Origin of the sequence: Mycobacterium mantenii (genome assembly GCF_001667865.1) — a bacterium.
Classification (GTDB): Bacteria; Actinomycetota; Actinomycetes; order Mycobacteriales; family Mycobacteriaceae; genus Mycobacterium; species Mycobacterium mantenii_A.
In genome coordinates, this window is record NZ_LZJP01000110.1 from 170,319 (window position 1) to 227,989 (window position 57,671).

Annotated in this window: 56 protein-coding genes and 1 pseudogene (2 of these 57 cut by a window edge); 41 read left to right on the forward strand and 16 right to left on the reverse strand. The window is 64.0% G+C overall.

What is annotated here, in order from left to right:
* Positions 1-685 carry the 3' portion of a DUF427 domain-containing protein gene (locus A5688_RS21485; protein WP_067830523.1) on the forward strand. Its footprint begins 596 nt before the window's first position, so the window shows 685 of its 1,281 coding nt (coding positions 597-1,281); its start codon lies off the left edge, out of view; its stop codon occupies positions 683-685.
* A 100-nt stretch (positions 686-785) separates the two neighbouring features.
* Here A5688_RS21485 and A5688_RS21490 read toward each other — a convergent pair whose 3' ends face one another.
* A complete protein-coding gene (locus A5688_RS21490; RefSeq protein WP_068268265.1) occupies positions 786-1,397 on the reverse strand; it encodes a TetR/AcrR family transcriptional regulator in 612 nt (203 codons plus the stop codon).
* Positions 1,398-1,705: 308 nt separating this feature from the next.
* On the opposite strand from A5688_RS21490, the gene A5688_RS21495 reads away from it, so the two are divergent.
* From A5688_RS21495 to A5688_RS21510, 4 genes are read left to right on the forward strand one after another with little or no spacing between them, the layout of a single operon-like run.
* Positions 1,706-2,494, forward strand: coding sequence for an SDR family NAD(P)-dependent oxidoreductase (locus tag A5688_RS21495; RefSeq protein ID WP_242661540.1), 789 nt, complete (start codon positions 1,706-1,708; stop codon positions 2,492-2,494).
* A gap of 23 nt (positions 2,495-2,517) precedes the next feature.
* Entirely contained in the window at positions 2,518-2,943 is a 426-nt protein-coding gene (locus A5688_RS28215) for a Zn-ribbon domain-containing OB-fold protein (protein WP_242660346.1), read from the forward strand.
* Complete coding sequence (locus tag A5688_RS21505; protein WP_067836876.1) at positions 2,943-4,118, forward strand: thiolase family protein; 1,176 nt, start codon at positions 2,943-2,945, stop codon at positions 4,116-4,118. Before A5688_RS28215 ends, A5688_RS21505 begins: the two co-directional genes overlap by 1 nt.
* A 45-nt stretch (positions 4,119-4,163) precedes the next feature.
* Positions 4,164-5,036, forward strand: coding sequence for an NAD(P)-dependent oxidoreductase (locus A5688_RS21510; RefSeq protein WP_067836874.1), 873 nt, complete (start codon positions 4,164-4,166; stop codon positions 5,034-5,036).
* 70 nt (positions 5,037-5,106) lie between these two features.
* Here the strand turns inward: A5688_RS21510 and A5688_RS21515 are convergent, their stop codons facing one another.
* Positions 5,107-5,661 carry a TetR/AcrR family transcriptional regulator gene (locus A5688_RS21515; RefSeq protein ID WP_242661539.1) on the reverse strand — a complete coding sequence of 185 codons (555 nt, stop codon included), beginning with the start codon at positions 5,659-5,661 and terminating at the stop codon, positions 5,107-5,109.
* A 321-nt stretch (positions 5,662-5,982) separates the two neighbouring features.
* Between A5688_RS21515 and A5688_RS27045 the strand changes: the two are divergent.
* The 3 genes and pseudogenes from A5688_RS27045 to A5688_RS21530 all read left to right on the forward strand — a co-directional run.
* Positions 5,983-6,267 (forward strand): annotated as a pseudogene (locus tag A5688_RS27045) (SDR family oxidoreductase); the annotation flags it as partial.
* Positions 6,264-6,590, forward strand: a complete 327-nt coding sequence (locus tag A5688_RS21525) for a hypothetical protein (RefSeq protein WP_067836866.1) — start codon at positions 6,264-6,266, stop codon at positions 6,588-6,590. The pseudogene A5688_RS27045 and the gene A5688_RS21525, both read left to right, overlap by 4 nt.
* Before the next feature lie 9 nt (positions 6,591-6,599).
* Positions 6,600-7,898, forward strand: a complete 1,299-nt coding sequence (locus tag A5688_RS21530; RefSeq protein ID WP_067912748.1) for a cytochrome P450 — start codon at positions 6,600-6,602, stop codon at positions 7,896-7,898.
* A gap of 1,061 nt (positions 7,899-8,959) precedes the next feature.
* Here the strand turns inward: A5688_RS21530 and A5688_RS28585 are convergent.
* Entirely contained in the window at positions 8,960-9,271 is a 312-nt protein-coding gene (locus A5688_RS28585) for an antibiotic biosynthesis monooxygenase (protein ID WP_082951287.1), read from the reverse strand.
* A gap of 541 nt (positions 9,272-9,812) precedes the next feature.
* Here A5688_RS28585 and A5688_RS21540 point away from each other — a divergent pair.
* The 5 genes from A5688_RS21540 (at position 9,813) to ctaD (ending at position 14,695) form a co-directional block, all read left to right on the forward strand.
* A complete protein-coding gene (locus A5688_RS21540; protein ID WP_067912745.1) occupies positions 9,813-10,583 on the forward strand; it encodes an SDR family NAD(P)-dependent oxidoreductase in 771 nt (256 codons plus the stop codon).
* A gap of 73 nt (positions 10,584-10,656) precedes the next feature.
* The gene (gene msrB, locus A5688_RS21545) at positions 10,657-11,145 is read left to right on the forward strand and encodes a peptide-methionine (R)-S-oxide reductase MsrB (RefSeq protein ID WP_067836855.1); all 489 of its coding nucleotides are present in this window, start codon (positions 10,657-10,659) and stop codon (positions 11,143-11,145) included.
* Positions 11,142-11,699, forward strand: a complete 558-nt coding sequence (gene msrA, locus A5688_RS21550; RefSeq protein ID WP_067836852.1) for a peptide-methionine (S)-S-oxide reductase MsrA — start codon at positions 11,142-11,144, stop codon at positions 11,697-11,699. Before msrB ends, msrA begins: the two co-directional genes overlap by 4 nt.
* 156 nt (positions 11,700-11,855) lie before the next feature.
* Positions 11,856-12,944: a transaldolase gene (tal, locus tag A5688_RS21555; RefSeq protein WP_067836850.1), complete on the forward strand. Its 1,089-nt coding sequence runs from the start codon at positions 11,856-11,858 to the stop codon at positions 12,942-12,944.
* A gap of 44 nt (positions 12,945-12,988) precedes the next feature.
* On the forward strand, positions 12,989-14,695 hold the full coding sequence (gene ctaD / locus A5688_RS21560; protein ID WP_067912742.1) for an aa3-type cytochrome oxidase subunit I: 1,707 nt from the start codon (positions 12,989-12,991) through the stop codon (positions 14,693-14,695).
* Positions 14,696-14,906: 211 nt separating this feature from the next.
* Here ctaD and A5688_RS27800 read toward each other — a convergent pair whose 3' ends face one another.
* Positions 14,907-15,080 carry a hypothetical protein gene (locus A5688_RS27800; RefSeq protein ID WP_165606965.1) on the reverse strand — a complete coding sequence of 58 codons (174 nt, stop codon included), beginning with the start codon at positions 15,078-15,080 and terminating at the stop codon, positions 14,907-14,909.
* A 62-nt stretch (positions 15,081-15,142) separates the two neighbouring features.
* Entirely contained in the window at positions 15,143-16,102 is a 960-nt protein-coding gene (locus A5688_RS28445; protein WP_347559126.1) for a sigma-70 family RNA polymerase sigma factor, read from the reverse strand.
* A gap of 49 nt (positions 16,103-16,151) precedes the next feature.
* Here A5688_RS28445 and A5688_RS27805 point away from each other — a divergent pair, with 49 nt between their 5' ends.
* The 12 genes from A5688_RS27805 to A5688_RS21615 all read left to right on the forward strand — a co-directional run bounded on the left by A5688_RS27805 (position 16,152) and on the right by A5688_RS21615 (position 24,412).
* The gene (locus tag A5688_RS27805; protein WP_165606964.1) at positions 16,152-16,313 is read left to right on the forward strand and encodes a hypothetical protein; all 162 of its coding nucleotides are present in this window, start codon (positions 16,152-16,154) and stop codon (positions 16,311-16,313) included.
* Between the two features lie 240 nt (positions 16,314-16,553).
* Positions 16,554-16,943: a four-helix bundle copper-binding protein gene (locus A5688_RS27065; protein WP_207546720.1), complete on the forward strand. Its 390-nt coding sequence runs from the start codon at positions 16,554-16,556 to the stop codon at positions 16,941-16,943.
* Between the two features lie 22 nt (positions 16,944-16,965).
* Positions 16,966-17,433, forward strand: a complete 468-nt coding sequence (locus A5688_RS21570; RefSeq protein WP_067836841.1) for a DUF5709 domain-containing protein — start codon at positions 16,966-16,968, stop codon at positions 17,431-17,433.
* A 35-nt stretch (positions 17,434-17,468) separates the two neighbouring features.
* Positions 17,469-18,884 carry an NAD(P)H-quinone dehydrogenase gene (locus tag A5688_RS21575; protein WP_067912739.1) on the forward strand — a complete coding sequence of 472 codons (1,416 nt, stop codon included), beginning with the start codon at positions 17,469-17,471 and terminating at the stop codon, positions 18,882-18,884.
* 50 nt (positions 18,885-18,934) lie between these two features.
* Positions 18,935-19,405 (forward strand): DM13 domain-containing protein, encoded by a 471-nt coding sequence (locus tag A5688_RS21580; RefSeq protein ID WP_067912765.1) that lies wholly within the window; start codon positions 18,935-18,937, stop codon positions 19,403-19,405.
* Positions 19,406-19,644: 239 nt separating this feature from the next.
* Positions 19,645-21,012: an NAD(P)/FAD-dependent oxidoreductase gene (locus A5688_RS21585; RefSeq protein ID WP_067912736.1), complete on the forward strand. Its 1,368-nt coding sequence runs from the start codon at positions 19,645-19,647 to the stop codon at positions 21,010-21,012.
* Positions 21,013-21,040: 28 nt separating this feature from the next.
* Positions 21,041-21,640: a sulfite oxidase-like oxidoreductase gene (locus A5688_RS21590; RefSeq protein ID WP_067912733.1), complete on the forward strand. Its 600-nt coding sequence runs from the start codon at positions 21,041-21,043 to the stop codon at positions 21,638-21,640.
* A gap of 14 nt (positions 21,641-21,654) precedes the next feature.
* Positions 21,655-22,383 (forward strand): ferredoxin reductase, encoded by a 729-nt coding sequence (locus A5688_RS21595; protein ID WP_067836831.1) that lies wholly within the window; start codon positions 21,655-21,657, stop codon positions 22,381-22,383.
* A 14-nt stretch (positions 22,384-22,397) separates the two neighbouring features.
* Positions 22,398-22,673: a DUF6510 family protein gene (locus tag A5688_RS21600; protein ID WP_067836828.1), complete on the forward strand. Its 276-nt coding sequence runs from the start codon at positions 22,398-22,400 to the stop codon at positions 22,671-22,673.
* Positions 22,673-23,323: an RraA family protein gene (locus tag A5688_RS21605; protein ID WP_067912730.1), complete on the forward strand. Its 651-nt coding sequence runs from the start codon at positions 22,673-22,675 to the stop codon at positions 23,321-23,323. The genes A5688_RS21600 and A5688_RS21605 overlap by 1 nt, the downstream gene beginning before the upstream one ends.
* 81 nt (positions 23,324-23,404) lie before the next feature.
* The gene (locus tag A5688_RS21610; protein WP_067912727.1) at positions 23,405-23,833 is read left to right on the forward strand and encodes a Rid family hydrolase; all 429 of its coding nucleotides are present in this window, start codon (positions 23,405-23,407) and stop codon (positions 23,831-23,833) included.
* Positions 23,834-23,920: 87 nt separating this feature from the next.
* Entirely contained in the window at positions 23,921-24,412 is a 492-nt protein-coding gene (locus A5688_RS21615; RefSeq protein ID WP_068268267.1) for a DUF421 domain-containing protein, read from the forward strand.
* Here the strand turns inward: A5688_RS21615 and A5688_RS21620 are convergent.
* From A5688_RS21620 to A5688_RS21655, 7 genes are all read right to left on the reverse strand, one after another.
* Entirely contained in the window at positions 24,349-25,377 is a 1,029-nt protein-coding gene (locus A5688_RS21620) for an NAD(P)/FAD-dependent oxidoreductase (RefSeq protein ID WP_082955150.1), read from the reverse strand. The genes A5688_RS21615 and A5688_RS21620 overlap by 64 nt on opposite strands.
* Before the next feature lie 81 nt (positions 25,378-25,458).
* Positions 25,459-26,697 (reverse strand): thiolase family protein, encoded by a 1,239-nt coding sequence (locus A5688_RS21625; protein ID WP_067912724.1) that lies wholly within the window; start codon positions 26,695-26,697, stop codon positions 25,459-25,461.
* A 49-nt stretch (positions 26,698-26,746) separates the two neighbouring features.
* Positions 26,747-27,262, reverse strand: a complete 516-nt coding sequence (locus tag A5688_RS21630) for a YkgB family protein (RefSeq protein ID WP_067836815.1) — start codon at positions 27,260-27,262, stop codon at positions 26,747-26,749.
* A 293-nt stretch (positions 27,263-27,555) separates the two neighbouring features.
* Positions 27,556-28,122, reverse strand: coding sequence for a GNAT family N-acetyltransferase (locus tag A5688_RS21640; protein WP_242663220.1), 567 nt, complete (start codon positions 28,120-28,122; stop codon positions 27,556-27,558).
* Positions 28,083-28,277, reverse strand: a complete 195-nt coding sequence (locus A5688_RS28225) for a hypothetical protein (protein ID WP_067912718.1) — start codon at positions 28,275-28,277, stop codon at positions 28,083-28,085. Before A5688_RS28225 ends, A5688_RS21640 begins: the two co-directional genes overlap by 40 nt.
* A 252-nt stretch (positions 28,278-28,529) precedes the next feature.
* On the reverse strand, positions 28,530-30,806 hold the full coding sequence (locus tag A5688_RS21650) for a LuxR C-terminal-related transcriptional regulator (RefSeq protein ID WP_067912714.1): 2,277 nt from the start codon (positions 30,804-30,806) through the stop codon (positions 28,530-28,532).
* Between the two features lie 453 nt (positions 30,807-31,259).
* Positions 31,260-32,366, reverse strand: a complete 1,107-nt coding sequence (locus tag A5688_RS21655; protein ID WP_278184218.1) for an alpha/beta fold hydrolase — start codon at positions 32,364-32,366, stop codon at positions 31,260-31,262.
* Here A5688_RS21655 and A5688_RS27810 point away from each other — a divergent pair.
* Positions 32,365-32,664, forward strand: a complete 300-nt coding sequence (locus tag A5688_RS27810) for a hypothetical protein (protein ID WP_165607494.1) — start codon at positions 32,365-32,367, stop codon at positions 32,662-32,664. The two genes, A5688_RS21655 and A5688_RS27810, sit on opposite strands and share 2 nt — an antisense overlap.
* A gap of 30 nt (positions 32,665-32,694) precedes the next feature.
* On the opposite strand, the gene A5688_RS21660 is transcribed toward A5688_RS27810, so the two are convergent.
* From A5688_RS21660 to A5688_RS27070, 4 genes are all read right to left on the reverse strand, one after another.
* Positions 32,695-35,499: an ATP-binding protein gene (locus tag A5688_RS21660; protein ID WP_067912708.1), complete on the reverse strand. Its 2,805-nt coding sequence runs from the start codon at positions 35,497-35,499 to the stop codon at positions 32,695-32,697.
* 87 nt (positions 35,500-35,586) lie between these two features.
* Positions 35,587-38,397, reverse strand: a complete 2,811-nt coding sequence (locus tag A5688_RS21665; RefSeq protein ID WP_067912705.1) for a helix-turn-helix transcriptional regulator — start codon at positions 38,395-38,397, stop codon at positions 35,587-35,589.
* A 91-nt stretch (positions 38,398-38,488) separates the two neighbouring features.
* Positions 38,489-41,284: a helix-turn-helix transcriptional regulator gene (locus tag A5688_RS21670; protein ID WP_067912760.1), complete on the reverse strand. Its 2,796-nt coding sequence runs from the start codon at positions 41,282-41,284 to the stop codon at positions 38,489-38,491.
* Between the two features lie 245 nt (positions 41,285-41,529).
* On the reverse strand, positions 41,530-41,757 hold the full coding sequence (locus A5688_RS27070) for a hypothetical protein (protein WP_082951280.1): 228 nt from the start codon (positions 41,755-41,757) through the stop codon (positions 41,530-41,532).
* Between the two features lie 292 nt (positions 41,758-42,049).
* Here A5688_RS27070 and A5688_RS21675 point away from each other — a divergent pair, with 292 nt between their 5' ends.
* From A5688_RS21675 to A5688_RS21740, 15 genes are all read left to right on the forward strand, one after another.
* Positions 42,050-43,879: a sigma-54-dependent Fis family transcriptional regulator gene (locus tag A5688_RS21675; RefSeq protein WP_082951279.1), complete on the forward strand. Its 1,830-nt coding sequence runs from the start codon at positions 42,050-42,052 to the stop codon at positions 43,877-43,879.
* Positions 43,880-44,574: 695 nt separating this feature from the next.
* Positions 44,575-44,865, forward strand: a complete 291-nt coding sequence (locus A5688_RS28230) for a hypothetical protein (RefSeq protein WP_242660343.1) — start codon at positions 44,575-44,577, stop codon at positions 44,863-44,865.
* A 207-nt stretch (positions 44,866-45,072) separates the two neighbouring features.
* On the forward strand, positions 45,073-45,453 hold the full coding sequence (locus A5688_RS27920) for an alpha/beta hydrolase (protein WP_120312575.1): 381 nt from the start codon (positions 45,073-45,075) through the stop codon (positions 45,451-45,453).
* A gap of 26 nt (positions 45,454-45,479) precedes the next feature.
* The gene (locus tag A5688_RS21690) at positions 45,480-46,709 is read left to right on the forward strand and encodes a PPE family protein (RefSeq protein ID WP_067912695.1); all 1,230 of its coding nucleotides are present in this window, start codon (positions 45,480-45,482) and stop codon (positions 46,707-46,709) included.
* Between the two features lie 121 nt (positions 46,710-46,830).
* A complete protein-coding gene (locus tag A5688_RS21695) occupies positions 46,831-47,076 on the forward strand; it encodes a hypothetical protein (RefSeq protein ID WP_120312579.1) in 246 nt (81 codons plus the stop codon).
* A complete protein-coding gene (locus A5688_RS21700) occupies positions 47,076-47,996 on the forward strand; it encodes an NADP-dependent oxidoreductase (protein ID WP_067912689.1) in 921 nt (306 codons plus the stop codon). Before A5688_RS21695 ends, A5688_RS21700 begins: the two co-directional genes overlap by 1 nt.
* Positions 47,997-48,015: 19 nt before the next feature.
* Positions 48,016-48,450 (forward strand): cupin domain-containing protein, encoded by a 435-nt coding sequence (locus tag A5688_RS21705; RefSeq protein ID WP_067912685.1) that lies wholly within the window; start codon positions 48,016-48,018, stop codon positions 48,448-48,450.
* An 80-nt stretch (positions 48,451-48,530) separates the two neighbouring features.
* The gene (locus tag A5688_RS27075; RefSeq protein ID WP_242660342.1) at positions 48,531-49,046 is read left to right on the forward strand and encodes a hypothetical protein; all 516 of its coding nucleotides are present in this window, start codon (positions 48,531-48,533) and stop codon (positions 49,044-49,046) included.
* Positions 49,043-50,548 carry a dihydrolipoyl dehydrogenase family protein gene (locus A5688_RS21710; protein ID WP_067912682.1) on the forward strand — a complete coding sequence of 502 codons (1,506 nt, stop codon included), beginning with the start codon at positions 49,043-49,045 and terminating at the stop codon, positions 50,546-50,548. The genes A5688_RS27075 and A5688_RS21710 overlap by 4 nt, the downstream gene beginning before the upstream one ends.
* A gap of 59 nt (positions 50,549-50,607) precedes the next feature.
* On the forward strand, positions 50,608-51,537 hold the full coding sequence (locus tag A5688_RS21715; RefSeq protein ID WP_242660348.1) for an NADP-dependent oxidoreductase: 930 nt from the start codon (positions 50,608-50,610) through the stop codon (positions 51,535-51,537).
* Positions 51,538-51,588: 51 nt separating this feature from the next.
* Positions 51,589-51,978 (forward strand): RidA family protein, encoded by a 390-nt coding sequence (locus A5688_RS21720; protein WP_067836774.1) that lies wholly within the window; start codon positions 51,589-51,591, stop codon positions 51,976-51,978.
* On the forward strand, positions 51,975-52,640 hold the full coding sequence (locus A5688_RS21725; RefSeq protein WP_067836771.1) for a nitroreductase family protein: 666 nt from the start codon (positions 51,975-51,977) through the stop codon (positions 52,638-52,640). Before A5688_RS21720 ends, A5688_RS21725 begins: the two co-directional genes overlap by 4 nt.
* Before the next feature lie 7 nt (positions 52,641-52,647).
* Positions 52,648-54,114, forward strand: coding sequence for an MFS transporter (locus A5688_RS21730; protein WP_242660341.1), 1,467 nt, complete (start codon positions 52,648-52,650; stop codon positions 54,112-54,114).
* A gap of 205 nt (positions 54,115-54,319) precedes the next feature.
* The gene (locus A5688_RS21735; protein WP_207546719.1) at positions 54,320-54,742 is read left to right on the forward strand and encodes an MmpS family transport accessory protein; all 423 of its coding nucleotides are present in this window, start codon (positions 54,320-54,322) and stop codon (positions 54,740-54,742) included.
* Positions 54,739-57,671, forward strand: the 5' portion of a protein-coding gene (locus A5688_RS21740; RefSeq protein WP_067912673.1) for an RND family transporter. 25 nt of this gene lie beyond the right edge of the window; only the first 2,933 of its 2,958 coding nucleotides appear in the window; its start codon is at positions 54,739-54,741; its stop codon lies off the right edge, out of view. Before A5688_RS21735 ends, A5688_RS21740 begins: the two co-directional genes overlap by 4 nt.

The window sequence follows — 57,671 nt, forward strand, 5'->3', positions numbered from 1 at the left end:
GTCGATGATCTTCACCAAGGCGGCGTCGTTCGATGCACCGGTGGAACTGGCCGTCGATGTTCTCCGCCGTGGCAGAACGTTCTCGTCGGCGGAAGTCCGCGTGAATCAGCGCGACGTGCTACGCAGCGCGGGGATTATTCTCGCGGACTCTGGTGCGAGCGAGGTGATGCGAGACGTTGAGCGGATGCCGAACGTGCCGGAACCCGATGAAGCGTTGGCTTTTCCGGGCTTTGGGATGACCGGTCGTGAAATCCGCGTGGTTGACGGGGCCTACGATCCGGACCCCGACCGGGTCGGACCGCCGGTGATCAATGTGTGGGTCCGATTTCGTGAGGCGCCGCGTGAACGCTATCTACAGGCCGCGCTGCTCGCTCAGTCGACGACGCATTGGACCATCGCGGCCGGTATGCTTCCCCACCGTGGACTAGGCGAAGCTCGCGCGCACGTCAATCTCTCGACGGGGATCATCAAGGCCACCATTGCGTTTCACGACGAGGTCGATATTGCCGACTGGTTGCTGTACACCAACCACGCTTTCTGGTCGGGGCGCGGGCTGGTGCAAGGCGACGGTCGGGTGTTCAGCCAAGACGGTCGGCTAGCCGCGTCGTACACGATCCAGGCGATGGTCCGCGAATTCACGGCCGACCCCGCCGCCATGGGGCACGACAGCCGAACGGCTATGTGATCGGCACAAGGGGAGCATCGCCCGTAGACGTCCGGATAAGCGGCGGTGCGCCACAGCTGGTTTAGTGCATGGGCAGGTGAGCTCCGGATAAAACCTCGCCTCAGCGCAGGCCGTTGATGGCGAATTTCTCTACATAGTCGCGGACGGTTTTTGGCTTCGTCATATCGAAGCTCAGTCCCTGATTGACCGTCGAGAAGGAGTAGATGATGCGCGCGAGCCACTCGCTGGCCGCTGTGACGTTAATTCCTGCTCCGACCTCACCGCGTTTTTGCGCGTCGCGCACGTAGGGTTCGAGAAACTTCGTCGTGCGCCGGACCGCACTGTCGCCATCGGAGACCATGTGTCGCATGAGCTCGGCGTCGTCGGCCATCAGTCGATTGCGGGTGCGGTGTTCGAGGAGGATCTTTGCGTTCGTTTCGGCCATAGCGCCGAGTTTTTCCGCGAGCGTGGTCTTCTTTTCCATCGCCGCGGCGACCTCACGGTAAAAGCGTTGAGCTCCATGCTCGATCGCCGCCTCGATGAGCACGTCGCGATCGACGAAGTACCGATAGATGGTGCCCCGGGAGACCTTGGCCATCCGCGCTACGTCCTGCACGCTGGTGCGCTGGATGCCCAGTTGTGTAAAACACTCATTGGCGGCGTCGAGAATCTGTTCGCGTCGATCGAACTCGTCGGCGACCTCTGTTTCGGCAGTTGCTCGGTCAGTCGACATGTCGTTCCTCCGCTGCTGTGCGCCTATATTCCCAGCTCATTATGCTACGTGACACGCGGTGTCGGGCTGCTGAAGCGCGCCAACCGCGCTACGACACGCAGAGCAGGCAGACCGCATTGGACTCGCACAGGTCGCGGTCCACCTTGACTTCCATTGGTGCCCCTTCAGCTACAGGTTTCTTTCATCGCACCAACTACGGCAGCCGCTTGGGACCGGACTAGGCAGGGCGGCGTGGATCTGCAATTATTGAATAATAGAACGTCTAATGTTCCATTGTTACATGGCAGCAAGGAGTGGTGTTGTCTCGCTTGGAGGACAGATACGCGCTGGTCACGGGCGGAGCTCAAGGGCTGGGAGGAGCGATTGCCGAGGAGTTGGCCGGTCTGGGCGCCCATGTCACTATCGTCGATTTGAACGAAGAGAAGGGTCAGGAGCGCGTAGAGCGGATTCGTGCCGACCACGGGCGGGCCTCCTTCATCAAGGCCAATGTGGCCCACAGGGAAGCGATTGAAGCCGCCGTGCATCAGGTGGCTGATACCGGGGACGGCCGGATCGATGTCCTGGTTAACGCGGCCCAGTTCTTCGCCATGCCCAAAGCGCTGGAGCTTGTCACCGAAAAGGATTGGGAGCTCTCAGAGGCCACCGGGCCCAAGGCGACCTTCCGGTTCATGCAGCTCTGCTTTCCGTTCCTCCGTGAGTCCGGACGGGCGTCAGTGATCAACTTTGTGTCAGGGTCTGCTCTGGCCGGCATCGCCTACACCGCCCCCTACTCGGCGGCCAAAGGCGCGGTGGCCGCGCTGACCAAGGTCGCCGCCAATGAGTGGGCTCGCCACCGCATCCGAGTCAATGCGGTGTGCCCGTTCGCTTTGACCGAGGCCCAGCAAAAGATGATCGGCACCGAATGGGACAACTACACGCGGACCGCGGCCGCCTCGCCGATGAAACGCGGCGCTGATCCAGTTGAGATTGCGCCGGCCGTGGCCTTTTTGGCGGGCGACGATGCGGCATTCGTGACGGGCACGATACTGCAAGTCGATGGCGGCATGACCGAGCTATCGACGGTGGACTACTCGCAATCGCCGGGAGTCTTTGGTTAACAGGCTAATTCACCTGACGACGCATGACGCAAATGCCAGAAGCTCACCGGCCCGCCCCGGCGCTCACCGCGCTGAATCGGCCCTTTTGGACCTCGGGCGCGGACGGAGTGCTGCGCATGCAACGCTGCACCTCCTGTGGGCGGCTGTGTCAGCCGCCCGCGCTGCTGTGCCCTTATGACCATGCGGCGACCGAATACGTCGCACTCAGCGGCCGGGGGTTCGTCGAGTCCTGGACGGTGAATCGTCATCAATGGTTCCCCGGGTTTTTACCGCCATACCTCATCGCGTTCGTGAATCCGGTCGAGGACGGACGGGTGCGCCTACTGACCAACCTGGTGAACGTCGAGCCTGACGACGTCACCCAGAACATGCCTGTGCGTGTCATCTTCGATCGATGTGTAGATGGTGACGACGAGGTATTCATTCCGTTATTCGAACCGGAGCGCTGATGACTGAGGCGTTGACAGAACGGACCATCATCAGCGGCATCGGTCAGTCGGCAATCGGTCGCCGACTGGGGCGTGATGGGCTGGAGCTCACCGTCGAAGCATGTCTGGCCGCGGTTGCCGACGCCGGTCTGGCGCCGGCCGACATCGACGGCCTCACAACCTATCCCGGGGCGTCCCAACCCGGCCTCGGGTTTTCTGGGGCGTCGCTGCGCGACGTCCACGACGCGCTGGGCATCAGGCCGAATTGGGTCGCCGGAGGAGTGGAGTCCCCGGGTCAGCTCGGCGCGGTAGTCGACGCCATGCTCGCTGTGGCAGCCGGGTTGGCCAACCATGTGCTCTGCTGGCGCAGCATCTGGGAGGGCACAGCGCAAGGCGCCGGCCGACGCAAAGGATACGGCTCCGGGGGTGGCCGTCCAGGCGGAATGCTGGCCTGGCAGATTCCTTTTGGTGCCACGGCGGCTAACTTGGCGGGTCTTCAGGTTCGCGCGCGGATGCTGCGTTACGGACTTACTCGCGAGCAGCTCGCGTCGATCGCCATCGCGCAACGGAGCCACGCCGCTGGCAACCCATCGGCGATCTACCGCGATCCGCTCGACCTCGAGACCTACCTCAGTGCGCGCATGGTCTCCGACCCGCTGTGCATATTTGACTGCGACATCGCCTGCGACGGCGCCACCGCGTTCGTCGTCTCCCGCGCCGAGCACGCTGCGGGGCTGGACCACCCGGCGGTGACCGTCGAGGCGGTCGACTGTGCTCACCACGACCGCTTCACTTGGGAGGGCGGTCAAGACATCACCCGCATCAGCTCACGATGGTCCACGATCTGGGAGCGGACCGACTTCACCGCCGCCGATGTCGACGTCGCCTCGCTCTATGACGGCTTCAGTGTCTTCGTGCTCTGTTGGCTCGAAGACTTCGGTTTCTGCCCGGTCGGAGAATCCGGCGAATGGGTTTCGGACCCTCACCGCATTTCGCTCGGCGGAGAGTTGCCCGTCAACACCGCCGGAGGGCAGCTATCGGGAGGGCGCCTGCACGGCTTCGGACATCTGCACGAAGCGTGTCTGCAGATTCGTCGCCAGGCTGGAGAGCGACAGGTCCACGGTGCCAAGCTGGCTGCGGTAGGCGTGGGAGCAGCCAACAGCGGCACCACGGCGATGTTGCTGCGGCAGGTGTGACAATGCGCATCGCCAGAAGTCATCCGAGTCCGAGGAGGAACGTCCATGGCTGACGATCAGACACCCAAGTTGGGGTTCATCGGTCTGGGGAATCTGGGTGCGCCGATGGCCAAGCGGCTCGTCGAGTGGCCCGGCGGCCTCATTGTTTTCGACGTAAGAACCGACGCCACAACGCCGTTCGCCAAAGCCGGGGCCGAGGTGGCCGGGACCACGAGCGACGTGGCGGTCGCCGACATCATCAGTGTCATGGTGCTCAACGACGAGCAAGTCCGGGACGTGGTGGCTGACCTCACCGCTCACGCCCAACCGGGTACCGTCATCGCAATACATTCCACGATCAACCACCACACCGCGTCCGAACTGGCAAAAGAGCTCCACGCCAAGGGTATTCAGCTCATCGATGCCCCGGTCAGCGGTGGTGTTGAGGCAGTCAAGACGGGTGAACTCGCTGTCATGGTGGGTGCAGACCGGGAGACCTACGAACGGGTCAAGCCGGCGTTCAAACAGTGGGCGTCGATGGTCGTCCATGCCGGCGAGCCGGGCGCCGGCACACGAATGAAGCTGGCGCGCAACATGCTGACCTTCACTTCCTTTGCGGCCGCTTGTGAGGCGATGCAACTGGCCGAACGTGCGGGCCTCGATGTTCAAGCGCTGGGGCGTATTGTGCGCCATACCGACGCACAAAGTGGCGGCGCCGGCGCCATGATGTTTCGCGACGACATGAGCCGCCCACTCGACCCGGATCATTTCCTCTACCAGCCGTTCACCCACACCTGCGCGCTGGGAGAGAAGGATCTCAGCCTGGCGCTACGTCTGGGCAGCGAACTGGACGTCGATCTACCCCTGGCCGAAATCGCCTTACAGAATCTGGCGGACGGACTCGGCGTTCCACACTCGACTGGCGCGGACTCTCCCTGAACCGGTGACCCTCTGAATACGTTGTCGCAGATGAGAATAACGAGCAGGCGCCTTACTCAACGCCTTCGGATCAGCGCGTCGAGAGGCCACTCATCAATGTGTCTATCAGCCCGTCGTAACGTCCGATCGCCTCGTCTACGGTCGATGTGGCGCTGAGCATGCGATATAGCGTGGCCCCAATCAGTGCGTCAGCGGCGGCTTCGATGTCGGCGTCGGCGCGAATCTGACCCAACGAGATGCCGGTTTGCAATCGGTGCATCACCGCGCCGTGGAAGCGGCCAGTGAGTTGTTGGTACAAGGTGTCGCGGTCTTGAAGGTTTTCAGCGGCGGCAGCGGCAAGGGCGCGGACGAGCGCGATGTTCTCGGGTGCGGCACTGAGCGCCGCAGATTCGTGCATCCAGGTCCTCAAATCTTCGGCCGTGTCTCCCGTATCGGGAAGCGCGAAGTCGGCTTGCGCGTAGGCGCTCATTACTGCTTCGGCCACCAAGGGGGCTTTCGACGGCCACCGTCTGTACACCGTTTGCGTTCCAACTCCGGCATTAGCGGCGACCTTGTCCATTGACACTCCGCCGTACCCGGCTTCGATCAGCAGGGTGCGGGTCGCGTCGAGGATCGCCTCATGCACGGCCGCGCTACGCGGCCGTCCTCGGCGGGGTTGGCTCACGTCACGACCCTAAAGCAAATCTCGGGCGCCATGAGTTGTCTACGTCTGGGCGAGGCGTCCTGTGTACATCGGTGACGCAATCTGTCACTATTACGAGAAAAAATATCTCGTAATAGTGACAGGCGCGGCCAGCCACGCAGTAGACCCGCTACAGCGGGCGGTGGGCTCGGCTGGAAGCGGGACGTCTCATTGAGCGAAAGGTGGCGAATGCGCGAACTGTGCGTCATCACCGGTGGTGCGGGTGGCATCGGACTCGCCGCAGCGAAGATCGTTGGACGAGCCAGGTTCGGTAAGCGCGGCGGAAGGATCGTCTCAGTATCTCCCGGCACCATCGACACATCCATGGGCAGGTTGGAGGAACGAGCCGGCTCGGGAGCGATGTTGAACTATGCCGCGTTGAAGCGGTTCGGCAGACCCGAGGAAGTCGCAGAACTTTTGGCATTCTGCGCGGACACGAAGGCCGGCTATCTGACTGGCGTCGATATCGCCTGTGACGGAGGCGTTCTCGCAGCGCTCACGATGAAAGACATGATCACCGTCGCTCGGAACACCCAGCAACTTCAATGACCGACACAACAACTCGTCGTTCGGAAAGAGGCCGCGAACAGCGCGTCGCGGTCATCGTCACCGTGATCGGTGTTGCGCACTTCCTCGTTCCCCGGTTCTTCGACCCCATCAATCGCCTCGGCTTTGCCGAACACACGCGCATGTTCACCTACATCAACGGTGCCGTCGAAACGATGATCGGGGTCATGATGGCGAATCCTCGAATGAGGCGGCGGTTGACCATCGTATCTGCTTGTTACGTCATTCATTTGACGAGCAACATCGTCCGCAATCAGGTTCGAATTCGGCACGGAGGCAGTCACCCGAGCCGGTGGCTCGGGTAAGGGGAGCAAATGTCGATCAGTCAGACCGTCCAAGGGGCTGCCGAAGCCATCGGGCCGTTCAGTAATGCCGTCCGGATGAACCTGGCTGCCGCGATACGCACCCGCCGACGCGGCTACGACGCTTGGACCGGCGCGGTGAACACGGACTATGACCCGCAGAATCCGGTCACCGCTGCCCAACCATTCGACGCCTACCGCGCCCTACACAGAACTGGCCGCGTGCACTACAACCCCAGGCGGGCAACCTGGATTGTCAGCCGACTCGACGACGTGCGAGCGGCACTACGCGACACCGATCAGGTCACCAGTACTCAAGGGGTCACCCGATTGAGAATGTCGGCACCGCTTGCGGTGCTGACCGACGGTGAAGAACACGCCCGACTCCGTAAGCAGATCCAGCCCGGATTCAGCAAGGGAGCCATGAGCGCCTGGCAGGAAATCGTCGACAAGCTAGCCGTGGAACTCGTCTCCGACCTGTTGAACAACCCCGGCTGCGATGTCGTGCGGCACTTGGCGATACCAATGCCGATCCGCCTGATCGCTCAGATCCTCGGGGTACCCGAAGACGACGTCAATGACTTCCGGAGGTGGTCAGAAAACGCCGTGAAAGTCATGGAACTGACCCCGACACGCGCAGCCCTGACAGAGGCGGCCAGATCCATATCCGCAATGGTGGCGTTGCAACGCTACTTCGTGAAGCAATTCGCACGGGGTGGACTCAAAGGATCGGGCACTGTGCTGGGGCGGCTCCTCGAACACAACACCGATGGCAGCCTCACCGATCGTCAGCTTTGGCTCATCGCAATCCACCTGTTGATCGCCGGAAATGAAACAACGACGAACCTTCTCGGTGGAATGTTCGACACTCTCGCCCATCACCCCGATCAGTACGACTTGATCCGCGCCAACCCCAACCTCATCCCGATCGCCGTCGAGGAGCAACTCCGGATCACGACGCCGATACAGAACCTGTACCGCTACACCCGCGCCGACTATCAAATCGGGGACATCACCATTCCCGCCGGGTCACGCGTCCTGCTCTCCTTCGGGGCGGCGAATCGCGACCCGGCAGCCTTCGACGAACCCGACGAGTACCGCGCTCACCGCAACCCGCGAACCCACGTCGCCTTCGGCTACGGCGCACACATGTGCATAGGAGCACCACTGGCTCGAATGGAAGCCCAAGCCGTGCTGCGACAACTCGTCACCCAAGTCAGTCGCCTAAGCCCCAACGGCTCGACCATATGGTCGACCCACAGTTCATTACGCGGGCCGACCCACCTACCGATCCACCTGACGCCAGCCTGACCGTCCTTTCCGGGCGAGGGCACAGACTGCGCCAGCCGTGGCCTCTGAAGTCGCTGATTCGATGGCACGTCGCGGCGGAGCTGAGACGCCGAACGGTCCGGCGTGCCGTTGATGCCATCAACACCCTCGGCGTATCCGCGGGTCATTTCGCGCCATTCGGCGTTTCGCGTATTGATTCCGGCATTGTCGCAGGTCAGAAACATTTTCGAGGGGGGTTCGATTCCCGGCAGCTCCACTGAGAAAGTGCTGTTCAGAGCGTTAAGCTAGTACGCGCAGCTACTACGTCGAGAGACCTATGGGTTGGGCTTGCCTGCGGTGAGCGGCTTTAATCGTCATACGACGGCGATATCACGTTGTAGCCCGACGCCGCATCGCGAGAACGGGTATCGGATGAGCGGCCGCGTATTGCGTTTGCTTGGATCACCACCAGTGAATCCTGGGATGGACTTTCGCAGCCAGAATGAGGAGCTCTCATGACCTATCGCCGCTTTGCTTGGGTGCTCGGCGTGGTGGTGGCGGTGGCCATTATTCCCGTCGAAGCCCACGGCGAGCCGCCGACGAAGTGTCTGACCAACACTCCCAAGGGCAAGCAGGTCTACGTGCCCTGCGATCTGCTCAACGCCGGCGCCAATTTCCCGCCGGGACAGCGTTGTCCTCCGCCGCTCGAGCAGTACCCGAAAGATGTGGCGGACTGGTGCGGCGAAGGCCCGGGTCTTGCGAGTACCACGCCCACGACTCCTCCGACTCCGACGAGCCCCACGACTCCTACCAGCCCTGCGCGGTCGACGAGCCCTGCGACCTCAACGAGTCCTACGACCCCCACGAGTCCTACGAGTCCTACGAGTTCTGCGACTTCAATGACTCCCACGACTCCCACGAGTTCTGCGACCCCAACGAGTCCTACGAACCCGACGCCCCCGGGCAATGCACAGTAACGGCGGGCTTGCGTGCCTCGGGATCGGGCCGCATCTACGATGCGCCACCTGGCTCAAGTGCAGGTGTGGGACGATGCCGACGTCGCTTTCGGGTAGCGGCCCGAAATCTTTCGAGTTTTGGAAGGCCTAGCGACTCAGTACACGGTAGAAGGTGGTTTGGGCCTTGCCGCCCTCAGCGAACTGGGCCAACGATTCCACGCTGACCGCGAAATGATCGGTTTGGACGTGCCGGTCGACACCGTGCTGGTTGCGGAACCGCTGGTAAAGCGTGAAATGTCCTGGCCGATCGCGATCTTCATGCAGCCGAAAGGTGTGAACGGCTCCTTCGGCCAGCGACTGAGGGATTAACGTAACAAACGCACGTCGCAGGTCGTCCCCTCTGCCAGGCAAGGCCGTGGCCTCGGTGATCAGCACTACTTCTTCATCTGGCCCATACATGGTTGACGCTCCTTCACCATCTTCTCAAGGGCTTTGCGCCATCACGGGGATCGAGTGACTGCCTCGCCGGCGCCGTCATTTGTGTAACGCAACGGCACGTCTGATTTGCTTCATCCGCATCGGAATTGACTGTCGGGTTTAGATGTGGCCGCCGGCTTAGTGAATGACATTCGCCACCGCTTTGCCCTCCTCTTACTGCACCGAATTGCCCAATGCGCGTTCGTAATTCAGCGATCCGAAGGGGCTCCTATCTCGTTAGCGCTCCAGCCTGAGATTGATGTCGCGGATCCGCGCCGCTCATGGCGCAATTGACAGCCGACACTGATAAGCGCCTTTTGTCCCCGGTTGGCCTCGGGATCCAAAACTCACCCGGGTGAAACGACGATGGGGTGATGACGGCTCACCCCGCGGAACCCCAGACTAAAGCCAGTTCAACGTCGACATACGGGGCACCGGGTGTCGACGCAAAGGCTACAACTCTTCTTGCCGGGCAACGGGCCCAGCGGGAGTCGCAAAGAACTAGCAGCAGAAGGATTTCACCATGCACTTCGATTCCAAAAAGGCCATCGTCGTCGGAGGCAGCGCCGGTATGGGGCGGCAGGTCGCCGTTGATATCGTGCGTCACGGCGGTAGTGCGGTCGTCGTCGGCCGGTCGAAAGACCGTGTCGATGACACCGTGACCGAGCTGACCAGCGCAGGTGGCCAAGCCTGGGGGATCACTGCGGAGTTGACCGATCGCAGCGCGGTCGGCGACGTGCAGCGGGCGCTTTCAGAGGATCACAGCGACGCGACGCTGCTCGTCAACGCGGCCGGATTCTTTGTGCCCAAGCCATTTCTCGAGTACGACGCGCTGACCTATGACTCTTACATGGAGCTCAACTATGCCTTGTTCTTCCTGACGCAGACCGTCGTTGACGGGATGATCGCTCACGGTGAGGGAGGCTCGATCGTCAACATCGGGAGCATGTGGGCCCATCAGGCGATCGGCCTGACTCCATCGTCGGGATACTCGATGCAAAAAGCGGGGTTGCACGCGCTCACCCATAATCTGGCCATCGAGCTTGCCGGGCACAAGATTCGCGTCAACGCCGTGGCACCGGCGGTCGTCAAAACCCCGCTCTACGAGGGCTTTATCCCGAAGGACGAGATCGACGCCACGCTAGCCACTTTCGCACCACTTCATCCGCTGGGACGAGTCGGCACCCCGGCCGACGTGGCCAACGCCGTGACGTACCTGCTATCTGATGAGGCCAGTTGGGTCACCGGCGCGATTCTGAATGTCGACGGCGGCATCATGGCCGGCCGCAACTAACCGAGCCGCAACCGCGGACCTACCGAAACACCAAGCGCGCCAACACAACTTTTGCGCGAATGAAGGAGACCAGGTGTCACACCAATACAGCAAGAACCCTGCCGCGGTCGACGCGCTGACCCCCGAGCAATACCACGTCACCCAGGAGAGCGGTACGGAGGCTCCGTTCACCGGCGAGTACTGCGATAACCATGAACCCGGCATCTATGTCGACATTGTCTCTGGCGAACCGCTTTTCGCCTCGGTGAACAAATTCGACAGCGGAAGTGGCTGGCCCAGCTTCACTCGGCCCATCGGTGCGGACAGCCTCGTTGAGCGGCGCGACCGCAGTCACTTCATGGAACGGGTCGAGGTGCGGTCGGCACACGCCGATAGCCATCTGGGGCATGTTTTCCCGGATGGCCCCGCAGAAGCCGGCGGGCTGCGCTACTGCATCAACTCGGCATCGCTGCGATTCATCCACCGCGATGACCTGAAAGCCGAGGGTTATGGGCAATATCTGCGGTTGTTCGCGGAAGACGTGTCCGAGCAGGGCCAGAGCGTCAGCGAGCAGAAATCGTGACTGATCACAACAAGATCGCCGTCCTCGCCGGCGGGTGCTTTTGGGGCATGGAGGACCTGTTCCGCGGGCAGCCCGGTGTGGTGTCCACTCGTGTCGGCTACACGGGCGGCAGCAACGCGCATCCCACCTACCGCAATCACCCCGGCCACGCCGAGGCACTCGAAATCACCTACGACCCAGACGAAACCGATTACCGGGCGCTGCTGGAATTCTTTTTCCAGATCCATGACCCGACCACCAAGAACCGTCAGGGCAACGATGTCGGAACCAGTTACCGGTCAGCGATTTTCTATCTCGACGACGAGCAAAAGCACATCGCGGTGCGCACCATTGCCGACGTCGAAGAGTCAGGCCGCTGGCCCGGCGCAGTCGTCACCGAGGTCACACCGGCCGGCGAGTTTTGGGAAGCCGAACCCGAGCACCAGAACTACCTGCAGCGCTACCCGTCCGGCTACACCTGCCACTACGTCCGTCCTGAGTGGACGGTCCCCAGCGGCGATGACGGTGCCGGCGCAAAGGCAGCGACGGCAGAACATGCCAAGCCCACTCATTAACGACATGGGCTCGGTAACACACGACAGGGGCCGGACAACTCCGCCGGATTGGCAGGTGCTGTTTAGCGCGTACACGCCGTTGGTGCTCTCTGCCGCCGCACGTGCCGCAGGACGGGTCTCAACGCGGCCCAGCGATCGGCGAGCGGCGGCGATGGGATGACTCAGAATCCGAATCTGGCCGCACTATCGGCGGCGGGGGTGTCGGTTTGGCTGGATGACTTGTCCCGCAGCCTGCTGCAATCCGGCAGGCTGCGAAAGCTGATCGACACGAGAAGCGTTGTCGGCGTGACGACTAACCCGTCCACCTTTGAGCACGCGCTTGCAAACGGCCGAGCCTACGATGGTCAGATCGCTGAGCTGACGGCACGCGGCACTGACATCGACACCGCAGTCCGCACGGCGATCACCGACGATGTCCGGGCGGCGTGCGATGTGCTGCGCCCGCAATGGGAGGCCTCCGACGGCGTCGACGGAAGAGTGTCCATTGAAGTCGACCCGTCGCTGGCGCACAACACCGATGCGACAGTCGCACAGGCCGTCGAGCTGGCCAAGATTGTCCACCGGCCCAACGTGTTCATCAAAATTCCGGCCACCACCGCGGGGCTGCCCGCAATCACCGCGACATTGGCCAAAGGTGTCTCTGTCAACGTGACGCTGATCTTTTCCGTCCAACGTCACCGAGCGGTGATGAACGCCTACCTGGCCGGCATCGAAGGCGCCCAGCAGGCGGGAGCTGACCTATCGCAGATCCATTCGGTGGCATCGCTGTTCGTATCCCGGGTGGACACCGAAGTCGACAAGCGACTCGAGGCGATCGGTACCAATGAGGCACTCGCGCTGCGGGGACAGACGGGTATCGCCAACGCACGATTGGCCTACGCGGCCTATCAGCAGGTCTTCGAGGCCGAGCCACGCTTCGCCGCGTTGCGCGCCGCGGGTGCTCGTGTGCAACGCCCCCTATGGGCCTCCACCGGAGTAAAGAACACCGCCTACCCCGACACGATGTACGTCACCGAACTGGTGGCACCAAACACGGTCAGCACCATTCCTGAGCCGACAATGGAGGCGGTGGCCGATCACGGCGTCGTCGCGGGCGATACCGTGACGGGCAAGGCGGTTCAGGCGCGGGAATTGTTCGACCGGCTGACCGCGGTCGGTGTCGATCTGCCCGACGTGTTCGCTGTGCTCGAACATGACGGGGTATCCAAGTTCGCGGCGTCCTGGTCGCGGGCACTTCAACACTAAACGCTGGGCGCGCTTCACTTTTACGCATCTAGGAGACCCATCCAATGTCCACCTCGGCGCCCCCGTTAGGAGCGCTTCGGGCCAGCCGGCCGTTTCCGGAGCGTACCGGCCCCGCGGGCAGCCTGATCTACCGGCTGATCACCACGACCGATCACAAGATGATCGGGATCATGTATGTCGTCGCATGCTTCACATTCTTTTTCATCGGCGGCCTCATGGCGCTGCTGATCCGCGCCGAGCTGGCCGCACCCGGGCTGCAGTTTCTATCCAACGAGCAATACAACCAACTGTTCACCATGCACGGCACTGTCATGCTGCTGTTCTATGCGACCCCGGTCGTGTTCGGGTTCGCCAACCTGGTGCTGCCCCTGCAGATCGGCGCGCCCGATGTCGCCTTTCCGCGGCTCAACGCATTGTCATTCTGGCTCTTTGTGTTCGGTGCACTGATCGCCCTGGGCGGCTTTATCGCACCCGGTGGGCCGGCGGCCTTCGGCTGGACGGCCTACACCCCGCTATCGGACGCCGTCCATTCCCCGGGCCCTGGTGGTGACTTATGGATCCTCGGGCTCATCGTCGGTGGGTTGGGCACCATCCTCGGCGGAGTCAACATGATCACCACCGTGGTGTGCCTGCGCGCGCCGGGCATGACGATGTTTCGGATGCCGGTTTTCACCTGGAACATCCTGGTCACCAGCATCATGGTGCTGGTGGCGTTCCCGCTGTTGACGGCGGCGTTGTTCGGGTTGGCCGCCGACCGTCATCTTGGCGCACACGTATTTGACGCGGCAAACGGCGGAGTCCTGTTGTGGCAGCACATGTTCTGGTTCTTCGGCCATCCTGAGGTCTACATCATCGCGCTGCCCTTCTTCGGCATCATCACCGAAGTCATCCCTGTGTTTTCTCGTAAACCGTTGTTCGGCTACACCACCATGGTCTATGCCACCATCGCGATCGGTGCCCTGTCGATCGCGGTGTGGGCCCATCATCTCTATGCCACCGGTGCGGTACTGCTGCCATTTTTTTCCTTCGCCACCTACCTCATTGCGGTGCCGACCGGAATCAAATTCGTCAATTGGATCGGCACAATGTGGAAGGGTCAGTTGACCTTCGAAACCCCGATGCTTTTCGCGGTGGGCTTTTTGGTGACTTTTCTGCTCGGCGGTCTGTCGGGCGTGCTGCTGGCCAGCCCGCCAATCGACTTCCACGTCACCGACACCTACTTCGTGGTCGCCCACTTCCACTACGTGTTGTTCGGCACCATCGTGTTCGCCACTTACGCCGGCGCCTATTTCTGGTTTCCCAAGATAACCGGGCGGCTACTCGACGAACGGCTGGGCAAGTTGCACTTCTGGATGACGCTGATCGGTTTTCACACAACGTTTTTGGTACAACACTGGCTTGGCAGCAAAGGAATGCCGCGCCGCTACGCCGACTACCTGCCAACCGATGGCTTCACGACGCTCAACGTCGTTTCGACGATCGGGGCCCTCATCCTTGGGGCCTCGGTGCTGCCGTTCGTGTGGAACGTGTTCCGTAGCTGGCGTTACGGCGAACCAGTCACCGTCGACGATCCATGGGGCTATGGCAACTCCCTCGAGTGGGCCACCAGCAGCCCACCCCCTCGGCATAACTTCACCGAACTGCCCCGCATTCGCTCTGAGCGGCCAGCCTTCGAACTGCACTATCCGCACATGATTCAACGGATGCGCAGTGAGGCCCACTCTCAGCGGATCCGAAGGAACACGCGATAACTGCCGCGGGAATGTTCACGAGTGCGGTGCAGACTCGATCTACACCAAGGAGGAAATGTGAGCGGCCACATGGCTGGCGCTATTGGTGGCATTGTCGGCGGGCTCGCCATAGCCGCGCTTGGCAAGGCCTACGGGGCGGTGAGCGGGCGGGGCCTGTGGACGCAGTCACAGTGACCAATTCAGCTGCCAGTCATAATTATTGGAGCTGCAACTAGGCCTCTTCCAATGCCTCGCCAAGTGCTTGAAGAACCTTGTTGTGCTGCGCGTTGACAAGTGTGTGACCCACCACCAACGCAGCGACGACGGGCCATTCCATGATCCCAAATACCGCCATCGCACCGACGCCGGCATAGAACGCGAGATGTTCCGGTGCTGGTAGGGCCACGCTGACACTCCGGGGTGAAGACCGGGAAGCCTTCGCCGTGCGCCGGGCGCTCGATATATTCATCAGGCCTGCTGCTCTATCGATCGAGTCGAATGAGATCCATACCCGTGGCTGGACCTTCGTCGAACAGTGCTCATCGCCGGCCGGATGACGGCCGCTGCGCTCGGCGCCGTTGACAATTGCTCGCCGTTGGGTGGCTCCGCTCGGGCCTCGTCGATTGTGCTGGCCGCGTGGTTGATTGACGAGTCGGATAGCAGATCGCGCAACTGTTTTCGTGCGCGGTTGAGCCTCGAACTTACGGTGCCTTGCCGGGTGCCCGTCATGGTGGCGATCTCCTTGTATGAGTATCCCGCAATGTCGGCGAGATACACCACGATGCGAAACTGCTCGGGCAAGACCACCATTGCCGCCTTGAGGTCGGGGTCCGGCAGCATCTCGAGCGCCTGATCTTCGGCCGACCGTAGGCCCCCAGGCTCGCGTGGGGCACGGGCCGCTAGCTGTTGATCGCTGATCTCGCCAGCCGGGTGTTGCGCGGGACGGCGCTTCTGCGTCCGATAGCTGCTGATATAGGTGTTGGTCATGATCCGCCTCAGCCATGCTTTGAGGTTGGTCCCTGGCTCGAATGTCCGGAGACCGGCATAAGCGTTAAGCATTGTTTCTTGCACCAGATCCTCCGCATCAACTCGATTGGAGGTCATCCGAAGAGCTTGCCTATAGAGAGGCGCAAGGAGCGGGGTGACCGCGCTTTCAAATTGAGCGTTCAACCGGCCGTCTGGCACCGTTGTACATTCCACCCCCATGCGACCCACCCTACGTTCCTGCAATCGCGAAAAGTACTGGCAGGTACTGTATCCGACCACCGGCTGCACGAGCCAGAAACGGCGCCTGCGAGAGACAAGTGGTCGCCTCCGCGTACAGGCGTGTTCCTTCCTGGGCCGATCCCCGCCCCATACAGCGGTTACCGCATCTACGGTATTTCGTCGCGTCCACAGCACCTCCGCTTGGCAATCCGGTGCCAGCATCCATCGCCGCGGGGTGAGTGGTCATCACCCGCCGAGGCAATTCATCCGGATGAGCGCCCACGGGCACCTACTGCATCGGGTCGGCCGTCGGTGCTGTGGCTATCTGCCGTATCGCGTGCTGACGCTCTCGGCCCCCGCGATCGGCCCGGTCGTCGAGCACGCCATCCACGAGCTGAACACCGAACAACTCGTGCATCGACCGCTGCCGTGAACTTGCCGACCTGATCCACCGGTCTTGCCGATACCTGATGTCCAAATTTCACCCGGGTGAATGACGGTGATGGGCGACGACAGTTCCGCCCCGCCGCGCCATGCTTTTAACGTCTACACCCGCACAGGCCGTTGTTCTGTTGGGTAAGAAGCAGAGCGGGATTCTCACGCACCCTAGCGGCACCTTGTGTGGAGCAGGCTAGTACGGAACAGGGAGGACATAGTGAGCGCCGCCAGGAGAATGCTGGAGACCTATCCACGAGATCTCGGCCGCATCGATACAGCCAAGCTGATCGCATGTATCGACGCCTGTATTGAATGCGACCAAGCCTGCACAGCGTGTGCAGACGCCTGCCTCAGCGAGGACGATGTCCATCACCTAACGAAATGCATCCGTACTTGCCTCGACTGCTCGGATGTCTGCGCGACAACCCAACGCGTCCTGTCCCGGCACACGGACTACGACGCGAACCTGACTAGGACGGTGCTCCAAACGTGCGCCGTCGCCTGTAAGACGAGCGCAGACGAGTGCGACAAGCATGCGCCAAAACACGAGCATTGCCGCGTGTGCGCCGACGTATGCCGTTGCTGTGAACGGGCCTGCCGCGACCTTATTGAGGCGCTCGGATGAGACAACCATCGGACGGGCGTGAATGGAGATCGCGCTGATGGGGATTTCTGAATTCGATGACGTGCAAGCCCATCTGCTCGAACCAGAAGAAAGCCTGGACTCAGAACAGACCGGCATCGACCTCGACGAAGGCTACTCACCTCCGGAACGCCCGCGTGAACTGCAGGCGTGGGGTCTCACCGCGAGGGAAGCGCGGACCCATGAAAGTCTGGCGCGCCGACTGGCCCGTGAGGTGCCCGACGTGACCGATCAGTGGGATGGCGACGGAATCGGTGACAGCGCCGACAGCGATGGTGAGCCAATCGACGATCAGGTCGGCGACACGCGCGCAGGTCGGCTCGTCGCCTTCGACATCGACGCTACGGATCCGGGTACGGATTACCGTGCCCACGACGTCGGCGTTGACGGCGGCGGTGCCTCGGCTGAGGAAGCCGCCATGCATATCGTCGTCGATGAAGCCACCAGCGCCGGTGAGGGATGGCGTCTCTGATGCCTGTCATCCGGCCACTTGGTGAGATCTGAGCTGTGGTGACCCGCATTGTGATCCTCGGCGGCGGCCCGGCCGGGTACGAGGCGGCATTGGTTGCAGCCGCACGAGATCCCGCCGTGGCCCGCGTCACCGTCGTCGATTCCGACGGGGTCGGCGGCGCCGCGGTGCTATGCGACTGCGTGCCATCGAAGACCTTCATCGCCTCCACGGGGCTGCGCACTGAACTGCGACGGGCAACCCGCCTGGGTTTCGACATTCACATCGACGACGCCAAGACCTGTCTGGCGGAAATCCACCAGCGGATCAAGACGCTCGCTACCGAGCAATCGCTGGATATCACCAACCAGCTGCTGACCATGGGTGTCGAGTTGATCGCGGGACGTGGCGAGCTGGTTGATGCGGCGCCGGGTCTGGCGCGTCACCGCGTCAAGGTGACCGCGCGCGACGGCAGGACCACGATCCGCGATGCCGATGTGGTGCTGATCGCCACCGGCGCCAGCCCCCGGATCTTGCCGTCCGCGCGGCCCGACGGCGAGCGCATCCTGACCTGGCGCCAGCTCTACGACCTGGCATCGCTGCCCGACCACCTTATCGTGGTGGGTTGCGGGGTGACCGGCATCGAATTCGCCAACGCCTACACCGAACTGGGCGTGACCGTAACGATGGTAGCCAGCCGCGACCGGGTGTTGCCGCATGAGGATGCCGACGCCGCGCAGGTGCTCGAGGAATCATTCGCCCAACGCGGCGTCAAACTGATCAAACAGGCACGCGCACAATCCGTGACGCGCACCGACGACGGGGTGCTGGTGACAATGACCGACGGCCGCACCGTCGAAGGCAGCCACGCATTGATGACACTTGGGTCAGTGCCCAACACCGGCCGGCTAGGTCTAGAGCGCGTGGGCATCGAACCCGGGCCCGGCAACTACGTTGCGGTCGACCGGGTTTCGCGGACACCGGTCGCGGGCATCTACGCTGCGGGGGACTGCACTGGTCTGCTGCCGCTAGCCTCGGTTGCCGCGATGCAGGGCCGGATCGCGATGTATCACGCGCTCGGCGAAGCCGTTAACCCGCTCCGGCTGCGCACCGTCGCGGCGACGGTGTTCACCCACCCAGAAGTCGCGACGGTCGGCGTCTCGCAGACCGCGATCGACGACGGCTCGATTCAGGCTCGCAGCATCGTGCTGCCGTTGAAAACCAATGCGCGGGCGAAAATGTCGGAGCTGCACCACGGCTTCGTCAAACTATTTTGCCGGCAGGACAGCGGCGTCGTAATCGGTGGCGTGGTGGTCGCGCCAATCGCTTCGGAATTGATACTACCGATCGCGATGGCTGTGCAAAACCGCATCACCGTCGACGATTTGGCGCAGACGCTTGCGATCTATCCGTCGCTGTCCGGCTCGGTTACCGAGGCGGCGCGCCGGCTCATAGCCAGCGACGATCTGAACTGATGCGCAACGCAATTAGGCCGACCAAGGCTCTGTGGTTCCGGTGGCCGTTGATGACGTGTCGCGTCGCTCGACGAGCGATCACCATCGTCGGACTGCCTGTGGCCCTGTGGTGGCTGCAGCCGTGGAAGTTGTTGATCAGGACCGCCGCCGATGAAAGGCCGCCGCCTGGAGCGCAGACCACCTGCTGTGGAGAATTTACCGCTCACCTCCACCGAACCAGCGGTGTAGCTCGCCTCATTATCCTCGGTGACGAGGCACAGATCCTGCGGCTGGAAAACCTGCATACCACTCTGGGGCCACGATTGCGCGTATGGCTCAGCGACGCACCAGTCGACAATGCCAGGTTCCCGTGGCGAAAGTTTGCACACAGCACCCACATAGACCTCGGCCGCCTGCGCGTCAACCGGGGTAACGTCGGCTACGCCGTGCCCAACGGCGCCGACACCCACGCACTCAGCAGCGTAATTCTGTGGTGCGAGCGCTTCAGGGTGTCCTTCGGTGCGGCCCAATTGCGCCCCTGATCGAATGAGTCCTTCCGTCCGATGATCGGTCGCCGCGGCTTCGACTTATCACCCGGGTGAATCGTGCTGAGGGGTGGTGACAGACCGATCAGGCTCGGGCGATCCTCGTGCTGGAGATCTCAACAGCTGTCCACCACGCGGCAGTCCAGGACGCCGTGGCCAACCAAGGAACACCACGACCTCGCGCGATTGGTCCCCGGCCCCACGTGGATGTCTGAATACCAAACAGGAGAAGAGATATGAAGGCGGTCCCACTTCAGCGTCAACCGGCGAAGGCGGAACCGAGCACCTCGGTTGTGATCGTCGGCAGCGGGTTCGCCGCTTTCGAGTGCGCGCGCCTACTGGTGCGACGGTTGGACAGGGCGCGCGCCTCGGATGTGAGGGTGATCATCGTTTCGCCGGTCGATTACCTGCAGTACACGCCATTGCTGGCGGACGTCGCCGGTGGGCTGGTCGACCCGCGGTTTGTCTGTGTTCCGCTGGCCGGAACGCTCAAGGGCGTGCGGGCGGTGCGCGGCCGGGTCGACAGCGTTGACTTCGATCGGCGTATGCTCTCGTTCACCGATCCAGAGGGCCAATCACGCACGCTGTCGTGGGATCGGCTGGTGTTGACACCCGGCTCGGTGACCCGGCTGTTCGATACGCCCGGTTTGGCCAAACACGCACACGGGCTGAAGTCGACGGCCCAGGCGCTGTATCTGCGTGATCGTGTGATCGAGCAGTTGGAGCTGGCGTGCGTCGACGAAAACAAAGCGCGCGCGGCCGCGCGACGCACGATTGTCGTTGTCGGTGCATCGTATTCCGGTTCCGAATTGACGGCGCAGCTGCGTGCGCTCGCCGACGCAGCGGCGAAGCAGATGGGCTTCGATCGGGCCTCGGTGCGGTTTGTGCTGCTGGACTTCGCCGACCACGTCATGCCCGAGCTGGGGCAGAAGCTGGGCGACGCGGCGATGCGCGTGCTGCGCTCTCGCGGAATCGACGTGCGGCTGGGCACGAGCCTAAAGGAGGTTCATGCCGATCATGTTGTGCTCACCGATGATTCGCGCGTCGGTACGTACACGGTGGCGTGGGTGGCCGGCGTGACCCCGTCACCGCTGATAGCCACGCTGGGCTTGGAAACCGAGCGGGGTCGGCTGAAGGTGCGGACCGATTTGCAGGTGCCAGGTCACCCCGATGTGTTTGCCGCGGGGGACGCCGCGGCCGTTCCGGATCTCACTAAGCCGGGCAGGATCGCCCCGCCGACCGCCCAGCACGCGACCCGGCAAGGTAAGACGTTGGCCCGCAACGTTGCCGCAAGTCTCGGCTACGGCGAGCGGAAGGACTACTGCCACAGTGACAAGGGTATGGTCGTCGACTTGGGTCCGCGCTACGCAGTCGCCAACCCGCTAGGTGTGCACCTATCGGGTTATCCCGCCAAGTTTGTCGCCCGCGCCTACCACCTCTACGCGCTTCCGCGGCTCGTCAATCGCTGGGCGGTCGCACTGGCATATCTCACCGACGTCTTCTTCGCCCGTACGGTGCTGTCCATGGGATTCGCTTGCGGTGCTGACGCGCAGTTCACGCCCGGCGAAGCCGTCCAGCTACCGAAGGCGGCGGTGGCAGGATGATATTTGACGAACGGCGTTGTGAACATTAATGAGTATCGTCAACAAAGGCTTTCGCGGCCGACGCGGTGAGTCAATCCGTACGCTGCCGCCCGGTCAGCATCTGACCGCGGACTTCCCCGTCCTGCAAGCAGGACCGACACCGCGGATCAATCTTGATGACTGGCGATTCACCATTCGCGATGAGCTCGGCGCCGAAAACTCGTGGACCTGGGCCCAGTTCAAGCTCCTGCCCAGCGAGCGGCTCAGCGTGGACATCCACTGCGTCACCACGTGGTCCAAGCTGAATACCGAGTGGCAAGGTGTTTCTCTGGACACACTTTTCGAATCGACCGATACCGCTGCTGGATTCGCACTGGTCGGTTCCTACGGCGGCTACACCACCAACCTTCCGGTGAGCGATCTTCTCGGTGGAAAGGCTTGGATCGTCTACGCGTACCAGGGCGCACCGCTTAGCCCGATACATGGCGGCCCGGCACGGCTGCTGGTGCCCCACCTGTATTTCTGGAAGTCCGCGAAGTGGGTGAGATCCATTGAGCTGCGCGACATCGACGCGCCGGGATTCTGGGAGCGGTTGGGGTACCACAGTTACGGCGACCCGTGGCAAGAACAACGCTACGCCGGGGATTGACGACGGCTTGCGACATGGAACCGAAGTTGCGCTGGCGGGTCGCGCGTGTGGTGGACTCTGAACCCGAGACCGAGTCTGCGCAAACGATCGGGCTGACCGTACCTGGCTGGAGCGGCCACTTGGCCGGCCAGCACATCGATCTCAAGCTGACCGCCGAGGACGGGTACAGCGCGCAGCGCAGTTACTCGCTGAACAGGCCGGCCGACGGTGAGCGCATCGAACTCACCGTGCAGCAGATTCCCGACGGGGAAGTCTCGCCCTACCTGACCGGACTTGTTGCCGGAGACGAGATCGAACTTCGTGGACCCATCGGCGGTTGGTTCGTCTGGCGGCCTGACGGGCAGGCTCGGGTTCTGCTCGTCGGCGGCGGATCGGGAATCGTGCCGTTGATGGCCATGTTGCGACAGCGGGTAGTGGCGGGCGGCGCCGACTTTCGGCTGGTCTATTCAGTGCGCAGTCCCGCAGACGTGTACTACGCCCGAGAGCTGGGCCGGCTCGAGCGCGAATGTGGCTGGTTGCAGGTCTCGCTGGTCTACACGCGCATGGCCGCGCCGCAGGCGGCTCGGCCGCCCGGCCGGGTCCGCGGCGCTGATCTCTCAACGCCCGGGTGGGCGCTGGCCGAAGGTGCACGCGTCTACGTTTGCGGTCCAACGGGATTCGTGGAATCGGTGACCGCGAAGCTGATCGAGCAGGGGCATCGGCCGTCAGCCATCCGGACCGAGCGCTTCGGGCCGAGCAACTAATCCAGGAACGAGGAATGATGAGCGAACCGATGCACGTCGACGGTAACGCGGCCGCCGGTGCCTTCGCAGAAGTGCTGGGATTCGATGTGACCACCGCGATGTTGACCTGCGGGAAATGTTGTCGCACCCAAGCTTTCGCTGACAGTCACGTCTATCACCGCGGGCCCGGCATCGTGGTGCGCTGCCCGTGCTGCGGAGACGTCCTGGCCCGGCTGGTGCGAACGCCCACCGATGTGTGGCTCGACCTCCGAGGTGCCCAGTCCTGGCGAGTTCCGATCTCCGCCCGCTGATGGAGTCCCTCGACGCGCTCGCCGGTCGCGTGCGCACCGCCGACATCGTGGACGCCATGGGGCGAGGGCACCAACATCGTTGTCATCTTCTCGATTTGGTGAGCCCGACACCCGGTCGCCGGCTGTTTGGCCCTGCCGTGACCATCTCGTATTTCCCGGCGTGCCGGGCCGCTCTCCCCGCCGAGCGCTACAACTTCAAGAGGTTGTTCTACGACGCCATCGAAGGCGGCGCCGACGGGCACGTGTTGGTCCTGGCCAGCAACGGCTACACCGATGCGTCACTGGGCGGTGGTACAAAGCTGTCGCGTGTCCAAAACCACCGGCTCGCCGGCATTCTCGCGGACGGGCGGCTGCGCGACTTCGCCGAGCTCGAACTCTACGATCTCGCCATCTATTGCCGAGGCGAAACGACGCGGTGGGGCGGCGACGTCGTCACCCCGTACGAGGCGAACCGCCCGGTCGTGGTCGCCGGTGTGGCGGTCCGTCCGGGCGACTACGTCTTCGCCGACGCCTCCGGCGCCGCCGTCGTACCCGCCGGCGACGTGCGCGCCGTACTACGCGCCGCCAACCAAGTCGCGGGGGAGGACGCGGAGGCCATCGCCACCATCAGAGGCGAAACCCCAACTACACCGGGAGGCAATGAGAACTGACGGGCCTACCGCTAGCAAACCGAACTTTGTGCCGTCCACGACCACGCTTCTGACAATCAACGATGAGAGGAAACCGCCCGCATGGCCAAGATCGAATTCTTCGACACCCCCGGATACGGCGAGATCGCCCGTACCCGCAACCGCTACAGGCAAGCCCTACGCATCGGCGATCGCATCGAGATCTCCGGCCAAGGCGGCTGGGACGCGGACTTCACCTTGACGGCCACGTCCCTGGAGGATGAGATCGTCAAGGCATGCGACAACGTGGAAAAGACCCTCGCTGAGGCCGGCGCCGGTTGGCGCGACGTCGTGAACGTCCACTCCTACCACGTTCCGACCGAAGATGATTCCATTGGTAATCAACACATGTCGGTGATGGTGGACCAGTTCCGCAAGAGGTTCGGCGAAACTCTGCCGCTGTGGACCGCGCTCGGCGTCGAGGCGCTCGCACTGCCCGGCCAGCACGTCGAGATCGAGGTCGTCGCCATCATCGGATCCGGCAGCAAGTAGACGCCGGTACCAGGTCGCGAAGCGTCGCCCCTGGGCACCGGGCAAGGCCGCAAAAGTCGATGACTGACTCCTGAAACGGAGGCACCCGTGGACCGAATACTTCATGTCCTGATCGGTGACCCGGCCGGTGCCGTCGATGCCGCCATCAAAACCTCCGCGCTGTTCCTCACGGCTGCGATCTTGTTTCGCTTCATGGAGCGCCGCACCCTTGCCGAATTCGCTCCGTTCGACTGGATCGCGGCGGTCGCCGCCGGAGCCATCGTCGGTCGGGCTGCTACCGCCAGCGATACCACGTGGCTCAACGCAACCGCGGCGCTCATTTGTCTTCTCGCCACCCACGCGGTACTAGCGAGATTGCGGTTCATTCCGGGGATTCGGCGTGTCATCGATCCGCCTCTGAAAGTGCTGATCCGCAACGGTCACGTCGACCGGCGCAACCTGCGTCGGTGCGGACTAACCATCGCCGATCTCGAAGCTGTGCTACGGCAGCACGGACACGAAAGCTCCGATCGTATTCACCTCGCGGTCTTCGAAGCCAAAGGCGCGATTTCCGTTCTGTTAACGGATGGGGGCGGGTGATCGGCACGGTTCTCGGATTCGGTTCGATAGCAGTGCGGTTGGCTCAGCCAGCGCTGCGCATCGAGTGCGGCCGCGCAGCCACTGGCTGCGGCGGTGACTGCCTGGCGGTAGCGGCGGTCGATCAGGTCACCGGCGGCGAATACGCCCTCCAGGGAGGTACGGGTTGTATCGCCATTGGTCACGATGTGGCCACCGGCATCTAGGTCGACGAGTCCGATCAAGAGACCCGAGCACGGTTTCTGGCCGACAGCGACGAAGACGGCCGCAACCGCGATGGTGGAATCGCCGGCGTGGCGCGTGTCGCGTATGCGCAGCCCGGTGACATGTTGGGCGCCGTGTACGGCCAGCACTTCGGTGTTTGTCAGGATCGCGACGTTGGGATGTGCCCGCAGGCGAGCGACGGCGATGGGTGATGCCCGTAGTCGGGGGCGATGGTGGACGAGGGTGACGCGGCGGGCCAGCGGCACAAGGTGAAGCGCCTCTTCAACGGCACCGTCGCCGCCGCCGATGACGGCGACGTCACGACCGGAGAACTGTGCGCCGTCGCGTTTCGCGCTGGTGCTCACGCCGCGGCCGAGGAGCTCGCGTTCGCCCGCCACGTTGAGGGGCCGGCCCGCTGAGCCCAGGGCGAGAATGATTGCACGGCCGTGGTATTGGGCATCGCGCACGCCGACCGTCTTGACCGCGCCGCCAAGATCGAATCTGTCGACGTAGCCGGGGTAGAGCTCCGCGCCGAACTGCTGCGCCTGCCACCGCATCGCGGCAGCCAGCGCGGGACCCGCGACGGATGGCGCGACACCGGGGTAGTTGTCTACCTGCCCGGCAGCTAACAGCGCCCCGCCGGGCTGGTGGCCTTCGACGACCAGGGTGTCCAGTCCGGCCCGAGCCGAATAGATCGCCGCGGTGTATCCGGCTGGACCTGACCCGACAACGATGACATCACGAATCCGGGTTGTGTCGGCCATCAATCGGTGTGGGCCCGATCTGGAGCGTCGTGGGTCAAGCGTGCCCGCCCTCGGTGTTGTCGCGGTGGGAGTGCCCGCCTTCTAGTCTGCGCCAACGTTTTCCAACACGACTGCTACGGCCTGACCAGAGCCGATACAGACCCCGATCACTCCATAATGGGCGGCTCGTTCACGCAGTTCGGTCGCCAGCGTCAACAAATAGCGAGTACCCGTAGCCCCGAATGGATGTCCGATCGCGACCGCACCGCCATTGGGTGTCAGCTTGTCATCGGGCACCACGAAACCGTCTAGCTGGTTTGGCAATTCCCGCAGCACGCCCAGCGCCTGGGCGCTGAACGCCTCGTGCACCTCCCACACGTCGATCTGCTCGGGGCTGAGTCCTGCCCGCCGGATCGCGGCCGGGATCGCCCATGCGGGGGCCACGCCCATAATGAGCGGGTCGATGCCATAGACCGCACTCGATACCACTCGGGCTAGCGGCTGGATGCCGAGGTCGCTGGCTCGCTGTCCGGAAGCGATGACTACGGCACTGGCACCATCACTCAAAGGCGAGGAGTTGGCCGCCGTCATTTGAGTCGTTCCGGGCTGGGCCGGTAAAGCCGCCAGCGCCTCGGCGGTGGTGTCATCACGGATGAACTCATCATGTTCCGCCAGCCGGGCCGGTGCCTTTTTTGTCGCCGGAAGCGGCACGGGCATAATCTCTTTGGCTAGCCGACCTCGATCACGCGCAGCCTTGGCATGTTGCTGGGACCGCAGCGCAAAGGCATCGATCTCCTCGCGGTCCAGTGAGTAGCGGTCGGCGACATTTTGCGCGGTCTCGATCATGCTGATGTAAGCGTTGCGGGCCAACAAAACCGGGTTGGGCGGTCCTCCAGCGCCGCTCCACATGGTGTCGAGCATGAGGACCGGACCCCGGGGACTGAACGCTGCGTCGCCCTTCATCAGCGCCCACCCCGATCGTGACATCGACTCGACTCCACAGGCGATACCCAGGCCGAGGTCGCCGGCTTTGATCGCATGGCTAATGGTCACCGCCGCGGTCAGTGATGATCCGCAAAATCTGTTCACGGTGGCCCCGGCCGCAGTGTCAGGAAAACCGGCAGCCAATGCCGCCCACCGGGCGACATCGCCCATGCCTTCGTGAGCAGGGTTCACGCAACCCGCCACGATGTCTTCCACGGCATTGAGCGGCACACCGAGCCGGTCGCACGCGCCCTTCATCGTCATACCCAGCAAGTCATCGGGCCGAATACCCGACAATGTGCCGCCATAGCGGGTGAACGGGGTTCGTACGCCACCCAAAACATAAGCCTCAGTCATCGCTACCCTTTTCCGCATGCATAGCGCGCAACTTCATCAGCGTGAGGTGTCAGCCCGTTTTGGCGAGCGTCACCTGTCTGCGGGTTGCGTCAATCGCGTCCACCAGCAGCCACAGCGCTAAGCCGAAGAGTGCGATGTCCTTCATCAAGAATTCCCCGTCGGCGGACAAAACGGGGAAGCCACCAGCAGACGCCTCGCCGACCCCGGGGGTCGTGATCATGAAGCTCAGCGTGGTCACGAAGAACAGCGAGGCGAAGGCGCCGCCCACCACGGAAGCCCTGGGGAACCATGGTTTGACGGCCAGCAGTGCCGCAGTGATCAATTCTATCGATCCGTTCAATCGACCAAACGCATCGATGGAAATGATCTCGTAGATCCAACCCAAGAAGGGGCTGTTGGCCACCCAATGCGAAATACCTTGGGATTCATAGTGAGTAAATTTCATGGCGCCGAACCAGGCCAAGACGATGACCAGACCATAGCGTGCGACAAGAGGCGCAATGTCGGTCGTTCGAGACTTTCCTGGCCTATCAGTCATCACGGCGGTGGCCTCACCCTGCGACATGTGGTCTCCGTTCTGTGTGTATGCGTTTCACCGCGTGGCTGTCGACGCGGTGCTCCAGGCGGTTTCGGTTGCGGCCCAGATCAGCGACCAGGATCTCTGCGCAGAGGGTGAGTTGTCGTCATCCACCGGTGCAATTCACCCGGGTGAGATGGCGATAAGCCGTTGTGCGGCAGAGTAGTTCGGACCTGCAGCGACACCACTTGGTCACCACGGGTATCGCGTCGGGCTCGTCTGTTAGCCAGACAGCGACGCCGACCGGCAACGGGTGCGCTACGACGCCCTTCCGTCCGGGTTCATCCCGCGCACGCCGGCTCCGGTAGGTCCAGATCGGCCTTCGTCAGACGGTAGACCTGTAGCGTGAGGTTGTAGTACTTGTCGGTCTCGCCGACCCATTCCATTCCTACCCGTCGGGCGGTAGCCACACCACGGCGATTGTCCGGTCGCACGACTGCGAAGACCTCACTGACACCGAGGTTTTCGAATGCTTGATGGGCGACCGCGTGACCCGCTTCCGCGCCATACCCGTAGCCCCAGGCCTTCGGAGACAGCTGCCACCCGATTTCTAGATCCGTGCCGCCCGGCGGCAATGGGAGCAGGGCCACGCCCCCGATCACGTCGCCGGAGTCTCTGTCGGTGATCGCCCATCGGCCCAACGGCAGCCCGGTCGGGTCGCTTTCGGCGATCCACGCCGCCAGGACGCGTCGCATTTCGGTCCCATCGACGATGGGGGACAGGGCCGGACGCAGCCAACGCGTCACTTCGGGCGCACCGTATATGGCATGAGCGGCGAGATCGTCATCGAGCCGCCACGGCCGTAACGTCAGCCGGGGGTGCTGATGCGCCGCGCGTCGGCGTCCGATTCAACGTGACGATGCGCAACCATTAGGCTCCTAGCGTTGTCTGCACGCAGTTGGTACGGCACCCAAAAATCATCGACGTCTTCTGCATCGATCACCCAGTCCTCAGCAGCGATGGCCTCCGCGTATCCGCGAAAGTCCTTGTTGACGTTACTCATTGGTTCAACGTATTGGTCCGGGCCCGCGGTTGTCCCGTGACGGAGTGCCTTGTAATCACACGTCCTCCGTTATTGGGTCTTTCGCAGAGCGATTTTTCACCCAGCCCGGAGCAACCCGTTGATCCGAAACTCATGCCCGGCAGGTCGATGGCAAGCAATGTTCTCAGCATGACCCGAAACCGATTCAGCTGTCATCACCCTCACCACCATTCACCCGGGTGAGGTCAGGCCGACAGCCGCGAGGCATGCGAACTACAAAAGGCCGAGTTCTCGCGCCCGGCTCACCGCCGCGCCACGGTGCTCAACGCGGAGCTTGCGGTAGACGGCGCGCTGGTGGGTCTTCACGGTATTGAGCGAGACATAGAGCCGCTGACCGATTTCACGTCGCGACAACCTGGTGGCGAGCAGGCGAAGAACCTCAAGCTCCTTGGGGGTCAGTTCCTCACCGGCAACGCAACTCTCGCTGCGCGAACTCGCCGCGACGCCCGCGCTCCGCTGGGTCGCGGCGAGCAGTGTCGGGGCGATGCCGGCATCGGCGCAACCGCTCACCAGCGTCGCGACCTCTTCGAGACTCGCCTTTGCGTTCTGGTGGTCGCCGAGATCCTCGAAGATCTCCGCTCTGACCGACAGCGTCTTGGCCACCTCGAGGCCTGCTCCGCCTTGGCGCGCCGACATGACGGCCATGTCGGCGGCATGCGCCGCTTCGTTCGTGTCACCGCGCAGACGAAGGACTTTGGCCGTGGCAAGCGACACCATCACGTCCACGAGGTGTTCCGCATCCGCGAGATCGCGTGAGCTGCCGGAAGCCGGACGGATTTGACGTTCGGCGTCTGCGAGCCGGCCATGCTCCGCCGAAATCAGCGCCAGATAGCCCAACGCGTAGATGCGGGCGCGACGATCGCCCACCTTTTCGGCCAGCTCTACGGCGCGCCGGAAGGCGGCTTGCGCCTCGGGGGTATTGCCCGAAAAGTACAGTGCGGCACCATAGATGCAGTAGGCACTTGATCGGCCGAGCCGCGCTTCGCCGAGATCGAGGGTGATTGCTTGGCGCGCTATCTCAAGCGCCCCGGTGATGTCGGCCGTCTTGAACGAGTGAATCGCGCGCAACACGACGACTTGAGCGCTAATAGTGCGACCATCTGCAGTGTCGGCCGCGGATCGGGTTTCGACTGCCTCGATCCACTCGGCGGCATCATCGAGTTGACCGACGCTTAGGGCGATCCAGGCCCGGGCCACGCTCAGCCGCGGATCCTGTAAAACCGTCTCCTCGGGAAGCAGATCGAGATAGCCGGAGATGGTCGATGCTCCGCCCCCGTTGAATTCATCGACCCAGTCCGCGGCGATCAGATCAGCACTGCGCGCGATGTCACCGGCAGCGAGCAGGTGACGCACCGCCTCATCGATGAGCCCCTCGGCCTCGAACCACGTCGCGGCTCGTCGGTGCAGATCGGCGACGAGATCGGGCTGGGTGCGGCGCAGCTCGGTGTGCAGCAACTCTCCGAATAGCTGGTGATAGCGGTACCAGTGACGCGACGTGTCCAGTGGCACCACAAACAGGTTTTCGCGCTCGATCTTCTGCAAGACCGAGGCCGAGCCAGACGTCTGCAGCACCGCGTCGCACAGCGCACCGCTTAGCCGTCCCAAGACCGACGTACGTAGCAAAAAGCTGCGCAGGTGCGGTGGCTGACCGTCGAGTACCTCGGCCATCAAGTAATCGACGATATGACGGTTATCGCCTGCGAACGTCCTGATGAACGTGGCGGTATCGGCACGCCCGGCAAGCGACAGGGCGGCAAGGTAGAGGCCGGCAACCCACCCTTCAGTGCGTCGGTGCAGCAGTTGAATGTCTCCGGGGGCCAAGCCCAGCCCGAGGACATCGTTCAGCAGGTGGTCCGCCTCGATCGGCCCGAAACGCAAATCGTCGGTTCGCAGCTCGGCAAGCTCGCCGCTGGCCCTCAGCCGAGCCAACGGCAACATCGGATCGGAGCGGGTGGCCAACACCAGGTGAAGATTCGCCGGCATCCGGCTGATGAAGAACGCAAGTTGCTCATGCACCGCTCGACCTACCACCAGATGGTAGTCATCGAGAATGAGCACGACCGGACTAGCGATTGTGTCCAGATCATTCAGCAGGGTAGGCAGTACGACCTGCACTGGGTCGGCGCCCATCGCTAGGAGTTCGACCGCGCGAATCCCCACTCCGGGACTGACCTTCTGCAGCGCGGCGACCACATACATCCAAAACCACGCCGGGTCGTTGTCGGAGGAGTCAAGCGACAGCCAGGCGAACCGCTCGTCCTCGCCCGCGCCCAAAGCCCACTGCGCCAGCAATGTCGTCTTGCCCCAGCCTGCCGGCGCACTCAGTAGGGTCAGCTTGCGGTGGCGTCCCGCCGATAGTGCGTCCAGCAGGGCGCCCCGGTGAACGAGTTGCCCGCCGATGGCAGGGACGTGCAGCTTGGTGGCGAGCAGAACTGCTCGCGCAGCGGCTTCTCCGACGCCGTTGTCGCTGCGCCCAGCTGAGCCGCTCATGCCCGAACTCCGCCAATCCGTTGAATCCAGCAGCCGGGCGGGAAAACTCGGCGTTGACGCGCCGTGGGTGGACGCTGGCGGCTCGGCATCCCAGTTGTTCCCTGCAGGGTCGGCCGGTCTCGTTCTGCCCGGCAATTGCGGCGACCCCATTGAATCAGGTGCGTTCCCCGCGATTACCTCCGGCGCACGCTGGCGATGCCCGTTTGGGCTGGGGGACCGGCATCCCGGCAACGGCCCAATGATGTTCTCGTGAGTCGTGCTCACGCTTTGCCCGCTCACCTTATTTCTCCTCGTTGGCAATTCAGAGCTCAATGACTACGTTGGCAGCGCGGGCACCGCCTCACCATCACCCAACGGGTGATCTTTAGGGTCGGGTGGGTGTATGCCTAGTGGCCCTGATCGCGCAACCCCCCGCGAAGACTCCGAGTAAAGCGGGGGCACTGCCTAACCGGCTCATGACACCCGGTCCTCCACTTCGACGGGTGACGCCGTAAGTGCCGGATCGCAATGGTTTACGCGGAAGTCGCCGCCTGGCGGCTTTTCCGACGCCGCGGACGCGCCCGGGTCATACTGACTCCCAGCTGCAAGAGCTGGGCTGGTGCCGGCGATGGCGGAGCTGATGGCTGCGGTGACCACCTGCGGGATTTCATGCAAGAGCGTGTGCCCTGCGGTGGACCGGTGGATGAGCGTCGCCCCGGGGATACCGTCGGCCAGCTCGCGGGCGTGCCACATCGGCGTGAGCTTGTCCGCTCCTCCACTGATGATGGTGGTATTGGCCGTGATAGAGCTCAGGGTCGTCGAGCAGTCGTACTCTTTCAGACCGCGCAGGAATCCGACTTTGGTCGTCGACGGCGTGGCGTTGACGGCGGCCGCGGACATAGTGACCAGCGATTTCGGGGCGGCTTCACCATATCCGCCAAATCTGGTCAGTGCCGCGCACACCGGCCGGGCGAGGAATTGAACGACCTCATCCGTACCCGCGCGGGGCATGCGGTGTACGAGGTGATAGAGCATGGTTGTCGCGGGGGTGCTCAGCAGCCGACCGAGGCCGCGCGAGGCGAGATTTCCCGCAGCGGTCGCGACGAGCACAAGGCACTCCGGTTCGACGGGACGCTTGCCGGCCGGCCGGCGGAGATAGGCTAAGGCCGTCATGCCGCCCATCGAGTGCCCTACCAGGGTGAGCGGGCGCGTAACGCCAAGCGCGACCAGCAACTCGGCGAGGTCGTCGGCGAGTCGGTCGATCCGGTACGTGTGCATTGACGCATTGCCGGATTCGCCGTGACCACGGTGGTCGTAACTGATGATCCGGATGTCGTTGCCCCAGCGACGGATCAGCTGTGTCATCTGGATGTTCCACGATTCCTTGTTCAAGCAAAAGCCGTGGAGAAGTACGACTGTATGGCCAGCGGCGGGAGACCCCCAGTCACGAACGGACAGCGAGACGCCATCGCTCGTGGTGACTGTGCGGTCGCGGGCCAGCGACCGGCGTGTGCCGGGCGTCCGCCTACGGCTGGATCGCGTTGCCGGCCCCGGTGGCGTCACCGCTTTGTCACCGGACATGGCCATCGAGATGTACGGTCCTGCTTGCTGTTTCGACGAGCGAGCCAGCGCGACCGACGGTCATCGGGACACCATCGTGTACCCGGCGACACCGAACGCTACCGGCACCATCGCCAGCATTCCAAGCGCCGCATTCAACATTGTTCGCTCTTTCCCTTGTGCCCTCACCGGCACGGTGTGGCCTGGCTGGGCCGTCGCTTTGGGTGAGAACATGATTAGTTTTCGAGTACTACGGTCGTCGGGCGGGCAGCGGAAAACCATCGCCCGGGGGATGATTTTGAGAGCCGGATGGATGTAGTACTAGGCGGCCCCGTATTTGACGTGTCGGTCAATCAGAGCCGCGCATCAGCTGCGCCAATTCGGCGCGGGAAGTGATCCCCAGTTTGGCAAATGCGTTGTGTACGTGGGTCTTCACGGTGTGGGGGGAGAGGTGCAGTTGCTGCGCGACGGAGCGGTTGGTCGCGCCCTGTGCGATGAGGTTGATGACAGTGAGTTCGGAATCGGTGAGGCTGTCCCAGCCCGTTCTCGCCCGCGGGTGGTTGACGATGCGCCGTTCCACGCCTAATCGGCGCAGCGCGCGGCCGACGCGGCGGGCATCGGCGAGCGCTTCGCATTTTACGAAAGTGTCGAATGCCTTATCGAGGCTCTCGATCGCCTCCGCATCGCGTCCGGCGCGTACTAGTTCATCAGCGGCGTCCTCGGCGGCGTCGGCGTAAAGAAGCGGACGCCACGTACCCAACGCGTTGGCCGCTTCCAACAGCGCATCGGCGTCACCATCCAGGATTCCGCGGGCCTGCTGTGCGACCGCCGCGAACAACGTCACTCCGGGGCGCTCGCGTTCCAGCACCTCGACGCTCTGCAGCACCCGCGCGCGCAGCCCGGCGTCGCCGGCCGCTGACGCCACCCGCGACATCAAGATGACTTGGTCGAACACGTTAGGCCACAGCGGTGTGATGACACGCGTGTTCTCACCCCCGAGCCAGCGCACCGCATCGTGGACGTCGCCGCGGTGCCACGCGGCAAGCGCGACCACGTAAGCCGCGCCGCAGGACAATAAGGGTGAGGTACTGGGATACAGGACCAATGCCTCAGACACCAGGTCTTGCAATAACTTTCGGTCACCTGTTCGCGCGGCGACCTCAGCCAGAACGAGTATGCGCTCAATGTTGACCTCGGTACTGTTCGCCCATTCGCGCCGGGGCAGCGCCTCGATGGTGCCACGCGCCGCGGCCAAACGACCCGCCGCCGCATGAACCATCCCGCCCAGGTGGGTCCAGCCGGGAAGCGCCATCGCGTTGCGCTCGCGATGCGCTTTCTCGGAACCCTCGGCAACCTGCGCGCTGGCGTCCTCCAAGCTGCCCGTGCAAACAATTAGGCCTGCGCGGCGCTTGGCCGCGTATATGCCGCCGAAGGTAGCCTCACCGCTGCGCGTCAGCGCTTCTACCTCGTCCATACGCCGAAGCGCGCGCACCGCATAACCGTCCTGATAGTCGATCAGGGCAAGCGCGGTGTCGCTGATGATCCGGGCTTCCAAATCACCTGTCGCTGCGGCCGCGGCCGCGGCCGCACCCGCTGCCGAGGCGTCCGCATGCAGGCCGTTGACCACCTCGAAGTAGGCCACCCATGCTTGATGGCGCGCCCTGGTGATGTCGTTGATGCCGACCAATTGCAGTGCGCGACGGAGCTCGGCAATGCGTTGCTCCGGGTCCTCGGTGCCCGCAGCCACCTGCAGCCGAATCTCGGCTTCGTCGTCTTGCGACAGCTGCGTTGCGAGCGCCCTGTCGGCAAGCGCCTGGGCCTCGTCATACCGGGTCGCCCGATTCAGCCACTCCACCGTGTCGGCGACGAGTGACCCGTAGTTTCCGTCGTGGGCGGGCAATAGGTCCAACGCGCGCTTGCTCAAGTCGGCGGCCGCACTCGCATCGCCACGGCCAACCGATTGCGCGGCTTGGCGCAGCGCATCGATCGCCTCCCGGTCTCCCGGCTCGGCGCTGCGTGCCAGCTGGGTGGCCACCTCTGCCGGGGCCGCGCCCATCCCCAGCATGACCGACGCCGCTTGGCGCTCCATTGCCCGCCGCAACGACTGCGGCAAAGACTGCCGGGTGGCCTCACGCAGCAAGTCGTGCCGAAATCTCAGCCGCGCACCATCTTCCACGAGCAGATCCGCGCGCACCGCCTCCTCGAGCGCCGACAGCAACGACGCCGGCTGGCGTTCCAGCATGGCGGCCAACAGCCCGGCCGAAAACCGATCGGGCAGCACCGCGGCCACTCGCACCAACTCCGACGCGTCGCCGGCGAGCAGGTCCAGCCGCTGGTGCATCGTTGCGCCCAGGCGCCGCGGCAGCGCGTCTCCGGTGGCCAGCACCCGCCCGCCGCTGACGTTCAGTCGGCCTTCCTCGCCCAGCCCCCCGAGCAACTCGCTGACCAGAAACGGATTTCCGTGCGCCTTGGCGGCCAGATTCAATAGCGACACATCGGCTTTCGCCCGTACGGCGTCTTGGACCATGTCAGCGACCGCGTCCGCCGTCATCGCGCCCACCCGCACAACCGCCGCCCCCGCGCGTTGCAGCACCGACAACGTCTCTTGCACCGCCGGCCCGCCCGCCCCGGTGCGGGCAGTCAACACCCACAACACCGGCGCACCCGGCCGCACGGTGGCCAGCGACCGCAGCGCCAACAGGGTGGCGTTATCGGCCCAGTGGATGTCCTCCAGAAGGATCGCCAGCGGGGTCTGTGCGGCTGCCGTATGAATAGCGTCGGCCAAATCGTGCACCACCCAGTAGCGGAGATCGGCCGAAGTGCCCAAGCGGCGCAAAGCCTCCGCATCACCGACGGGGGGATCCGCGCGCAGGGTCGCCATGAACAGCGAGAAAAATGGCACCGTCTGCTGATATTCGAAGGCCTCGCCGAACAGTGCCCGAACGCCGGCCTTCTCGGCGAGCGCCAAGACCTCGGTGAGCAAACGACTCTTGCCGATGCCGGGCGGACCCTCGATGACCAGCACGCCCCCGCGCCCTTGGGCCACCGCGGTAACCAGTGAGCCGATCAGTTTCAGCTCGTCAACCCGCCCCCGAATCGGAGGGGTGACCAGCCGCTCGCCGCCGACATCGAATAAGCCGGTTGAAGACCCCACGGGGTTCCCTGTCTTCCGTCTAGCGGACTGCCACTGCAGTGCACGTCATTCTAGGCCGTGCACGTCAACTACCCGATGAGCTGTCGATCAGTCAGCGCCTCGCATGAGCTGCGCCAATTGGGCGCGGGAAGTAATGCCGAGCTTGGCAAACGCATTGCGTACGTGGGTCTTCACGGTGTGGGGGGAGAGGTGCAGTTGCTGTGCAACGGAGCGGTTGGTCGCGCCTTCGGCGATGAGGTGGACGACGGTGAGTTCAGAGTGGGTGAGGCTGTCCCAGCCCGTTTTTGCCCGCGGGTGGTTGACGATGCGCCGTTCCACGCCCAACCCACGCAGCGCGCGGCCGACCCGACGGGCATCGGCGGTCGCCCCGCACTCGATGTAGGTGTCGAATGCCGCGTTCAGCTGATCGAGCGCCTCAGCGTTGCGCTGTGAGCAACTCAACTCGCCGCCGGCGTCCTCGGCAGCGCCAGCGTAAAGAAGCGGCCGCGAAGAAGTGCGAAGCAACTCCGCAACCGCCACCAGCGCCTGGGCATCGTGTTCGAGGATCCCGCGGGCATACCGAGCCACCGCCGCCAACAGGGGCACAGCAGGTCGTTCACGCTCAAGCACCTCGGCGGCCTGCAAGACCCGCGCGCGCAAGCCGGCATCACCGGCGGCCGAGGCCACCCGCGCAGCCAAGATCAGCCGAACCAATGCGTGGGGGAAAAGGGGTGTCCCCAGTAGGCTGATGTCGCCAAGCCAGCGCGCTGCTTCATGAACGTCGTCGCGATACCACGCCGCCCGCGTCAGCACATACGCTGATGCTCGATGTTGGCCAGGTGAACCGATGGAGTGGGCATCGCGTGCATCATTGGCCGTCTGCTGCAGCAAGTTCCGGTCGTCGGTGTGCGCCGCCACCTCAGCGAGGGTCAGCATACGATGCACGTCCTGCTCAGTCGCGCCTGTCGGCTGTGGGGGCGGCAGAGAATCGGCCGCGTCGCGAGCGGCCGACAGCCGGCCTGCAGCGAGGTGGACCCACCCACTAAAGACGGCCCAGGTAGTGAGGGCCAACGAGTTGCCTTCCCGGCTGGCTTGCGCTATGCCTTCGGCGACGCGGGCGGTCGCGTCGTCCAATCGGCCGACCACTGCCAGAAAGTTTGCGTGGAACATCGCGGCATAGGCATGTGCCAACGCCGTTTCATTCGTGTAGGCGAGTGGGCGAAGCTGTTCGAGGCGGGCTAGTGCGCGGGCCGCGTACCCCTCACCAGAATCGAGCAAAGCGTGGGTGACCTCGGCCATGATGGTGGCCTCGAGATCACCGGTGGCTGCCGCAGCGGCGGCAGCTTCGTCGGCTGCGGTGCGCCATTGCCCACTTTTGTCCTGCAACGCCAGGTTGAAGGCCAGCCACGCCAGATGCCGAGTCCGGGTGACCTCGCTGATGCCGCTCAACTGCAGCGCTCGGCGGTTCTGCTCTACGCGGTGCGGTGAACTGTGCTTGGTATGCGTCGGAAGCCGAAGGCGGATCTCGGCCTCGACTTCGGGCGAAGCCGCCTCCGCGAGTGCCACGGCGGCCAATTCTTCCGCCTCGCCATAGCGGCCGGCCCGGTTGAGCCACTCCATCGTTTCCGCGACCAGGGATCCATGCTCATCGTCGTCGGCGGGCAACAGCTCCAAAACGCGCCTGCTCAAGTTCGCGGCCGCGTTCGCATCGCCGCGGCCAACCGATTGCGCGGCTTGGCGCAGTGCGTCGATCGCCTCTCGGTCCCCCGGCTCGGCGCTGCGTGCCAGTTGGGTGGCCACCTCGGCCGGCGCCGCGCCCATCCCCAGCATGACCGATGCCGACTGCCGCTCCATCGCCCGCCGCAACGACTGCGGCAAGGACTGGCGGGTGGCCTCGCGCAGCAAGTCGTGCCGGAATCTCAACTGCTCGCCGTCTTCGACGAAAAGATCCGCGCGCACGGCCTCCTCGAGCGCCGACAGCAGCGACGTCGGCGATCGTTCCAGCATCGCGGCCAGCAAGCCGGCCGAGAACCGGTCCGGCAGCACCGCGGCCACCCGGACCGCCTCTGAGGCACCCTCGGAGAGCAGGTCGAGTCGTTGATGCATGCTGGCGCCCAGACGCCGCGGAAGCTCATATCCGGTGGCCGCCGCGCGCCCACCGGTGACGTTCAGTCGGTCCTCCTCGCCTAGCCCCCCGACAAGCTCGCTGACCAGAAACGGATTTCCGTGCGCCTTGGCGGCCAGATTCAGCAGCGACACATCGGCTTTCGCCCGCACGGCGTCGCAGACCATCTCGGCGACCGCATCCGGCGTCATGGCACCCAACCGCAAAAATGTGGCATTCGCGCGTTGCAGCACCGACAACGTCTCTTGCACCGCCGGCCCCCCGGCCCCGGTGCGGGCGGTCAAGACCCATAGCACGGAGGCATCCGGCCGCGCGGTGGTGAGCGACCGCAGCGCCAACAGCGTGCCGTTATCGGCCCAGTGAACGTCCTCCAGCACAATCGTCAGTGGTGTTTCCGCGGCCGCGGCATGAATCGCGTCGGCCAAATCGTGCACCACCCAATAGCGAAGATCGGCCGAGCCTCCTAGCTGACGCAACGCCTCGGCGTCGCCCACCGGGGGATCGGCGTTGAGCGTGGCCATGAACAGCGAGAAAAACGGCACCGTCTGCTGATACTCGAACGCCTCGCCGAACAAGGTGCGTACGCCGCCCTTGTCGGCCAGCACCAACACCTCGGTCAGCAACCGACTCTTCCCGATGCCGGGCGGGCCTTCGATGACCAGCACGCCCCCGCGCCCTTGGGCCACCGCGGTAACCAGTGAGCCGATCAGTTTCAGCTCATCTGCCCGCCCTCGAATCGGCGGGGTGACCAGGCGCTGGCCGCCGACGTCAAATACGCCGGTCGAAGGACCCATCGGGTGTCCTGTCTACGGATTATTTAGCGGATTGCCGTTGCAGTGCACGTTATTGTAGGCCGCACACGGTCACCTAGCGATTTGCTGTGGGTCAATCAGCGCCGCGCATCAGCTGCGCCAATTGGACGCGGGAAGTAATGCCGAGCTTGGCGAATGCGTTGTGGACGTGGGTCTTTACCGTGTGGGGGGAGAGGTGCAGCTCGGTAGCGACGGCACGGTTGGTCGCGCCTTGTGCGATGAGGTTGATGACCGTGAGTTCAGAGTCGGTGAGGCTGTCCCAACCCGTTTTTGCGCGTGGGTGGCTGACGATGCGCCGTTCCACGCCTAATAGGCGTAACGCGCGGCCGACCCGGCGCGCATCGGCAATCGCCTCGCACTCGATGTAGGTGTCGAATGCCGCGTTCAACTGGTCGAGCGCCTCAGCTTTGCGCTGTGCGCGACTCAGCTCGCCGCCGGCATCCTCGGCGGCGCCAGCGTAAAGAAGCGGCCGCGAAGTGGAGTGGAGCAACTCGGCGGCAACCACCAATGCCTGGGCGTCGCGCTCGAGGATGCCGCGAATGTGTTGGGCGACTGTGGAGAACAACGGAACCTCCGACGGCTCGCGTTCGAGCGCGTCAATGGCGTCCAGAAGGCGCGCGCGCAAGCCTGCGTCACCGGCGGCTGACGCTACCCGCGCCGTCAGGGTCAGCTGATCCAAGACGGTCGGCAAGAACGGTGTCATGAGTAGCGAGATATCGCCGCCGAGCCAGCGAACCGCCTCATGAACGTCGTCGCGCTGCCACGCCGCCAGCCCTAGCGCGCACGCCGCCCCGCGGCGTACGGCGGGTGTACCGTTCGAGTAGGCATCACGTGCCTCATTCATCGTCTCTAGCAACAACGTTCGGTCATCGGTGCGCGCCGCCACCTCCGCCAGGGTGAACATGCGCATCGCGGTTACGAAGGTCGACCCCGTTCGCTCTGGCGTGGGCAGCCATTCAATCGCGGCGCGGGCAGCCGACAATCGGCCCGCGGCCACCTGCACGACCCCCGCCGTCAGGGCCCAGATGTGAAGCGCCATGCCGTCGCGTTCCTTCTTGGATTTCTCGGTGCAGTTCGCGACCAGCGCCGCAGCATCGTCCAACCGTCCGACTACCGCAAGCAGGTTTGCCAGGTGGCATGCGGCGAGGTTATGAGCGGTCATATCGCCCGCGGGGGTCAAGGCTTGGAGTTCTTCAACGCGGTAGAGAGCGCGGCCCGCGTACCCGTCCGCGCAGTCGAGGCAGGCAAGTGCTACTCCGGACAGGATCCTCGACTCGAGATCGCCGGTGGATGCGGCGGCGGTCGCCGCCTCGTTGGCTGCCGCGCTGTCCTGTCCGTGTTGGCCATACATCGCCAGGTTGTATGCCAGCCATGCCCGATGTCTTGCCTGGGTGATTTCGGTGAGGTTGGGCAACTGAAGTGCCCGGCGGTTGTCTTCGATGTGTTGCGTTGTCGTATCGGTGATTGGCGTCCGGAGTCGTAGAAGAATCTTGGCCTCCTCTTCGGGCGCCAGCGCGGCAGACAGGGTGGTGCTGGCCAACCTTTCCGCCTCCTCGTAGCGTGTGGCCCGATTGAGCAGCACGATCGTTTCTGTCACGAGTGGCGCGCGTTCTGGGTCTTGGGCCGGGTGGAGCTCCAAAGCGCGCTTGCTCAAATCCGACGCGGCGCTCGGATCGCTATAGGCCAGAGACTGTGCGGCTGCGCGGAGTGCGGCGATCGCGGCTTGATCGCCCACCTCAGCGCTGCGGGCGAGTTGGGTTGCGACCTCTTCGGGCGCGGCCCCCATGTCGAGCATCACGGTTGCCGATTGCCGCTCCATCGCTCGGCGCAGCGACTGAGGCAACGATTGCCGCGTCGCTTCGCGCAGCAAATCGTGACGGAATCTCATCTGATCACCGTCTTCGACGAGTAGGTCGGCGTGGACAGCCTCTCCTACCGCCGATACCAGGGCAGCGGGTCGGCGTTCCAACATCGCGGCGAGCAGCCGGGCCGAGAACCGGTCAGGCAGCACTGCGGCGACTCGCACGACTTGGCTCGCGGGATGGGAGAGCTGGTCGAGTCGTTGCTGCATAGTGTCGCTGAGCCGGCGCGGCAACATGTCACCAGTGGCGGCCGCACGCCCGCCGCTGACATCGAGTCGGCCCTCCTCGTCCAGTCCCCGCAGCAGCTCCGTTAGCAGGAACGGGTTGCCGTGCGCCTTGTCGGCGAGACTCAGGAGCGACGCATCCGCGTTGGCTCGTACGGCGTCTTGCACGATGTCGGCGACCGCGCTGGGTGTCATCGCTGTCAATCGCAGAAACGTGGCATCCTCGCGTTCCAGCGCGGTCAGCGTCTCGCGAACGACGGGGCCGCCGGCGCCGGTTCGTGCGGTTAGCACCCACAGCACCGGGGCATCGGGCCTCGTCGTGGCCAGCGACCGCAGCGCCAGGAGGGTGGCGTTATCAGCCCAGTGGATGTCCTCGAGGACAATCACCAACGGTATTCGGGACGCGGTCGCATATATCGCAGCTTGCAGATCGCGCACCACCCAGTAGCGGAGATCGGCCGACGTGCCCAAGCGACGCAAAGCCTCCGCATCACCGACAGGGGGCTCGGCGCGCAGGGTCGCCATGAACAGCGAGAAAAACGGCACCGTCTGCTGATACTCGAACGCCTCGCCGAACAGTGCCCGAATACCGGCCTTCTCAGCGAGCGCCAAGACCTCGGTTGACAAGCGGCTCTTCCCGATCCCGGGTGGGCCCTCGATGACCAGCACGCCCCCGCGGCCCTGAGCGAGCGCCGCGATCAACGCGCCGACCACCTTGAGCTCGCCCGCCCGCCCACGCATCGGCGGTATGCGCAGCTTCCCTGACGCCCTCGCGGTGCTCATCCGCACCCCCGCCCCCGGGTCCGTGGCCCCGGACTGCGGGAAGCCTAACGAAGCCTCGCGGACAGCGCCATTGGGCTTGTCGGGTAGGGCGGCAGCCGCCGGAGCACGCGTAGCGCGTACGACCATTCGTCGCGACCGACCCGGCAGATTCGCGCGCCCGGGGTTATCCGACGGAACATACGTGGCAGATGCTGCTGGCTTGACCGGGTATGCCTGGAAAAGCCGCTTTGATTCCCCGCCCGATGTCATGCTGCCACCTGGACTTCTACCGACAGGTAGTCGGCTATGCCGTGTGCGGCAGGCCAGTCACCAGCGCGCAACGCTCGGCTGAGCAAATCTACTAATGGACTGCAGGCGTCCAACTCGGCCAGCCATGAGGCCACCGTCGCCGCGATGTGATCTGCTCCCTGGACGCGTACGGTACGGCCGTCGTGTAGGCGATCGGTCACCTGATAGATAGTCATTTCTCCCATACCTTTCGCTGGATCATGTTGTGGTTGTTGCGCTGCATTGGGCGGCTCGTGCGGGGGTTGCGGGCATCGGATTGCCTGACAGCCGAGCCGGCGTGCGTCCGACGCTCTGTGCCGTTGGTTGCCTCACCGTCGCCCTTTCGATCGGTCCGATGCATTAGCTGATGTGACCCATGACACCGCCGCGGGCGTATGCTGAACGTCTCAATCTGAGCAGGGTTGGGCGTCTCAATCTGAGACGCCGGAAATGCCGGGCGGCTGCACCGCTCGGTGGGGGAGCGAGGTCCATGCGGCGATGAGCTTGCAGGCCGACCTCCAAACCGACGTTCGCCGGGTGAGGGAACGGTTCTTGTCCGAGGGGGACTTGGAGGCGGAGACCGCCAGGGAAAAGTTCCTGTCCGTGGAGTCCCTTGACGCTGCGCGATCACTCGATGAGGACATTCTGCGGCCCAGTGTCTTGGACTCCTGGCGTCGGTCGCAGGCCCTGCGCGTACACCCGGACCGGGTCGAGCTCCCGTACGTGCGTGAACCCAACAGGGGTTCACGGTTGGCGCGTGCGGCCGCGCCGGTGCTGCATCGCGTCACCGATGACCTGGCTGCGCAAGCTGTCAGCGTTGTCCTGACATCAACTGACGGCGTGGTGGTTGAACGTACCGCCGCAGAAGTGTCCATCCTCAACGCGTTGGATACGGTGAGCCTGATACCGGGCTATAGCTTGGCTGAAGAGGTGGCGGGTACCAACGGGATTGGGACCGCGCTCGAGACCGGGAGGCCCGCGTTCATCCGTGGTGGCGAGCACTACGTTGCGATGTTCACCGGTTTCGCGTGCGCAGGTTCGCCGATCCGGGATCCTATAACGCGCAGGGTGATCGGCGCCGTCAATCTGAGTTGTCTGGCCAACGAATCCGATCCATTGTTGCTCGCGCTGGCTACCAGCGCCGGTCGTCACATTGAGGATCGCATGCGGGTGCAGGCTCATGAAGGTGAGACCGCGCTATTGGAGGCGTACCTTCAGCAGACGCGGCGATCTACGAGCGGTGTGCTCGCGATTGGTGGCGATGTCGTGCTGATGAACCCCTATCTGCGCAGGACACTGGACGGCCACGAGCAGACCGCGCTGCTCGAACACGCTTCGGATCTGCTCAGCTGCACGCTTTCGGACACGGCGCTGGCTGTTCTGCCAAGCGGGCGCGTCGCCAAAGTCTCCACCGCCGACCGCTCGACGACAGGCGGCGGCCGCGCCAATGTCGTTTTCCACGTTGATCTTTCCACCGAGACCAGCTCGCACCCGCCTCAAAGCGGCCGCTTAGCGCACATTCATATCCCTGGCCTGGCGGGTCGTAACAGCGCGTGGCTGCGCTGCTGTAAGCAGGTACGGCAATGCTGTCGCGACCGGGAATGGGTGATGCTCGAAGGGGAGAGAGGATCTGGTCGGACGCGTTTGGCCCAGGCGGTGGGGCAGTATGTGAAGTCGGACCGAACGGTTCGGGTGATGCGCGCCGAAACATATTCCAGCGCCGCGTCTTTCGTCGCCGAGCTTGCGACACTGTCCGGCGATGAGGACTTCGCCGTGGTGATCGCCGACGTGGATGACATCGATAAGGACACGCTCGAATCGATCACCTCGATGCTCGCCGCGCGCGCAGGCCGGGGATGGGTCGCGGCGACCACGAGTGGTGCGACTTCTTCAGCACCGATCAAGCAGCTGCTGCCGCTGTTTACCCATACCGTCACGGTGCCGGCACTGCGACACAGGATTGACGACCTCGAGGAACTGGTGCCGCTGCTGCTACGCGAAATCACCCGGGGTGCTGATGTGGAGTTGGCACCCGATGCCATGCGCCAACTCAGTAGGCTGCCGTGGCCTGGCAACGTCTCGCAGCTGCGTCGGGTCCTGACCGAAACCGTTGCCCGCCAACGATTCGGCATTATCAGCGCCGACAAGCTGCCCCCGGAGTGCCGCTCAGTCACGCGGCACAAGCTGACTCCAATGGAAGCCCTCGAGCGCGACGCGATTGTCCGTAGCCTTCAAGACAATGGCGGCAACAAGCAAGAGGCGGCACGCGCCCTGGGCATGTCGCGCGCAACCATCTACCGCAAGCTAAACCGCTACGGCATCGCGTAACACCCCCTAGGCTTGTCTGCTCCGCGCTTTGGCTGGCAATCATTGTCGCGAATCGCAACGTCGCTCGGTATTTGCTTCACAAAGCTTCGGGCAGCCAAAACGCGGATGCGCTGTTGGCACTTCAACTGACTCACCCCCGCGTCCTGTGGTAGTTACGCGGCAATCGTCCCCATGGATTGAATCGCCGACAGGGCGGTTTCCGGGCACTTCTTCCCTAATCGCCATTACCGCAATTGCAGATCGATTCCTCCCTCGCTTCTCGCAACACGCGCCAAATCGCCCGGGTGAATCAGTTCGCCGGGTGATGACCACTCATCCCACATCGGTTAATGCTCGCTCAACAGATAGATGGCGAGCGGACGGTACGTGAGCCGGCCATGCTTTTCGGATCTGCGTTCGGGGCCGCTTAAGCGAGCGACCCGTCGCGATGACGGTAGACGGCCTGCCTGCGCTGATCACCGCGGAACGCCATCGAGACGAATTGGAGAAACCAGATGAAGCCTCGCCAATTTCAACGATCGCCTGCTGAATGCGGCGCCGGCGCCGCGCGATCAGCATGGCTGCCGCATCGAATGCGTGATGCCGCAGCCTTTGCACGGCGTTGGGCGGATCGGAAGGGAGAAGGCGCGACGGACGCCGTCCCGGCTATCGAGGATCAACTTCACGCGCTGCAGCCCATCTGCAGTGCCCAGCGGGTGTCGACCGGCTTTACATGCGGTGCACCGGCGGTGGCGGTCGCCGAGATACACGCCATCGACGGATGCGACCAGATGGGGCTGACCCCAGACGGCGACCTCGTCGAGACGCTCTGCCAGGCCTGCCTGTCCACTCTGCAATGGGCGATGGCGACCTACGTGGGCGACAAGCGCGAGATGGCGTCCCGATGCGGCGCCCACCCGGCATGCACCACGTGCGGGCGTCCCACTGGATACCTGGGCAGTGTCTTCGCGGTGCGCCCGATCGGGCCCGAGGGGCTGGCACCATGACCCGACGACTACGCATTGCCTTCTTGTTTGTGGCCGTGGTTTCCGGCGATTACGCGGTCCTCATGTTGATCAATGGTCAGTTAATCGATTTCGGCGTCGCCGCCGCCGTTTGTGCGGGATCCTTTGTCGCGGCCGGGCTGATCGTCTGCGCGGGCAGGCGACGCCGCAAGGCGATGGCGCGGGGACGAGCGGCCGTCTGGGAGCGCCGTGACCGGCAGGCGGCCGCCGCCGGCCAACAGTGCGCGGTATGCGGAGCTGCGCGTCAAAAGCCAAGCGACTCACCCAGATTCGTTGACCGGCAGACCGCGCGCTTATGCGCGGCGTGCGCGCCGGCCCTCAACTAGAGCCGGCACCATGAGCCGGGCCCGGAAGTGCTTACAGCCCATGTTGATCCATATGTCCGATTGCCAGGTGCTGCTTCACGACGCGCAGCTGGCGGCCCAGCGACTGGCCACCGCCGGTGTGGCCGACGCTGTGCGGGTATGGCCGGGCCAAATCCACGTGTTCCAACTCGCCGCGCCGATGATCCCCGAAGCCACCCGCTCACTGCGCCAGGTCGGCCGCTACATCCGCGAAGCGACCGGATAACCAAGGCACCCTGGGGTTTTCGAAAGGTGGATTTCGGGGCGCTGCCACCAGAAATCAACTCCGGCCGGATGTATTCCGGGCCCGGCTGCGGGTCGATGCTGGCTGCCTCGGCAGCCTGGGACGGGCTGGCCGCCGACTTGCATTCCACGGCGGCCTCCTATCAGTCGGTGATCTGGGACCTGGCCGGTGCCGCATGGCTGGGACCCGCATCGGTGGCGATGACTGCCGCCGCGGCACCCTATGTGGCTTGGCTGACGACGACGGCTGCGCTGTGCGAGCAGGCCGCCACCCAGGCCACGGCCGCCGCGGCCGCATACGAGGCCGCGTTTGCGATGACGGTGCCCCCGCCAATGATCGCAGCCAACCGTGCGCAGTTGATGTCGCTGATCGCGACAAACTTCCTCGGCCAAAACACCCCGGCGATCGCGGCCACCGAAGCCCAGTACGGAGAAATGTGGGCCCAGGATGCCGGGGCGATGTACGAGTATGCCGGCGCGTCCGCTGCCGCTTCGGCCTTACCGCCGTTCACCCCGCCCCCGCCCACCACAAATCCAGCCGGGGCCGCCGGCCAGGTTGCCGCGGTTGCCTACGCCAGCGCCACGCCGGCCGGCACAGCCACCCAGACCGTCATGTCGACGGGCTCGCAAATGCTCTCCGCGGTACCCAGTGCGCTTCAGGGACTTGCACTGCCCTTACCGGCCGCCGCGGCATCACTGCCATCGTTCTCGCAATTGCTGAGCTTACTGAGCCCGGTGAACCTGGCCGTTGCGTCGGCGTCGACGGGCATCACGTCGACGGGCATGGCCGGGTCGTACGCGGGTTTGGGATATGCGGCGCACTACGACCCAGACGGTGCCAGCAAGATGGATGCCATACTGCGACACTTGGGAGCGGCTCCGGCGGGCTCAGGAACGGGCGCAACAGCCTCATTGGACACGGCAGACCTGGGGGCAGGCGGCGGTACGGCACCTGCGTCGTCGGCGGGGTTGGGCCGAGCCTCCTCAATCGGCGCGCTGTCGGTGCCCCCGAGCTGGTCCGCGGCCGCCCCGCCGATCAGACGCGCCGCGGCAGCGTGGCCGAACACCCTCCCTGGTGCCGCCCCGACGGTCCTGGCAGCAATCCCGGAAAACCTGCTCAACGAAATGCTTTTGGCGGGTATGGCCGTACGCGGCATCCGCGGTGCTCCGACTCAGGGCCGGCCCACGATCACCATCACTGTGACGCAGCATCCGCCGGATAACGACCACGGGCCCTGATGCGCGCCCATCCGGCCAGTGTTGCCTTCCTGTGCTCACCCGGGTGAATTAGCTCGCCGGGTGATGACGACTCACCCCGCGTCGGTGAATGCTGACTCAGCAGCTGGCGAGCGGAGGGCAAATGCAGCCGACAACGTACCGGATGTGCATTCAAGGCCGCGTGACCGAACGGCTTGGGTACGCATTTGAAGGGATGCGCCTCGAGGCCGGTGCGAACGAAACGGTGTTCACCGGTGAAATCCGCGACCAGTCCCAGCTTTACGGACTTCTCGACCGGGTCCGCGATCTAGGCCTTGAGCTCGTCAGCGTACAACCGCAGCCCGCGGCCGACCCGACGACAACACCCCACATCAGGAAGGACCTGTAATGCAAGCCATCACTGTTTCAGATCGCGACGCCGGCGTCGCCGGCCTGTCGCTGACGGAGCTGCCCTACCCCGAGGCGGCCGACAACGATGTCGTCGTGCGGGTTCACGCGGCCGGTTTCACACCCGGGGAGCTTGAGTGGCCGCACACTTGGATCGACCGCGCTGGTCATGACCGGACACCGAGCGTGCCCGGCCACGAGCTGTCGGGCGTCGTGGTTGAGTTGGGTTACGGCACCACCCTTTTGACTGTCGGTCAGCGGGTGTTCGGGCTCGCCGACTGGGCCCGCAACGGCTCGCTGGCGGAGTACACCGCGGTGGAAGCCCGTAATCTCGCACCGCTGCCGATGGACATCGACCATACTGTGGCCGCGGCGCTGCCGATCTCTGGATTGGCCGCCTGGCAGGGCTTGTTCGACCACGGCCGCCTCGCCGCCGGACAAACGGTTCTGATCCACGGCGCCGCGGGCGGCGTTGGGTCGATTGCGGTGCAGCTCGCCCGCGAGGTCGGTGCGCGCGTCATCGGTACCGGCCGGACCGCAGACCGAGACCGCGCGGGGGAGCTCGGCGTCCATACCTTCCTCGACCTGGAGACCGAAAACCTCGAGGACGCAGGCGAAGTCGACGTCGTGTTTGACGTGATCGGCGGAGACATTCTCGCCCGCTCGGCGGCTCTGGTGCGGGCTGGCGGAACGCTCGTCACCATCGCCGAGCCGCCGAAGACCCTGCCGCGCGATGGGCGGGCAATTTTCTTCCTGGTCGAAGCCGATCGCGCCCAGCTTGCCGACCTCGCCGCGCGAGCACGGGACGGACGCCTCAAGCCGGTGGTGGGTGCCGTGCTGCCACTCGCCGAAGCCGCCGCCGCGTTCGCTCCCGGCAAGCGCATCCCTGGCAAGACGATCCTGCGCGTCGCAGAAAACTGAAAACGGAAGGCAGCCAAAAATGGCGCTAAAAATACCACTCGCCGCACTGACAGTTGCGACGCTCGCGTCCGCTTGCCACGCCGAGGCGGCGCCCGAGAAGTCGGGTCAAAACCCGGTTGTCCGCCCGGTTTTCAATCAACCTACCCCCAATGTTCCGGGCAAATCACTTGAAGCAGTGTCAGTCAGCTATCCGCCAGGAGCTAAAAGCGGAGCTCACCACCACGCGAAATCGGCGTTCATCATGGCGTACGTGATCTCCGGAGCGATCCGCAGCCAAGTCGAAGGCGAGCCTGAACGCGTCTATCACGCCGGTGAGACGTGGACTGAAGCCCCCGGCGCGCACCACACGATCAGTGAAAATGCCAGCGCCACCGAACCCGCTGAATTACTCGCAGTCTTCCTGCTCGATACCGGAGACAGCCCGCTTACCACGGACGACAACGCGAGAAGATGAGCTGTCGCGTCAACGATGAAAAATGTTCGCACCGTTCGACATCCACAATGTGACGACATTTCCATTCCCGGGAGGGCTCCGTGCGCACGCCTGATCCGATCCGGGCCGTCCGGATAGCGCTGCGCTTGTCGCTCGCGACCGCCTTTCTGTCCGCTGTCGCCGACCGATTCGGTTGGTGGGAGCCGTTTGGGCAGGGGAGCTGGGGAAGCATGGCAGCTTTCGCCGGCTATGCCCACCAGCTTGTTCCATTTGCTTCTGGATGGTTATTGACCGTCATCGTATGGGCTGCCACCGCAACCGAAACGATCCTGGGAGTCCTGCTCCTCAGCAGCTGGCAGCCAAAACTCGTCGGCGCGGCGACTTGCTTGGTGCTCATTATATTTGGAACCGCGATGGCTGTATCCCTCGGTGTGGAAACACCGCTTAGCTACAGCGTCTTCTCCGCGGCCAGCGCAGCCGCGGCCTACGCGATACTCGGCACACCATCACGACCACACACCTTAGGCGCCTTGTTTAGTCCGGGTACTCGAAACTGTCGCGAGCCGACGGTGACTGCGGCTAATCCATTGAGTCGGTTCGGAAGTGAAGGTAGATGAAAGCTAGTAAAAACTTCGACGTGATCGTCGTAGGCGGCGGGGTGGGCGGCGTGGCTGCCGTGCGGAAGCTTGCGTCCGTAGGCCTTTCGGTAGCGCTCGTGGAGGATCGTCTGGTCGGTGGAGAGTGTCATTACTTCGCCTGCAACCCGAGCAAAACACTGATTCGCCCGATCGAAGTGTTCAATCTCGCGAAGGCGGTCCCTGGTGTGCGAGAAACCATTTCGCGCGGAGGTCTGGACGTTGCGGCTGTCTTCGCGAAGCGCGACGCGATCATCGAGCACCTCTCGGACCAAGACCGGACGGCATCACTGCAGCAAGCCGGTGCAGCAGTGTTTCATGGCATTGGCCGGTTGAGCGGCCAACGAACAGTGCGCGTGGCCTACGCCCTGGGAGATGCCACCGAAGCCGTCTTGACTGCACGCCACGCGGTCGTTGTTGCCACCGGCACTCGTCCTCACGTGCCGGAGGTACCTGGGTTGGCGCAAGCACGCCCGTGGACCAATCGGGACCTGACGACCATGACGCATGTGCCACCCCGCGCGCTGGTGGTGGGTGGCGGCCCGGTCGGTGTCGAGTTCGCGACCATCCTGACCGGTTTGGGATCCGCGGTAACACTTCTGGTACGTGGGAACACCCTGCTTCCCAACTTCGAACCCGAAGCCCGCGAGCAGATCGCGCAGTCACTGCGAAGCAAAGGCGTCACGATTCACTTTGAGACGGAGTTGTCGGAGGTGGCCCGACCCGTGGCGGGCGGGCCCGTCACCGCAACCTTCCACCGCCAGAGCATCGAGGTAGACGAGATCGTCCTGGCCGCCGGACGGCGCACCAATACCGACAACATCGGGCTGGAAACCCTTGGGCTGCCGGACGGGATCGTTGCTGTGAACGACCATTTACAGGCGGTCGGCGTCACAGGCGGTTGGCTTTACGCGCTGGGAGATACCACCGGGCGTGCTCGGCTGTCTCATATCTCCACGTACCACGGCCGTCTCGTGGCCGAAATCATCGCGGCCCGGGCCGCGGGACGAGAACTGTGCGACGACGAGCTGGCTGCCCATGATGCCGGCAGCACCGCGCAGGTCATCTTCACTGAGCCTCAAGTAGCCAGGGCGGGGCGCACGGAAAGTCAGGCCCGAGCAGAAGGGTTCGCGGTAAGAACGCGAACCGCTCGTTATCCCGACGCGGTGTCATTCCTCGCCCTCTACCGGGACGGTTTCGATGGATGGGCGAAGTTGGTCATCGACGCCGAGACCAACACACTGCTGGGGGCGACGTTTGTCGGCCCGGAGTTCTCCGAGTTGGTTCAAGCCGCCACCCTGGCAATCGTCGCGAAGGTCCCGATCAGTCTCCTACGCCACGCCGTCGCGCCACAACCAACGGTCAATCAGGTCTGGGATCCGCTGCTCGCCGAAGAAGCCGAACTCGCCCCATTACTGAAAAACGGGGCGCAGAACGTAAACAAGGGCGCTCAAGTGAATCGCCTTATTTCTCAATCTCATTAGACTCGATCTTCGAGAGGAATCTCTATGACCTACGACTGGTCGGTCGTTTCGCTGTGACAATGCTGGTAGCGGGAGTCCGCACGCTCGGTGGCAACGTGGAGACGCTCGAAGTGGACGACCCGCGACCGTTGGCGGCCGACGAGGTCCTCATCGACATTCGCGCGGCCGGGGTTGGCAACTGGGACAACATAGTTCGCTACGGCGGTTGGGACGTTGGCACCGGGCCGCCGTTGGCGCTCGGCGTCGAGGCTGCCGGAGTCATCAAGGCCGTCGGTAACCTTCCGAGCGGATTCAGTGTGGGTGATGAGGTGCTGTGCCACCCTGTGCCGCTGCGCGACCAAGGTACGTGGGCGCCGTTTCTGATCGCACCCGTCGGATCGCTCGCCCACAAACCGCCCGCGATTCCGTGGGAGATCGCAGCGATCTTTCCGGTGCCGGCGTTGACCGCCGAGCAGGTGGTCAGTGAGGCGCTGGCCCTTGACGGTGGCGAAACGTTGCTCGTTCATGGCGCGGGTGGAATCACCGGCGGGCTCATTGTCCAGCTGGCCGCCCTGCGTGGTGTCGATGTGCTCGCCACCGCCGGCCCGCGCAGCGCCGACCGAGTCCGCGGGCATGGTGCCCGCGAAGTAATCGACTACGGCGATCCGCTGTGGCCACAGCACGCAAAGGCGTTGGCAAAAGACAATATTGACGCCGTCGCCAACGCGGCCCCCGGGGGCGCAGCTGTGGCGATGACCGCGCTGGCCGACGGTGGCCGACTGGCCACCATCACCCCCGACCCGCCTGCACCCACCCGCGGCATCAGCGTAACCGCGGTCTACGTCCGTTCCGACGGCGCTCAACTCGACCGCCTGGCCGCGATACTCGCCTCCGGCCGGTTGAGCATGCCGACCCCCCGCTCCTGCGGCCTGGATCAGGCCGCTTCCGCACTCGCGCACGTCGTCGCAGGCCACGAGTCCAACGGGGTGGTCATCACGAAAGACATCTAACGAAGTCGCAGTACCCGCAGAACAAATCTCACATCACCAAGGAGTCTCGAGATGACCACCATTACCCGGATCCGTACCGGAGTGGCCGATCACATCGGCAAATACGCCGACGCTGTCGCGGTATCCGGCGGCGGCACACACATTTTCGTCGCCGGAACACCCGGGGTGCGCGAAGACGGCTCCCTGCCCGAGGACTTCACTGACGAAGCCCGGCAGTGCTGGGCCAACGTCGAAAGCGCGCTCCGCAAGGCCGGCGCCGAGCTCACCGACATCGTCTACATGCGCCAATGGGTCACCAGCCGTGACAATGCGTCCGCCTACCTGGCGGTGAGCAAGGAGATCATCCGCCACGAACCCGCCGGCATGTTCAGCATCATCGACGGGCTGGTGTGGCCCAACATCCGCGTGGAAGTCGAAGTCATCGCCATCGTGCCGGCATGAGCGATTATCCCATCGTCGACCTGTCCACCGACGCGCTGCTGACCACGACGCGCTCGGTGCGCAAACGTCTCGATTTGACGAAACCTGTTCCCATCGGCCTGATCCGGGAATGTCTGCAGATCGCGGTGCAGGCACCGACCTCGTCCAACGTGCAGAACTGGAGCTTCATCGTGGTCACCGACGCCGAACAGCGTCGCGCGATCGCCGATGTGTACCGCCGCACATGGGACTGGATCGTCGGGTCCCCTTTCGCGGTAGCCGATCGGTTCAAGAACGACCCCGTGCGCAACCGCGAGCAGCGCAAAGTGTCCGACAGTGCGGCGTATCTCGCGGAGCACTTTTGCGAGGTCCCCGTGTTGACGATCCCGTGCGTCGAGGTCATCGACGGTGACGGCAGGCTGACGGCCGAAAACGCCAACCAATATTGGAGTTCGATCATGCCCGCCACATGGAGCTACATGCTCGCCGCGCGCTCTCGGGGCTTGGGAACCACGTGGACCGGGGTGACCATAATGGCCGACGACGAGATGCGGGCCATCCTCGGGCTGCCCGACAACGTTTATCACGCCACGACCATCCCCACCGCCTACTACACCGGCACGACCTTCCGACCTGCCAAACGGATTCCGCTCGATGACGTGGTGCACTTCGACCGATGGTGAGCCCCCAGTGACATTGCGCGAGGCGGCACCCACCAGCCGGGCGATGGTGGTCGCGGTGATGGTGTCGATGGTCGCGTTCCTCGACTCCACCGTGATCAACCTGGCTTTGCCGGCCACCGAACACGACCTCGGGGGCGGCCTGGCGCTGCAGCAATGGATCATCGACGGCTACCTGTTGGCGATGGCGGCTGCGATTCTGCCCGGCGGGTCCATCTCGGATCTGTTCGGACGCGTTCCAGTGATGCGGTTCGGGCTGTTGGCTTTCGGGGTGGGTTCGGTTCTGGCGGCGGCTGCGATGTCACCGGCGATCCTGATCGCCGCACGCCTGATCCAGGGTCTGGGTGCGGCCTTCCTCGTGCCGGGCTCGCTGGCGCTGATCAACACGGTGTTCGACAAAGCGCACCAGTCCGCGGCGATCGGCGTCTGGACCGGGTGGACAGGAACCGCCTTCGCCCTGGGCCCTCTGCTGGGCGGATTGTGCGTCGATTTCCTGAGCTGGCGTTGGATTTTCGTGTTGTCGGCGATCCCCATGGCGGTCGGTTATGCGCTGACGTTCTGGTTGTGCCCGATGTCGGGGCGCGTCGGAGGCGCCCGCGTCGATACCGCCGGGGTGGGCCTGTCGGCGGTAGGGCTGGCTGCGACCGTGTATGCGTTGATCGAATCGCAACGTGGCGGCTGGACCGACCCGGCGGTCATCGCACCGCTGGTGATCGGGATAGCCGCACTTGCCGGTTTCGTGAGGTGGCAGCGCCGCAGCATGTCTCCGATGCTTCCGTTGGCACTGTTCACCTTTCGCAACTTCGCCGCGGCCAATCTCGTCACCGCGTTCGCCTATGGCGCATTGACACTGGCGTCGCTGGCCATCGCCCTCTACACCCAAGAAGTCGGCGGCTACTCGGCCACCGCGACCGGACTGGCAACCCTGCCGATCCCGGCGCTGTCGTTCGTGTTCGCCAAGCACGTCGGCCGCATCGCCGCGCGGGTGGGGCCACGCGCGTTCCTGATCGCCGGACCCGCGTTGGCGGGGATCGGGCTGCTGCTGATCCGCCCGAAACCCATTGGATTCCACGCGATCACCGACCTGGTTCCCGGGATGACCGTGCTGGCCATCGGGCTGGTCGCGACTATCACACCGCTGACGTCGGTGACGTTGGCTTCGGTGCCGACCGAACAGAGCGGCGTGGCGTCGGCGATCAACAACGCCGTCTCACGGCTGGCCGCGCTGATGTCGATCGGGTCCATGGCCCTGATCAGCGTTGGCACGAGCGCTGCCGGATTCGCCCGCGTGTTAGAGGCGAGCGCCGCGCTGTTTGCCCTGGGCGCGCTGTGCGCCGCGCTGTTGATAACCAACCCCCCTGGCGGGTGCCAACCTGTGCCCTGCGACATCGCGGCGTTGTGCCGCGACCGGCCCGGTGTGCAACCAGCCCTGGCCAGCGGCCCCTCGGCCGCGATCGAACCATCGCCTCCGCGGTGATCGCTCACCCGTGAAAGGTAATAGTGACAAACACTGCAACCGACTGGATTGACAGCCGCGAGATGCGCGCTGCTGCTGCAGCGCGTCGGTGTGGCGACCGGCCCGGGAATCAATTCGACCGCGACGGCGTTCGGCTAGCCGTGGCGCACGCGAAGAGATGTCTTGATGTAAGCCGGTCCACCATTCCGAATCGGGGAACACAGTGTTGAGGCTTCTCAAGCGGGCGTGGGTTCCGCTGGTCGTGGCCGTGGCACTGATCGTCGGCGGCGTTGCGGTTATCCGACTCAACGGCGTCTTCCCAGGACCCGGCCTGCCCAAGCCCGATCCCCGAGACGCGACCCCGCCGTACGCGGCTAAGACCGCCATCTACGAAATTCTGGGACCGCCCGGGACGACGGGCGTCGTCAACTGGATGGATGCGGAGTCATTACCGCAGAAAGCCAGCTTCACCACCTTGCCGTGGTCGAAGACGATCGTCGCTCAGATGCCCGGCATCTTCGCTTACGTCGTCGCCCAGGGTGACAGTCCCTCCATAGGCTGCCGCATCACCGTCGACGGCAAGTTGGTCGATCAACAACAGACCAACACCCGGGACGCGCAGGTTTCTTGCTTGGACAAGTCCGCGTGACCGACGACACGAGCGACACCGACAGAATCCCCGTCGCCCAACGCACCGCAGTTGAGCGCAAACCACGTCTGGCCCGCACCATCCGCGTCCTGGCGCTGCCGATCGTCGTGGCCTGGCTGCTGATCGCGGTCGGCGTCAACGTCTTCGTCCCGCAGTTGGAGAAGGTTGCCGAGGATGTCTCGGTGCCGCTCTCGCCATCCGACGCCCCCTCGGTGACCGGGATGAAGCACATCGGCGAGAAATTCAAGGAGTACGACTCCGACAACCTCGTCCTGGTGACCCTGGTCGGTGACAAGCCTCTCGGCGAGGACGCTCACCGGTACTACGACGATCTGGTCAAGAAGATCCAGCAGGACCACGAACACGTCGAGCATGCGCTGAACTTCTGGGGACAGCGATTCACGGCCTCCGGTGTCGAGAGCTACGACCACAAGGCCGCCTACGTCCAGGTCAACCTGCGCGGTGACCAAGGCGGCGCGATCGGCGACAAATCGGTTGCCGCGGTTCGCAACATAGTCGCGGACTCGAAGCCGCCGGCCGGGGTGAAGGCCTACGTCGCCGGTCAGGGCGCCCTGACCGCCGACACGATCGTGGTCGGCGACGCGAGCCTGGCCAAGATGACGATCATCACCATCATCATCATCGCGATCATGCTGATGTTCGTTTATCGATCGATCGGCACGGTGCTGCTGACGATGGTCATCCTGTTCGTCGGACTGGCCACCGGTCGCGGCGTGGTCGCGCTGCTGGGCGACACCGGCATCATGGGGCTGTCGACCTTCGCCGTCAACTTGCTGACGGCACTGGCCATCGCGGCGGGCACCGACTACGCGATATTCATGGTCGGTCGCTACCAGGAGGCCCGCGAACGGGGGCTGGACTCCGAAGCCGCCTACTACGACACCTTCGCCGGTGTCACCAAGGTGGTGCTGGGCTCGGGTTTGACGATCGTCGGGGCGCTGGCCTGTCTGAAATTCACCCGGTTGCCGTACTTCAGTTCGCTGGCGTTTCCGTGCGCGGTGGGTCTGCTGGTCGTGGTTGCGGCCGGTGTCACGCTGACGCCGGCGCTGATCGCTTTCGCAAGCGGCTTCGGCCTTTTCGATCCCAAGCGCGAGTTCAACTACACCCGGTGGCGCCGTTTGGCGACGGCCATCGTGCGGTGGCCGGCGCCCATCCTCGCGACCTCCGTCATCCTGGCGATCGTCGGTGCGATTGGCTTGATGGGCTTCACCCCGCGCTACAACGACCTGTACTACCTCCCGCAGAGCGCTTCGTCAGCGCAGGCGTACACCGCGGCCGATCAACACTTCACCCAAGCTCGTCTGAACCCAGACCTGCTGATGATCGAATCGGACCACGATCTGCGCAATCCCCGAGACATGCTGGTCCTGGACAAGATTGCCGGTGCCATCTTCCGGGTGCCCGGCATCGAACGGGTGCAGAGCATCACCAGGCCTCTCGGCCCGCCGATTCAAGACGGATCCGTCCCGTTCCAGCTCAGTGTGCAAAGCGCGCCGATCCGCAGCAACCTGAACTACCTGAAGGACCGCGTCGGAGACATCAAGAAGATCACCGGCTTCCTCGACACTCAGATAGCACTGTTGGAGCGCCAGTACGCGGTGACCCAGAAGCTCGCGAACGCCGCGGACGACAGCTCGAAAACGACGGGGGAGACCGCGGCCATCACGGACGAAATCCGTGATCACATTGCCGATTTCGACGACTTCTGGAGACCGATCCGCAGTTACTTCTACTGGGAGAAGCACTGCTTCGACATCCCGATCTGCTGGTCGCTACGATCGCTCTTCGACGCGCTGGACGGGTTCGATCAGCTGGCCGAAAAATTCCACGCCCTCACCAGCGACCTCACCGACACGGCCAAGGCCACGCGCGAATTGCTGGCGATCATTCCCGAGAATATCGCTGTCTCGAAGTCGATCCGGGATACGACGCTGACCATCTACAGCACGTTCGACAGCCTGATCGATCAGTTCGACCGACTGACCGACACGAACGCCGTGATGGGCAAGTCCTTCAACGACTCCCAGGTGGAGAGCCTGTTCTACCTGCCCCCCGAGATCTTCCAGAACCCAGACTTTTTGCTGGGGTTGAGCCTGATGGTGTCGCCGGACGGTAAGGCCGCTCGCTTCATCATCACTCACTCGGTGGATCCGGCAACGACAAAAGGAATCGCGTCTGTCGATCAGGAGCGCCAAGCCGCCAAGGAGGCAATCAAACTCACCTCCCTGGAGAATGCCGACATCTACCTCGGCGGTACGGCCGCGACGTTTTACGACATCGCCAACGGCGCCAAGTACGACCTGATGATCGCCGGGGTGGCCTCGATCGTGCTCATCTTCATCATCATGGTGATCGTCACCCGCGCGTTGGTCGCGGCGGGCGTCATCGTGGGCACCATCGTGATGTCGTTGGGGGCCGCCTTCGGGTTCTCGACACTGGTCTGGCAGCACCTTGGCAATTTCCAGTTGCACTGGGTGGCAACCGAATTCGCGTTGATCGTGCTCTTAGCGGTGGGATCCGATTACAACCTGATGCTGGTGTCGCGAATCGAGGAGGAGATCGGAGCCGGCCTGAAAACGGGACTCATCCGCGGCATGGGTGTGACCGGCCCGGTGGTGACAGCCGCCGGTGTGGTGTTCGCCGTCACCATGGCCACGATGATCACCAGCGATCTTCGGGCGATCGGCCAATTCGGCACGACGATCGGCATCGGTCTGTTGTTCGACACCTTCGTCGTCCGATCGCTCATCACGCCATCGATCATGACGGTGATGGGACGCTGGTTCTGGTGGCCGAAGCGGGTACGGGTCCGGCCGGCCAGCCAGATGCTTCGGTCCGTCGGGCCACGCCCGCTGGTTCGTGCTCTGCTGTACCAGCCGCGGCACGCGGCCCCGTCGGATCCGCAGCC

Excerpts from the sequence above, each read along its gene's own strand:
- A5688_RS21490 (WP_068268265.1), bottom strand. The coding sequence starts at position 1,397 with ATGTCGACTGACCGAGCAACTGCCGAAACAGAGGTCGCCGACGAGTTC.
- A5688_RS28215 (WP_242660346.1), top strand. The coding sequence starts at position 2,518 with ATGACGCAAATGCCAGAAGCTCACCGGCCCGCCCCGGCGCTCACCGCG.
- A5688_RS21505 (WP_067836876.1), top strand. The coding sequence starts at position 2,943 with ATGACTGAGGCGTTGACAGAACGGACCATCATCAGCGGCATCGGTCAG.
- A5688_RS21510 (WP_067836874.1), top strand. The coding sequence starts at position 4,164 with ATGGCTGACGATCAGACACCCAAGTTGGGGTTCATCGGTCTGGGGAAT.
- A5688_RS21525 (WP_067836866.1), top strand. The coding sequence starts at position 6,264 with ATGACCGACACAACAACTCGTCGTTCGGAAAGAGGCCGCGAACAGCGC.
- A5688_RS21530 (WP_067912748.1), top strand. The coding sequence starts at position 6,600 with ATGTCGATCAGTCAGACCGTCCAAGGGGCTGCCGAAGCCATCGGGCCG.
- A5688_RS28585 (WP_082951287.1), bottom strand. The coding sequence starts at position 9,271 with ATGTATGGGCCAGATGAAGAAGTAGTGCTGATCACCGAGGCCACGGCC.
- A5688_RS21540 (WP_067912745.1), top strand. The coding sequence starts at position 9,813 with ATGCACTTCGATTCCAAAAAGGCCATCGTCGTCGGAGGCAGCGCCGGT.
- tal (WP_067836850.1), top strand. The coding sequence starts at position 11,856 with ATGACTCAGAATCCGAATCTGGCCGCACTATCGGCGGCGGGGGTGTCG.
- ctaD (WP_067912742.1), top strand. The coding sequence starts at position 12,989 with ATGTCCACCTCGGCGCCCCCGTTAGGAGCGCTTCGGGCCAGCCGGCCG.
- A5688_RS28445 (WP_347559126.1), bottom strand. The coding sequence starts at position 16,102 with ATGCTGGCACCGGATTGCCAAGCGGAGGTGCTGTGGACGCGACGAAAT.
- A5688_RS27805 (WP_165606964.1), top strand. The coding sequence starts at position 16,152 with ATGAGCGCCCACGGGCACCTACTGCATCGGGTCGGCCGTCGGTGCTGT.
- A5688_RS27065 (WP_207546720.1), top strand. The coding sequence starts at position 16,554 with ATGCTGGAGACCTATCCACGAGATCTCGGCCGCATCGATACAGCCAAG.
- A5688_RS21570 (WP_067836841.1), top strand. The coding sequence starts at position 16,966 with ATGGAGATCGCGCTGATGGGGATTTCTGAATTCGATGACGTGCAAGCC.
- A5688_RS21580 (WP_067912765.1), top strand. The coding sequence starts at position 18,935 with ATGACGTGTCGCGTCGCTCGACGAGCGATCACCATCGTCGGACTGCCT.
- A5688_RS21585 (WP_067912736.1), top strand. The coding sequence starts at position 19,645 with ATGAAGGCGGTCCCACTTCAGCGTCAACCGGCGAAGGCGGAACCGAGC.
- A5688_RS21590 (WP_067912733.1), top strand. The coding sequence starts at position 21,041 with ATGAGTATCGTCAACAAAGGCTTTCGCGGCCGACGCGGTGAGTCAATC.
- A5688_RS21595 (WP_067836831.1), top strand. The coding sequence starts at position 21,655 with ATGGAACCGAAGTTGCGCTGGCGGGTCGCGCGTGTGGTGGACTCTGAA.
- A5688_RS21600 (WP_067836828.1), top strand. The coding sequence starts at position 22,398 with ATGATGAGCGAACCGATGCACGTCGACGGTAACGCGGCCGCCGGTGCC.
- A5688_RS21605 (WP_067912730.1), top strand. The coding sequence starts at position 22,673 with ATGGAGTCCCTCGACGCGCTCGCCGGTCGCGTGCGCACCGCCGACATC.
- A5688_RS21610 (WP_067912727.1), top strand. The coding sequence starts at position 23,405 with ATGGCCAAGATCGAATTCTTCGACACCCCCGGATACGGCGAGATCGCC.
- A5688_RS21620 (WP_082955150.1), bottom strand. The coding sequence starts at position 25,377 with ATGGCCGACACAACCCGGATTCGTGATGTCATCGTTGTCGGGTCAGGT.
- A5688_RS21625 (WP_067912724.1), bottom strand. The coding sequence starts at position 26,697 with ATGACTGAGGCTTATGTTTTGGGTGGCGTACGAACCCCGTTCACCCGC.
- A5688_RS21630 (WP_067836815.1), bottom strand. The coding sequence starts at position 27,262 with ATGTCGCAGGGTGAGGCCACCGCCGTGATGACTGATAGGCCAGGAAAG.
- A5688_RS28225 (WP_067912718.1), bottom strand. The coding sequence starts at position 28,277 with ATGAGTAACGTCAACAAGGACTTTCGCGGATACGCGGAGGCCATCGCT.
- A5688_RS21650 (WP_067912714.1), bottom strand. The coding sequence starts at position 30,806 with ATGAGCGGCTCAGCTGGGCGCAGCGACAACGGCGTCGGAGAAGCCGCT.
- A5688_RS27810 (WP_165607494.1), top strand. The coding sequence starts at position 32,365 with ATGGCCATCGAGATGTACGGTCCTGCTTGCTGTTTCGACGAGCGAGCC.
- A5688_RS21655 (WP_278184218.1), bottom strand. The coding sequence starts at position 32,366 with ATGTCCGGTGACAAAGCGGTGACGCCACCGGGGCCGGCAACGCGATCC.
- A5688_RS21665 (WP_067912705.1), bottom strand. The coding sequence starts at position 38,397 with ATGGGTCCTTCGACCGGCGTATTTGACGTCGGCGGCCAGCGCCTGGTC.
- A5688_RS21670 (WP_067912760.1), bottom strand. The coding sequence starts at position 41,284 with ATGAGCACCGCGAGGGCGTCAGGGAAGCTGCGCATACCGCCGATGCGT.
- A5688_RS27070 (WP_082951280.1), bottom strand. The coding sequence starts at position 41,757 with ATGGGAGAAATGACTATCTATCAGGTGACCGATCGCCTACACGACGGC.
- A5688_RS21675 (WP_082951279.1), top strand. The coding sequence starts at position 42,050 with ATGAGCTTGCAGGCCGACCTCCAAACCGACGTTCGCCGGGTGAGGGAA.
- A5688_RS21695 (WP_120312579.1), top strand. The coding sequence starts at position 46,831 with ATGCAGCCGACAACGTACCGGATGTGCATTCAAGGCCGCGTGACCGAA.
- A5688_RS21700 (WP_067912689.1), top strand. The coding sequence starts at position 47,076 with ATGCAAGCCATCACTGTTTCAGATCGCGACGCCGGCGTCGCCGGCCTG.
- A5688_RS21705 (WP_067912685.1), top strand. The coding sequence starts at position 48,016 with ATGGCGCTAAAAATACCACTCGCCGCACTGACAGTTGCGACGCTCGCG.
- A5688_RS21710 (WP_067912682.1), top strand. The coding sequence starts at position 49,043 with ATGAAAGCTAGTAAAAACTTCGACGTGATCGTCGTAGGCGGCGGGGTG.
- A5688_RS21715 (WP_242660348.1), top strand. The coding sequence starts at position 50,608 with ATGCTGGTAGCGGGAGTCCGCACGCTCGGTGGCAACGTGGAGACGCTC.
- A5688_RS21720 (WP_067836774.1), top strand. The coding sequence starts at position 51,589 with ATGACCACCATTACCCGGATCCGTACCGGAGTGGCCGATCACATCGGC.
- A5688_RS21725 (WP_067836771.1), top strand. The coding sequence starts at position 51,975 with ATGAGCGATTATCCCATCGTCGACCTGTCCACCGACGCGCTGCTGACC.